This is a genomic window from Bradyrhizobium genosp. SA-4 str. CB756 (assembly GCF_000473125.1).
Taxonomy (GTDB): domain Bacteria; phylum Pseudomonadota; class Alphaproteobacteria; order Rhizobiales; family Xanthobacteraceae; genus Bradyrhizobium; species Bradyrhizobium arachidis.
This window is the reverse complement of the sequence record NZ_KI421499.1, coordinates 5,639,981-5,697,242: the sequence shown is the minus strand read 5'-3', so window position 1 is coordinate 5,697,242 and position 57,262 is coordinate 5,639,981. Positions and strand designations below refer to the sequence as shown.

The following is a 57,262-nucleotide window of genomic DNA, read 5'->3' as shown; positions in this document are numbered from 1 at the left end:
GCAGGGCAAGGTCCGGCCGACGACGGAACGCATCGTGTGCATCGGCGCATCGACCGGCGGGACCGAGGCCCTCAACGACGTCCTCGAGATGCTGCCGCCGCATTGTCCGCCCATCGTCATCGTCCAGCACATGCCGCCGGGCTTTACCGCAGCCTTTGCCAGGCGTCTCGACAGCGTCTGCCAGATCCGCGTCAAGGAGGCCGAGGACGGCGAGCCGGTGCTGCCGGGCTGCGCCTATATCGCGCCCGGTGCCCGTCACATGCTGCTTCAGCGCATCGGCTTGCGCTACCAGATCGCGATCAAGGACGGCCCGCCGGTGTCGCGGCATCGTCCCTCCGTTGACGTGCTGTTCCGCTCGGCGGCCCAGCACGCGGGCGCCAATGCGCTCGGCGTGATCATGACCGGCATGGGCGACGACGGCGCCCGCGGCATGCTGGAGATGCGCAAGCTCGGTGCTTCGACGCGCGCTCAGGACGAAGAGAGCTGCGTCGTGTTCGGCATGCCCAAGGAAGCCATTGCCCATGGCGGCGTCGAGAAGGTGGTCGCGCTGCACCACATCCCGCGCGAGATCATGCTCTGGTACCAGGCCGGGCATGTCGCGGCGGCAGGTTGATCGCAATGTCCGCCATTCCGGCCAACACACTGACTGAGGCGACCGCCGCGATCGAGGATGTCTCGTCGCGGGTCGAGGACGTCTTCGCGCGCGTCGGTCATGATCTCGGCCGCGGCCACCTCATGTTCAAGGAGCTGAACCAGGGCCTTGCGACGCTCTCCGAGGAGCTCTCCGGCGCCGAGATCGAGGGCGCCGCCACCGCCCTGCAGGAGATCTCCGCGCGGCTCAGCGAACTCGCAGAGGCGCTGCCGGCGGAAAGCGCGCTCCTGGAGACGATCGGCAAGAGCACGGCGGAGGCGTCGTCGCTGCTCAAGCCGCTGTTCAAGCACATTCAGATGATCACCATCATCGCGCGCAGCGCGCGGATCGAGGCGGCCTCGCTCGACGGCGATCGCGAAGGCTTTCTCGCCTTCACGCAGGAGGCCTACGATCTCGGCAAGGCCGTGCAGGGCTCGATCGAAGGCTGCGCGAAGGACCAGCAGCGCCTGTCGGATGCCGTCGCCACGGCGTCCAGCCGGCAGAAGGAATTCGAGAGCCGCTACGCCAGGCAGCTGGTGGCCGAGAGCGCAGAGCTCGGTGCGGCCTATTCGGGGTTGCGCGAGCAGCGCCGCAACGGCAGACAGCTTGCCGACCTCGCGAGCGCCAGCACCAGGAAGATCGCCGAGGCGGTCGGCGGCGCGATCATTTCGCTTCAGGCCGGCGACAGCACGCGCCAGCGCCTCGAGCATATCTGTCGCGGCCTTGGCCTTGCGTCGGGATCGTTCACGAGCCTCGTTCCCGAAGCGGTCGTAAGCGAGGACGGCGCGCGCGCGATCTGCCAGTTGCAGGCGGCCCTGCTCAGGGATGCCCAGCGCGAATTCGGCGGCGACATCGGCCAGATCGTTCGCGCGCTGTCCGCCATCCTGCACGACGCGGGCAGTGTCGTCGGCCACGGCCGCACGCTGTTCGGCGGCGAGGAGGGCGGCTCGTCGTCGTTCCTGGCGCGCATCAAGCAGACCCTGGCGCATGCCTCGACCCTGATCGGCACCTGCGAAAGCGCCGGCCGCGCGGTCGACGAGGCGCTCGCCATCGTCGAGGACACGCTGGCAAAATTTCGCCAGGCGATCGCCGGGCTCGCCGAGGCGACCGTCGACATCACCCTGATCGGCATGAATGCCGGGCTCAAGGCCAGCCATCTCGGCAGCCGCGGCAGCGCCTTCGTCGTGATCGCGAACGAGCTCAAGGCGACCGCCGATCAGGTCTCGGCGGGCGCGGGGCGCCTGCGGCCGGTGCTCGACAGTATCGAACGCTCCGCGCAGGAGCTGAAACAGCTCCGCGTGCAGGGCGATCCCACCCAGCTTGCCAAGCTCGAGCCGCAGATCCTCCAGGCGCTGCGCGAGGTCGAGGCCGGCAACGAACGGCTCGGCAAGCTGATGAGCCGGCTCGTCGATGAAGGCGCCGAATTCGAGGGGCTGATGAATTCGGCGCAGGGCCTGATGACCTCGCTGGGCGAGAGCTCCTCGGCATTGCCTGCGGTTGCCGCGCGGCTCGAGACTGCGAGTGCGGGCGCACAGCGGCCACAACCGCAAGCTCAGGATCAGACGATGCTCGACGATCTCTTCGCGCGCTACACGATGGAGCGCGAGCGGGACGTCCACCGCGACTTCCTGCAAACCCTCGGGCTGGCGTCGATCGCCACCGCGCGCAGGGTCGAGGCGGTCGAGACAGCGGATGACGGCATAGAATTGTTCTGACGTCCGCCGCCGCGCCTTTGCGCGCGCCTACAGCAATTTGACGGGTTGGCTTTGCACGGCGTTAACCGTGGCGAAATGCTCGTCGCATCGGTCATTGTCGCGCCCCAGAGTTGGTCGCAAATACGCATGGAATTGCGACGGATGTTTTTCATGCTGAGAGACGGCAAATACGCTGCGTGGTTCAGGACCCCGCGTGGCCAGGGCACCGGCGTCGTACATCTGGCCGAAGGGCGGATCTCGGGCAGCGACAGCTTCTTCACCTATGGCGGATCCTATCGGGTCGACGAGCAGCGCTTCACGGCCCTCCTGACCACCAAGCGGTATGCCGACGGGCCGCCGACCGTGTTCGGGCATGACGAGGTCGAGGTCGAGCTCTCTGGCGTGTGCAGTGGCGCGATGGCGACCTGCTCTGGAACGGCGAGGCAAGCGCCTGACGTGATGTTCGAGGCGACGCTGATCTACAGCCAGGAGGATCAACCTGCCGCCGAGACGCGATGTGCGGTGGTGAAGCTCAATGACAAATTGCCCAAGGGGCTCGACAGCCGTTCCCGGCCGCGCCACTTCCCCGGACCTCCCAGGTCTCCCGCATCTTAGTACTGCATTGACACTGTTGCCTCGAAAAGGCGCCGTAGCCGGACTGAAGCAACCGAGCCTTTAGACGTGAAATCTAAATCTGAAGCCCGATAACGGTGGTGGAAGAAGAAACATGCCTCAGATCTGGATGACCTATGACGAGCTCGGAAGACTGTGCGACTGCGACAGCAGTGAAGCCAGAATGAGAGCCATTCACCTGTCACTTGACCGTCGCAAGAGCCGCGACGGAACGACGCGCGTCAAGCTGGATCTTGCGTTGACGGCCAAGTTCTTCGCCTCCGTCCGCGAGTCTGATTTCGATCTCGACGGTGCCATCGCAGCACTCCAGGCCACGCATCGGCAGATGGCCGAACTCCTGACACCGCACGAGTTCCTCGGCAGGCGCGGAGTGGCGTAAGCGATCGCCCGGACCGGGCATTGCGATCCGCGTCGAGATTCCCGCTATGGCTGCCCCGAATCAGGCATAAATTCGCCTCCGGAATTTCCGGCTGGGCCTCGGGGTTTCAACCCGCACGGGCATACAGCCTGCAGGAGGATGCCATGAGGACGGCCGCTTATCGGGCGTGCGTGACGCTGGTGGGAACAGCTTTGTTGGGCGCGGCGACGATTGCGACAGCAGCGTCGGCGAGGGCGGAGGTCGTGAAACTTCAGGCCGACCTCAAAGGCGGCAATGAGGTGCCTCCGAACAATTCGCCCGGGACGGGCAAGGCGGAAGCGACCTACGACACCGAGACGAAAACCCTGACCTACACTGTCACCTATGCCGGCCTGACGGGCCCGGCGATGGGGGCCCATTTCCATGGTCCCGGCGAGGCCGGCAAGAACGCCGGCATCGCTCTGCCGTTCAAGACGGTGCAGAGCCCGATCCAGGGCAGCGCCACGCTGACCGACACGCAGGCCGCGGATCTCCTGGCTGGCAAGTGGTATGCGAACATCCATACCGCCGCGAATCCGGGTGGCGAGTTGCGCGGGCAGATGATGAAGTAGAGGCGGCCCGCCAAGTCAGGCAGCTTGGTGCAGGCTAACGCCTCTGGTCCCGACGATCACGCGCGAGACCGTTCATCTCGATACCGTTCATCGAGGCGCCCTGCGGCAACGAAAGCGTCGCCATTTGGTCGCACTTTGCCGCGATAACGTCACGCTGGAATTGATCGTCGGACCCAGCATGAAGCACCTGTTCCCTCTGGCTGTTGCCGCAGCCCTGCTTTTTCACACCGATGCGCGCGCCATGCTTCGCGACGCTTCGATCGATCATGACCTGGGCGGGGTCAAGAAGTCGTTCGAGGCCATGTTGCGCGCGCATAGCGGCCGCGCCATCGATCTCGGAACCGCACGTGCGGTGGTTCGCGGTCAGGATGCTCCGGAAGAACCGGTGAGCCGCTGATCAGGGGCGCGGCTCGGTAAGAGGTTCGGCAAGCCTGAATGATGTCGCCGGTCAGCTGTGGGCGTTCTCGATCAATTTACGGATAGGCCAGGCGCAACACGCATTCGGACATAACTGGCAACGCGCCTATTGTTGACGACCAATCCCCAACTCTTTCTGCAATTGCGGCGTAAAGCCCATTGCGCCCTCGGTACGTCCTTGGCCGGTTCCCAGGTTTCGAGTCGCTGGTGCCGGAGAGGAGGACGTTCCCGTGGCGGCGGTGGTCGGGGTGGATGAACCAGACGCAGTGCCGGTGTAGCCACTGCGCACACCGCTCGGATAGGTGCCTTGGGCGACTGCCGAGGGCGATGTCGCAATGAGCAAAGCTCCACCCAGAAGCACATGAAGTTTGCGGACCATCGTTCCAAATCCTCTCAACAGATTGCGCATTGTGGATCAGAAGCCGCAGTTTGCCAATCTGCGTCTTGCTGCGAGCTTTGAGCAGAGTGTGCAGAACGTGTCTAGGATGGAGATCTGGGCAAAAAGGCGAGGATGGTCTGAGCCAACAGCACACCGACTGTTCCCCCTGCTGCTTTCTGCAGCACATCCACCAGGGCCGGATCGCGATCGGGCGTTAGAGCTTGCAGAACCTCGAGCCCGATTGCGACTGACAGCACGAGCATGCAAGCGAGACGGAAGCGTCCAGGCAGCAAAAAGGACAGGAGAAAGCCCAATAGTCCATAAGCGCTGAACCGCTCGACGACGACAATCCAATAGGCTTCGTGATGGCCGACGAGCACGGGGCGACCTGCCAACTTCGCCAAGGTGGCGTAACTTATCAGGGCAAAGCAGACGCTAGTGGCCGCGACGAGGGGGTTCCGAAACATGTCCGCACCATACCCAACTCTGCGAGCTGATGCCGGGAAACCCTTTGCTATCGTTAAGGAGGCCACGCCTCTCGGTCGGACGAGAGCGCTAGCCGACGCTTCGCATCGACGGACGCGCCAAATTTTCATCAGGACCGTGCGAGGGCCGGACCGGAAAGACCTGCCAGAATCAGCCGCCACGACGGCCGTTTGATGCAACCCTCGGCATCTGTGCGACATTTCCACCGCGAGGACGGATCAGGAACTGTGGAGGCTCTGACGATTTGGAGGGGCGCACATAAGGCTTCAACTTGAGGTATTGCGTACGACGCCTCTGCGAGACGACGGATCGCGTGCCATAACCAGCCGCGAACGAAATTGCCACGATGGCAGCCAAGAGTATGATGTCGAACATGCGAGGGTACCACCATCGGAGCGCTTGCCAGTCCGATACCGGTGCTGGTCAACATTCATAAGGCAGTTTTGCGGACTTCCGATGACCCGCGATCACATGAATTTGCCCGCGATGACCGGAACTTTGTCGGCCGTCCGCAATGCCTCGTCAAGGTCGGGGTGAACGTGTGTCAACATCATGAACCAATTGCGTCGCGCCCGTTCAAAAGGCAATTCGCCTGAACCTGCGTCGGCGTCGTCGCGAACGCAGCTCGCGAATGCCGTAACCGGCGGCAAATCCAGCCGCAAAAATAGCCAATAGGAACAGCAGTGCCAACATGGCACCCCTTGAAGCATTTGCCGTGCCAGCTCGGCTTCGTCAGATGTGAAGGCGTTTGCTTCCAGGCGGCTGCTTTCGAACCGCCTCGCCGACCGACTTTCCTAAAGCATGATCCGGAAAAGTGCGAAGCGGTTTTCCGGAAAGATCATGCGCAAACAACAACCTAAAGCGCGATGACGATTCATCCAAATCTCATCGCGCTTTAGGCAACAAGCGCGGCTTTTTGTGTCGTGCCGTCGAGGCCGGCCGATTTACGTCTCTCAAGAAGCTCGACGAATTCCTTGACGGGCAATGGCGCGGCGACGAGATAGCCTTGGCCCTCTTCGACGCCGCAGGAGATCAGGGCGCGGACCTGCTCTTCGGTCTCGATCCCCTCCGCGATGACGCTCATGCTTAGATCGCGCGCGAGCGCGACCAGCATCTCCACGATGGTCGTGGTCGAGGCATCCACCGCGATGGTATCGACGAAGAACTTGTCGATCTTGATGGTGTTGGCACCCAGCGCTTTCAAACGCGATAGTCCGCTATGGCCGACGCCGACGTCGTCAATGGCAACGCGGAAGCCATGGTCGCGTAACTCGCTCACCACGGCTGCGGCACGTACGAGATCATCGAGTTCGTCGCGTTCGGTCACCTCGATCACGATCTGACGTGTGGACACCTTGGCCGCACCAACGGTGCTACGCAGTGTCTCGATGAAACCCGCGCTCAAGAGGTGCTTGGGCACGACATTGAGTGAAAGTTTGAATTCCTTGTCGGCCTTCAGGTGCGGCTGCAGGTCGGCCAGGGCACGGCCGAGAAGCTGCCAAGTCATGCCTTGAATCCGTCCGCTGGACTCCGCCAGCGGAATGAAATTCATCGGTGGCACGACGGAGCCGTCCGCGCGCAGCCAACGCACCAGGATCTCGCATCCTTTGATCTGCCTGGTCTTGAGATCGAAGATTGGCTGAAAATAGGGGCTGAATTCGCCGCGCGCCAACGCGCGGTCGAGATCGGCGACGGGGCCCTCGACGCGCCGCGTCCGCGACAGCAGGAGGCCGAAGAGCGCGCCCAGCGCGAGCGAGAGAGCGATGGCCGGCCAATAGGCCTGGCTGTTCCATGTCGACAGCACGGTCCTGTCGATGCGGATCGTCGTGCGCAGCGGGTAACGTGCCGAGCGCTTCTCGAAATCGACCGGATGCGGCAGCGCCTTGTCGGCATCAAGCATGAATTCGCCAAGCTGCGCGCCATTCGTGAGCGCCAGCAGGACCTGACCATGCGCGCGCAATTCCGCCGGCATGATATCGAACAGGCTGGAGTTGATGCCGAGGATGGCGACCAGCGCCTTGTTGTTGCCGATGTCCCTGAGCACGCCGAGGGCGTCGCCGCCGAATTGCTCGACGCGGAACAGCATCAGCCCCGCATCCCGCGAGGCCAGCATGTCGCCGCGATCGACCCAGCCCTTGTCGAATTCCAGCGTCTCCGAATAGGCCGAGCAGATCACCGAGCCGTCGGCGTTGACCAGACGCACGTCCTTGACCGCCGAGCGCCGATAGACGTGGAGACGGATCGCCTGCAGCGCCGCCGGATCGCAGGTGGCGAGCCCCCGGCTTGCCAACTGGTCGAGGCTTGCTGCGGCAAAGTCGACCGCGAACTCTGAGCGGCGCGTGACGACCTCGGTCAGCTCTTCGAGATGGCGCGCCTGCTGATCGTGAATGAACTGTGTAGCGGCGAAGTGGCCGCCTAGTCCAAACGTCACCGCGCCCGAAAGCACGAGCGCCGCCGTCGAAAATCTCGGCCGTGTTGATCGCATCCGGCCCCGGGACAGGGTTAAAAGAGGATTATCCGAACTTAACCGGGATGCGCTAAGATAAGGTTTAAGGCGGGCCGACTGACAACCGCCAAGCCCCGTTTCAGGTCGCACTCGGCCTGCCCTGCGACCCGCTGTTGTGCTCCGGATCACTCCAGCCCCGCAGATGGAGCCGTTATAGCTGGCGGAACTGCCGAGGGGGACGCCGCGGCAGCCGGACCTCGCTCAATCGGTAGTTGCTTGGGTAAGAGTGGCGGTCGACGGGCCACGTAACGCAAAGGCGCAGCACGACGAATGCAACGTTGAGGGCTAGCCAGATCGATACCGCAATAATGAAATAATGTGCCACAACGGAATCTCCGCTTTCTCAGCAGATCTTGTCGAGACAACGCTGAGAGCGGGGCGTGGTTCCGCAAGCGTTTCAGGCGGCCTTCCGCGGGCTGCTAGCCTTTCTTGGTTGCTGCCTTGGACTTAAGCGACAGGCCGAGGCGCAAGGCCATCCGCTTGATTGCGTCGGGTGATCGCCCGAGCTGTTTCGCTGCATCTTCCAGCGAAGTCGAAGACTTGGCCAATTCCATGAGGCGGCGGTCTTCCTTGAATGACCAGGGCTTGCGCGCCATAACCGAAACTATCCTCTCACGTCGATACGACGACAAAGCCGCCAAGCGGTTCGCTCAGCGGCTTTGCTTGGGTGGGGCCGGGCTTGGGGGAGCCCGGTGCGGAGATGGATAGGCGATCCGACGAAACGCGCAACAAAGACCGGGAATTAAGCTAACCTCTCAACCTTACCGCGGCGAATCCGGTGCGCGATTCACGTATAATCACGGGAGTTTTGGTCGGTGACGGCAGCTCGTGGACAAGTGGCTGTAGCTTAGGATCGCCCGGCCTCCAGTGATGGCTCTCGCAGAATGAGTTTGCGCGATCTCGCTTCAAGAGGCGGCAAGGCTCGCGTTCGAAGCGTGAGTTGATGCTGCGGGCCTAGCCGTCTTTGCTCTGCTCGACCTGCCGGGCGGCGTCGGCCTGATCGACGACACAAGGCGGACTGCCGCAGGCGATACGCTCCATGTTCTCTAGCTCGGGTCGAATTCCTGCGAGCAGATGTTGGATGACGGAGGTTGTGCAATTGGTTCTCTGTCGGTCGCTGCTGACACAGTAGCCCCGATGAACTACTGTGGTGTTTCGAATGGTCGGACGATCGCAATGCTCCCTAGGAGACCAGATTTCGGCGCCATGGTTGCCTTGGTCGTGACGATCCATGCCTGGTGTGGTCAGGCCTGGGCCGGCGACGAGGTCTCGACGGCTGGTTCGACGGTCGAAGGCGAGGCTAGTGATCTCGTCGCATCCCCCGATAGTCATATCTCCCGTGAGGATTGGAAGCGCCGGATTGGGGAGGCTCGCTCGCGGGCTGAGCAGGCGCGACGGGAGTGGAAGCTAAATGCTCCGTTGCGCACGTTCGTGCCAGATCCGCCGGAGAAAATCGCCACTGAACGGGTGCTGAGCGATGACACGCTGCAGCCGGGGGATATCGTTTCGACGGACAAGGGCTTCTTTGTGTTTCGCGGGCGGTCTGGCAGCGACGGGCAGGCTGCGGATTTCGCGCCGATAGCTCCGCGCTAGCTTGCTTGGGCGACATTTATTTCTCGCGCGCACTCACGCCTTGCAAAATCATGCTGATCGAGACGAAGCGAATCATCGCGCGCGAAATCGTGACGATCGTGTCAACTCTGGTTCACAATCGATCAAGTCATGATGCGCGCATGCAACGTCATCCCCGGTGAATTCTCCCTTGATGGAGTCCTGCGCCTCATCTCATGAGGACGCGTCACGAGATCGTCGAATTCGTTCGCTTATGATCGTGCAGACAATCAATGCGAACACGCAGATGCTTCAAAAGGCCTGGGCGGCATTCCCGCTCACCAAGATCAAAGAACGAGCATTCGAAGGCGCATTCTTCAGTGTTGTGCTGATCGCGATGGCCGGCTGGGTCTATTTCATCACGCTATCACTGCTGAGATTGATCCTGTGGTTCGTGGGCTGACTGCATGCGGATGATCGATCCTCAAGCAGATGGCTGCCCAATATTTCTCGCGTGTGAGAACGAAAACAGCAGCACTCATCACGATATCGACAAATCTGCAGGATGAGAATGCTGCGTCTGGGAGAAGGAGACGTTCCGCAAATGGAAAGATTTCCCAATGACATCGGTCTTGATCGTAGGCTTGATCTTCTTCGCGGGCTTCGGAGTTGGCTATCTCGCGCGTGCCTCGCGTTCGCGCAAGCGCAAGCATATGCGCCAGCTTTACGCCCCCTATGGTCCGCCGGCATCCCGGACGGCCGCGCGGCGCGCGTTTTGAGACTACACGACTCGAAGGCAGCTAATGTGATGACACATCTGTCCGGGGCGGCGTTCGCGATGACCAAGGTAACCATGTCCACTTAGGTTAAATCGCGGCCGCCGTTGTCTATCGGTTTGGTGATGAATAGGTTGCGCACGGATTTCAGGCAGATGATTTTGCATCCGTGCGCTTTTGAGTGGGATTTGAGTTGATGATCTGGCTCGTCGCTTTGGCCTTCCCGGTTGTGGCGGGACCGGTTTTCGTGTGGGCCTATGGCCGCCGGCTTGGCGCGCTAAGCGGTCCGTGGATCTGGGAAGAGGCGGCGCGTCATGACTGATCTGAGGAACAATGCGCCGCGGCGATACTTTGTCGATGCGGGCGGGCGACGCGTTTTGATTGGGCTGACGCCTGAGGAGACGTTCGAATTCGAACGGCTGGACAGCCAACCGGTTGCCGACCTATCCAAGGGGCAAGTTCTCCGCGACGGGAAGGTCCTGTGGCCGGTTACGGGGGAGCTGCGCTGGCAGGAGCTGTATGCCAAGCACGACGGTGCCTGGAAGGCGTGGTTGGTGCAGAACCGTGGTGAACGGACCGCAGGCTTTAGCCTTTGTTAACCATCCCGGACCCATTTTCTGGTCTGGCGCCTCCAACCGGAAAATGAACGCATGTTCCAGCTGTTCTTGCGAGCCCGTACCCACAACTTCTTGAGAGGCCATAGCCGGGGAGAGCAGGAGTTTCGTGCGCGTTCGCCCGAGCGCGACATGGAAACGGATCGCTCCCGGATCGAGGCCATCATGACAGCGATCGAAGATGCCCTGCACGCTGCCGAGCGTGAGCAGTCAGGCCTGAGCCGTCGCGTGGAAGACGTGCTCGCACGGGCTGCCGTGACGTTCGGCAATGGCGATGACGAATATCTGGAGCGCGAAGACCTGGACAAGCATCATCAGGATCTCTTCGACAAGGAGATCCTGAACGGTCAGCGCAGGCTCAAGGAGCTGGGCTCATCGATCGCGCACTACAAATTCCTGAAGGCGGCGATGCTGAGCCGCTTTCCGGAGTTCAGGTCACCCGCCAGCACAAATTAGAAGGCACTGCAGCCATCGAAGCGGCGGCAATCGTCGCCCTGACAGCGCATCAACCGGCGTCTGCGCTCAGGCAGCGAATCTTTGCCTCAGTACTGAAGAACGCGCTCGGGAAATGCCGGATTCACATACCGGGCATATGTGCGAACCCGTCCGTAGTAGTAGTGAGGCTCGTCCCGGGTGCGCGGATCAAAAGCGTAGGAGTATGCCATTCCGAGCGAACGATGCCGCACACGGACCACGGTTGGGCAGCCGCAGCGCGGACCGCAATAGGGATTGGGACCGCGATCGATATAGGGGACAGCCGTAGCGTGACGAACGGCGATCGGCGGAACGGCGTAATCGGCCGCGAAAGACGGTGAGGCGACGGCGGTCAGGCTCGTCGCAAGGGCGAGAAATCCGAGAAGAGATCGCATGGCTGTATTTCCCCAATTGGGACAATCTTAGACGTTCTCGTCCGAACGGGCAAGTTGGTCCCTGGGCAGCCGGGTATCGCGCAATAAACAGACAAACCTCCAAAGCGCGATGAGATCAGGATGAATCGTCATCGCGCTTTAGGTTGTTGTTTGAGCATGATCTTTTCGGAAAACCGCTGCGCAATTTTCCGGATCATGCTCTAGCCGCGTAGCGCGCCGACGAAGGAGGGGTCGACCGCCTGTACGGCTTGCTCCAGGAAGGCTTTGCCCTGCTTGGAGGCTTGCTGGTAGGCCTTAACGAGTGTCGCCCTCAAGTCCGGGCGGCGCGTCAGCATCAGCCGCACGTCGCCCCGCGCGAGCTCCGCGAGCTCAAGATCGAAAAGGGCATCGGCGGAGGTCGCGGTATAAAGCCGCATCGGCATCAAACGAGCATCGTTCGCCCCGGTGATGTAGGCCATCCTGAGCGCCCCGACCACCGTCGGACCACTGGGGTCACGTTGGGCTTCGAGGAGGGCTAACGCCAGCCATAACTCGGCGTCATAGGGCGTTACCGATAGCGCCGATATGACGCGCGATCGGGCATGATCGCTCCTCGGAGAGACCTTTCCATCACGAATGGCATCCAGCGCTTCGATTAGCGTGTGATTGCTTTCGAGGTCCGATCTGAAGGGAATGCCGCCGAACCAACCTGGAGCTTCGTGCAGCTGTGTCGACAGCTTGGGATCGTCAGGAAAAACGGGCCGTGCACTGGCAGCCAACTCCGCGGCGCCGGAAACGAAGCCGTAACATCCGACGAGCAGTGACAAGGCAATCAGGCTGATCCGGAAGAGCATCGACGAACTCATGGCTGAGCATTGTGCTCAAAGCGCCAGGAGACTATGCCCTTGAATAGTCAATAACGTCAAATTGCCTGTTGCATAGGCGCCGGTGTCGATGTTGACCCTGTTGGGACGGATATCGGGCTCCTGAACCGGTGTGTGTCCATGGACGATGTATTTGCCGAAATAAGCCTCGCTCCGTAGAAATTCCTCTCGGATCCAGAGGAGGTCGTGCTCCTGCTGACGTGCCAGCGGGACACCCGGTCTGACGCCAGCGTGAACGAAGAAGAAATCCCCGCAGACAAAGCGAGGGCGCAGGCCTTGAAAGAATCGATGCTGATGAAGCGGAATTCTTGCCGACAGCTCCTGGACGAGTTCGGCTTGTTCGGCCGCGCTGGGGTTGAGAGAGGGCTTGAGGCCGTAGGATGTCAAGGTCTGCAGGCCGCCGAACTGCTTCCATTGATCGAACTGGGCGGGGTCTTTCAGGACATCCAGCAGGAACTCCTCGTGATTGCCCTTGAGAAACACCGACTCATGCTTGCGGCCTCGTTCGATCAATAATTCGATGGTGCGGTACGAATCCGGGCCACGATCGATGTAGTCGCCGAGAAAGACATGGATCGGCCGCATCGAGCCGATCGTCGTGAGATCCTTGTCGATGACGGTAAACATCTGCTGCAGAAGGTTGGCGCATCCGTGGACGTCGCTGATCGCATAGATGCGGATGCCGTTCGGCAACCTCGGCTTCGGCATTTGCGCCTTCGAACGGGGCCATTTGATCATAGCGACTTGGGGACCTGTAATGCCTGCAGGTAGTACGATTCGGATAACGCGACCCTATCTCCCATCCTAAACAGATTCAGTAAGCAATTGTGCCCAAATGGTTTGGGCCGCTGCAATAGAGGGTATCGGAAAGGGCGGGAAGTGCGCCGAACGTCTCATTCTCGAGCCGATGGGGCCATTTGGCGCCATCTTGCGGGCCTTTGCCGGGGCGGTTTTCCGGTGTGTTCGACGGCGTGATCCGCGTGTCTGGCCGGCGGCGACAAGCATGCACCGCCGGCCATGAGCTTGAGGTTCAACCGGTCTTCATTCGCGTTTAGCGGCCCTACACCATCACCAGATGATCGCGGATCCAAGCGGCGTCGTGGCGTAAATCGGCCAGCTGCTGAGTGGTCGCTTCCTCGACCATGGCGATGGAGGCGGTGCGCCCGGCGGCGTCCACGACGTAGCCTCCATACTGCTGATAGGCTCTCGCAACCGCCAGGCCCTCGGGCGTCAGACCAGCGTGCTCGATGTCCAAGTCGGTTGGCAGGGCGAAGTGGGCTCCGACCGGGATTGTACCCTTGTAGGTGTTGACGCTGCCGCCATCGGCCGCCACGGCAGGGAAGACAAACTGGTCGAGTTGGTTGGTCCCTGCCTTGAGCTGGGTCGGGTCGAGCTCGATGGCCATGGCGTGGTTGATTGAAAGACTATTCAACTCGTCGGTCGTGATGAGGCCTCCGAGAAGAGACGCACCCGATGCCCGGACTCCCGCGCCGACGCCCACTGCGGTTCCCCATCCGGTGCCGTTCAGGTCACCCTCAACGAGGTAGCTCGCATGCCAGGTCTGGCTTGCCGAATCGTAGCTGGCTTTCCACGCTTCCCAATAGTGGATGCCGTCAGGATCGGCAAAGACGACCCAGCCGTCGCTGGCATGCGTCGGCGTCAAATCGGTCGGTGTCGTGATCTGCAGCGTTCCGTGCGACGAGAAGCCTCCACCCACTGTTGCTTGGTTCAGAACGTCAAATGTCCACTTCATGTTCGGCGCACCGGCCGGCGTGGTGAAGAAGATGTCCTCCGATTGGACCCAGGTGTTGGCGAGACTGGTGCTTTTGAATTGCTGGTTCTGGATCGCGTTCGGATCGGAGTAGTGGACGTTCAGTTCGCTGATGGGCGTATTCCAGAGGCTGTCCGCGGAGAAGAAGTGGTGCCCGGAAAGCTCGAAATCCTGCTGATGGGATATCAGGTCGGCCTTGCTGAGCCCGGAGAATGTCAGCGTGTTGCCGTGCCCGTCGTCGATGACGGCGCCTGCGGCGGTGTCCGTCGTGTGGTTCTGCAGCATGTCGGACACGCTGGTAAAAGCGGTCGAGTCGATCTCGACGTGATCGCTGCCGAAGTCAAAGGAGGCGATCGTGTCGTGACCGAAGTCGAACTTGAAGACCAGCGTCTCGGAGCCGCTGCTGGTGAAACTCTCGTCGGCACCGCTCGAGTAGACGGTTCGGGTATGGGTGCCGTCGAGAGCGACCTGGTCCTTTGACTTGAGAAAGCCGGTGGCGTCATACACATCATGCTCGGAGACGTAGGGCGTCCCCGCGGCGTTCGTCAGGAAGACGTCCTTGCTGTTGTCCGCGTGAAGCACGGTCTCCGTGGTAAGTGTGGCCTGGCCGTTCACCACCGTATAGAGCTTGGTGTTGGAGATGTCGGTCGAGCCTGTTGGATACTTCAAGACGTCGCTGCTCAGGACGGCATGGCCCGAGACATTCGCATAGGTCCGCGTGTCCGTGGTGCCGTTCGTGTCGATGGTTACCTCTGATTTGAGGACGCCCGTCGTGTCGAAATAGTCGGTCGTCTTGGTGCCGTCCGTGCCCAAAACGTACGTGTAGTCGAGAGTGCCGTCGGCGTGGGTGCGCGCCATGCTAATGAGCACGCCGGCGGTATTGTAGACATCGTGCTCGGCGACATAGGTCTTGCCGGTGATGTTGGACAGATAGACGTCCTTGCTCTTGTCGGCGTGCACGACGATCTCACTGGTGAGAACGCCGTTGGTGTAGGCGAGCGTATCCGAGGAGCCGTCTGCTTTCACGACGCTGCTGGACGTCAGCAGGCTGCCATCGGCGTTGTATTGAAGGGATGTCTTGGTGCCGTCTGCGCCCAGTGTGTAGGTGAAGTCGCGGGTGCCGTCGGCATGGGTGCGGACGATGTTGGTGAGGACGCCGGCAGCGTTGTAGATGTCGTGCTCGGCGACGTAGGTCTTGCCGGTGATGTTGGACAGATAGACGTCCTTGGTCTTGTCGACATGCGCCACGGTCTCGCTGGTGAGGACGCCGTTGGTGTAGGCGAGCGTATCCGAGGAGCCGTCCGCCTTCACGATCGAGCGGGACGTTATGGTGCTGCCGGTGGCGTTGTACTGAAGGGCCGTCTTGGTGCCGTCTGCGCCCAGAGTGTAGGTGTAGTCGAGCGTGCCGTCGGCGTGGGTGCGCACCGAACTGGTGAGAACGCCGGCCGCATCGAAGATGTCGTGTTGAGCGACGTAGGTCCTCCCGGCGATCTGCGAATAGTAGACGTCCTTGCTCTTGTCGGCATGGACGACCGTCTCGCCGGTGACGATACCATTGGTGTAGGCGAGGGTATCCGAAGAGCCGTCCGCCTTCACGACGATGCTGGACGTCAGCAGGCTGCCACTGGCGTTGTATTGCAGGGACGTCTTGGTGCCGTCCGCGCCCAGAGTGTAAGTGAAGTCGCGGGTGCCGTCGGCATGGGTACGCACCGCGCTGGTGAGCACGCCGGCGGCGTTGTAGACGTCGTGCTCGGCGACGTAAGTCTTGCCGGTGATGTTGGAGAGATAGACGTCCTTGGTCTTGTCGGCATGCAACGCCGTCTCGCTGGTCAGGACGCCTTTTGTGTAGGCGAAAGTGTCCGACGAGCCATCGGTCTTCGTGATCGTGCGGGACGTCAGCGCGCTGCCGGTGGCATCGTACTGCAGTGCTGTCTTGGTGCCGTCAGCGCCCAGGTTGAAGGTGTAGTCGAGCGTGCCGTCTGCGTGGGTGCGCACCGAGCTGGTGAGAATGCCGGCCGCGTTGAACACGTCATGTTGAGCGACGTAGGTCCTGCCGGCGATCTGCGAGTAGTAGACGTCCTTGCTCTTGTCGGCATGGATGACCGTCTCGCCGGTGACGACACCGTTGGTGTAGGCGAGGGTGTCCGAGGAGCCGTCCGCCTTCACAACACTGCTGGACGTCAGCAGGCTGCCGTTGGCGTTGTATTGAAGGGATGTCTTGGTGCCGTCCGCACCCAGAGCGTAGGTGAAGTCGCGGGTGCCGTCGGCATGGGTACGCATCACGCTGGTGAGCACGCCGGCGGCGTTGTAGACGTCGTGCTCGGCGACATAGGTCTTGCCCGTGATGTTGGAGAGATAGATGTCCTTGCTCTTGTCGGCGTGGACGACCGTCTCGCTGGTGAGTACGCCATTGGAATAGACGGAAGTGTCGGACGAATTGTCCACATATACTATCGCGCGGGACGCCAGGCTGCCGTTGGCATTGTATTGCAGCGTGGTCTTGGTGCCGTCTGCGCTCAAAACATACGTGTAGTCGAGAGTGCCGTCGGCGTGGGTGCGCGTCGCGCTAGTGAGCACGCCGGCGGAATTGTAGACATCGTGCTCGGCGACGTAGGTCTTGCCGGTGATGTTGGACAGATAGACGTCCTTGCTCTTGTCGGTATGCACGACGGTCTCACTGGTGAGGACGCCGTTGGTGTACGCGAGCGTATCCGAGGAGCCGTCCACCTGGGTGACCGTGCGGGAGGTTATGGCGCTGCCGGTGGCGTTGTATTGGAGAGCTGTCTTGGTGCCGTCGGCGCCCAGGCTGAAGGTGTAATCGAGCGTGCCGTCGGCATGGGTGCGCACCGAGCTGGTGAGAACGCCTGCCGCGTTGAAAACATCGTGCTGAGCGACGAAGGTCTTGCCGGCGATGTGGGAGTAGTAGACATCCTTGGTCTTGTCGGCATGGATGACCGTTTCGCCGGTGACCACACCGTTGGTGTACACGAGCGTGTCCGAGGAGCCGTCCGCTCTCACAACGCTGTTGGACGTCAGCAGGCTGCCGTTCGCATTGTATTGCAGCGACGTCTTGGTGCCGTCGGAGTCCAGAGTGTAGGTGAAGTCGCGGGTTCCGTCGGCATGGGTGCGGACGATGTTGGTGACGATACCCGCGGCGTTGTAGACGTCGTGCTCGGCGACGTAGCTCTTGCCGGTGATGTTGGAGAGATAAACATCCTTGCTTTTGTCGGCATGCACTACGGTGTCACTGGTGAGGACCGCCTGTCCATTGACCGTCGTATAGAGCTTCGTGTCGGACACGTCGGTCGAGCCGGCCGGATATTTGATCACGCTGCTGGAAAGAACGCCGTTCGTGTAAGTCTGGGTCTGCGTCGACCCGTCCGCGAGCTTGGTCGTTGTCGATGTAACCGTAGGAGTAGTCGAGGCCATTGGAACCCACCATGTGTCGAGACTGATGGATGTGTAGGGCCGAGACGTCTCTATCGAGCGAAGTCTATCGATGGGTTCTGATCGGTAGAAACAACCAGACATTAATCGGAAACGATCAGCCCCGTATTTTCCACGGCAGTCGTGGTCTTGACTTGCACCGTCGCTGCGCGCCGCAACGTCGCGCTAGTGTGAATGCCGCCCATTCGAGCGACGAACTGCTGCGCATCGAAATGAACCGCGTTCTACAGTCTTGCTCGCATCGGGAACCGTTAACGCACACTTGCCAATGGCCGCCTCTCCCGGGAAGACGAGGTTCCCCATCGCGCGCTCCGGGTTGCAGAGGTGCCTTGGTGACGGATCATGGTCCGTCTCGGAAGGGCGGCAACAGAATTCGTCAGGGTTACCGCATTCCAAAGCCCGCCGAATTGGCACCCAACCTTCGATGGGCGACGACCGCGAGATTTCCTCGATTTCGGTTCGTCTCGAGCTCGCAGCGGCGATTGGTAAATGACTCGTATCGAACAACGAGACCGTTTGATTCTATTTGATCGGTCGAACGGCGCAGAATCTCAAATCGTTCCATCTAGCGTGCTCCTCAAGAGTGTTGTGGGGAGTCAAGCATGCGTAAGTTTTCAGCCTGGGTGGTCATGGGAGCCGCCGCGATCGCCCTCGGGTTTCAGCCGGTTCAAGCTGGTCTGTTGGGGATGCCGATGGGATTGCAGTCGGCCATCCAGCACATCAAATTCGAATCCAATGCGTTGGCCCCGTTCGCGTACACGCAATTCTGCGCTCGATATGTCGATGAATGCCGCAAGCGTCCAATGTTCCGCGGCGGTCCGGTGAAGCTGACGGCCGAGCGATGGGACCAGCTCAACGAAGTCAACCGTGCGGTCAACAGGGACATCATCCCCGAGCGCAACGAGTTTGGCCTGGCCGGCGAGACTTGGCTGATCGGTCCGGATCGTGGTGATTGCAACGACTATGCGGTCACGAAGCGCCATCAACTCCTGGCTCAGGGTTGGCCGGCCCGCGCGCTGCTCTTGAGCGAGGTGGTCACCAATTCCGGTGAGCATCACCTCGTTCTCGTCGTGCGTACGAAGAACGGCGATCTCGTGCTCGACAATTTGAGTCCGAGTATCAAGCCCTGGGCGCGCGCACCCTATCGCTGGGTTCGAATTCAGACACCAGATCACAACAGGTTGTGGGCCACGATCGCTTCGCGCCGGGTATGAGCCTTAGTTGCCGGCGCTTGTACGGCCCATGCTCTGCGCTATTCCGATCCCGATCGTGATGGTGGCGAGGATCTGAACGGCGGCATTCAGGAGGCCGTTGTCGAGGAACGCCTCGCAAAGCAGGACAATCACGCCGGCAGCGGCCGTGGAAGCATAACGAGAGTCGCGTCCGCGCCGAACGGCGCCACGGAACATGACGATAAAGACATAGGCAACCATCAGGACGACGAATGCCAATACGGGTTTGCCCCACTCGATTGCCATTGTGATCGCCGCGGACGGCAGTTCGAGAACCGGCGTTGCCTCGAAATCGCGATAGACGGGCTCGAGCGACTGGAACGTTCCCACGCCATTGCCGAGTTGCGGCGCGTCCGCCATCATGCGCTCCGCCATTGAACGTTGCGCTGTGTTCGCCGCCGGCGCCAAGTCAACAATCGTCCACGACGCTATCCCCTGAAGGCGCGTTATCGCTATTGCGGCCACGATCGCCGCGACGATCGCGAATAGAATGAGCGCGGGCCACCATCCGACCTCAAGATGGCGGCTGGCGGCCACAAGGATGAGTGAGAGAAATCCGAGGGCCACTGCGGCCGTCAGACCAACGGAAGCAAGATTTGCCAACGCGGCGAGTGAGACGCCGAGCCCGACCAGAACGAGCGCGAACTGGACCAGCAATGGCCTTGACACGCCTTGCGCTACGCCGCTGCCCCAATTCCTTCCGATCATCATAATGATCGTTGCGGCATTCATGAGGACAGACAGTGCAGCGGCTGCAGCGAAGGCGGAAGCTGCGCCGTCCGTCGACGGGATCAGGCCGGGGACGCCTCCAAAGCGCGAGATCAGCACCATCGCCGACATGAAGGTCGTCACCGTGCTCAATGCATAGAACAGCGTTTCAGCCCTGTGCCGGTCTCGCGTGACAATCACGGTAGAAATCAAAAGCGAGAGCATGGCCAGGTAGACCATAAGGCTGCGTACTGTGTCGTCCGGTGAAATGCTGATTCTTCCGGCGACAGGCTCGCCAAGGGCTACGGTAGTCATCTTCCAAATTGGATTGATGAGCGCAGGAAAGGGAAGGGGCGTTATCTGGAAGATCATCCATAAGGCGGGAAAAGCGAGCGAGAGCGCCAGCGGACTTATGAACCGAGCTGCACCGGATACATCGGCCTGTTCTCTCGTGGCTGCGCATATGAGGATGATTGCAGCCGCAACAGAAACGAGCTGCTCCACCAGAGGGATATGAATGGTTGCCAGCGCGGGGCATGCAGCCAGCACAATGATCAAAAGGCGAATGGAAATCTGCAAGCGGAAATTCTTCGTGCGAGAGTCGGGCAGACGCTATGGGCCGGTGCTTATCGCACATCGAGCAAGGTGTGCCAAATACGCGGATCAGATCCCGAACCGCGTGGATTTCCGTTGCGACTCTAGGCCAGCAGAGGCAGTGCACTACCCGAATGAATGCGTTGGCTCAGCGGCTTGGCCGCTGTCTGTACAACAGAGCGATGGCCGCAGTGCGCGATCTGGACGCGGACGGCATTCTGAGCGCGGCGAGGACGTGACGGCCGACTAGGCCGAAGCCATAGCCGACCTGTGTGAGCGCTCCGGCCAAAAAGGCCTGCGACATCGTCGATGCGAAAGCCTCGCCATGCGACAGCGCGAGCAGTGTGGCCGCCATGGCCGCGAGCAGGCTAACTGGCACGAGTATCCAGACGCGAAAGCGCCATGCGAGCACTGCACCAACCAGAAATAAAAAGATGGCGACCGGAACCATTTTTGTCTCCCGGCGAACACCTTTTCACCTGGTTCCCTAAGAATCCGTGAAGCGGGCGGGGCAGCGATCTAGCGAAGCGCGCAGCTTGATCGCAGCGCTCGCATGGCATTGGCGAGCCCTGCAAGAGGAATGGTCCCGCGAGTGGGCGTCGGCGTCGTTGCGATCTCGACGGTGAGCTCCGGGAATGTTTGCCAAGGGCCAGCAGCGAGCGCGGAGGCGCTCGGCGGTAGTACGATCGATTCTGCGCTTTGGTTGACCGAGGCCTCGAGTTGAACTCGATCAGATCCGGCTGCCAGGGTGACCTTTGGATGGCTTGCGCGAGGCTGTTGTTCCAAAAGAGTCAGCATCACTTCCGTCCCGAATTCGGCGCAACGCAGGCTCAATCCGGCCAGATTCAGATCCGATCTTGTCGTGTCGGCCGTACGCATGATTGCGACGATATCCGCGCCACCATTTGGATTGCGCGTCTTGACCAACCGCCAACCTCCATCGAGAGGCGTCGATTGGCTCGATGAGTTCAATTGGCGCGATACAGCATCGTCGCAACGCTGACGCTGCTCTGGATCTGCACCGGGCACGCAACTTTGAGGCAGTCGCGTTGAGTCAGCAGATGCAGAGCACGGCAGCGCGATTGCGACCACGAGAAACAATGCGCGGAACATCTTGAAGGCTTCCAACTTGAAGGCTTCGAACCAGACAATTGCCCATTGCGCGGGCCCTTGGTCTTGACGAGCTGATGATTAATTTGGCAGTAGTCGTATCATACAAACTTGATGCATTAGGCTGCGCAATCTTATTGCATTGCAGCAAAAAATGTTGTTTCTAACCTGTGGTTAATCTCACGTTACGACCTTCTTGCAGGAGGCGATCTTGATCCCCCACAGTCCGATTGAGCGGGACGTAAGCGGGCGTGGGCCAGCGGAGCGCGCGGCCTTGGAGACCTCCGCAATGCAATATCAAACTTTGCCAGGGACGAATTCCGGAGGAGGGCGCGTAAAGATCCCTTACTCCGCTCTGCAGTATTTGTTCGCGCTGGCCGACGCGTTCCTGATCGCGTCCGCTGCCGTCGTCGGCGGCGGCCTTTACCAGCTTGTCACAATCGGCGAGTTCAGGAACGCAGACCAATTGCTCGGCGCTGGTCTTACAGCTGCGTTGCTCTACGTGCTGATTGGTCAGTCCGGCGGCTTCTACGATCTGCGCATCGCATTCTCGAAGCGAAGGCGGGACGCCGGGCGCATTTTCGCGCAATGGTCCATGGTCAGCTTGTTGCTGACCCTGCTGGCGTTTCTCATGAAGACCGGGGCCGTGTTCTCACGCGGCTCGATCATCTGCTTCGGCTTGCTGGCGCTGGCGCTGCTTTTGGCCTGCCGCCGCTTTTCGAAACGATTCGTGGCAGCTGCTGTCGCTGACGGCCAAGTGCAGGGCAGGCGTGCCATCGTCATCGGGACCCGGGAAGAGCTTGCCGCCCTTGGGGTCGAAGAATTGCTGGAACGCTTCGGTCTGACCGAGATAGCGCGCGTCGTCTTTTCATCGGATCGCAACGGCGGATTTGCGATGACCGACGAAGAATCGTCGTTGCTCGATCGCGCGTTGGCAATTGGCCGCGAGTCGGCGGTCGACGAAATCGTGTTGGCGCTGCCGTGGACCGATACGCGCAAGCTCGAATTGGTGCGGGACCGCCTGAGGGTTTCGCCTCTCCCGGTGCAGTTGGTGCCTGACAGGCGAATTCGTGCGCTGGCTGAGAATCCGTCCTATCGCTTGCGTCGATCCTTATCGATCGAAATCCAGCGCGGGCCGCTGTCGCGTGCAGAACAGTTTTCGAAACGAGTGGTCGACATTGTCGGCGCATCGCTTGGTCTGATCATTCTGGCGCCGCTCATGATTTTGAGCGCCATCGCCATCAAGCTCGATTCTGCCGGCCCCATTTTCTTCCGCCAGCGCCGCAACGGTTTCAACGCCAAGCAGTTTTCGATCTTCAAGTTTCGCACCATGACCGTGATGGAAGACGGGGCCGCGGTGGTTCAGGCCAAGCGCTTCGATCCTCGCGTGACCCGTGTCGGGCGTGTTCTGCGGCGTTCGAGCATCGACGAGGTCCCCCAGCTCTTGAACGTTCTCACTGGCGAAATGTCGCTGGTCGGACCTCGGCCGCATGCGTTGGCGCACGACAACCATTACGGTGACCTGCTGGCGGAGTACGCATTCAGGCATCACGTGAAGCCTGGAATAACCGGCTGGGCGCAAGTTCGCGGATATCGCGGCGAGACTGCAAGGGTCGAGCAAATGAAAGGCCGGGTGGATTGCGATCTCTGGTACATCAACAACTGGAGTCTTGCACTCGACCTGAAGATCTTGATGCTCACTTGCCTCGAGATCACCCGCCAGGGAAACGCATACTGACCACATAACAGGCAAAAAACGGGCTGCGCTTGGGCAACTTTTGTCTGAGCGTGGTGACGGTCACCCGCGCGGCGTTGACGATGTAGCTGCAGCGCAACAACCTCAAGCCAATTCTAGCAATTCGATAGGGATTACGTTGACTCCGTTGAGGATTCAGCCCAATCCTCGACGGGGTTACCATTGGGGTTGGGCGTGAAATCCAGCATTACTTTATCGGCATTGCTTTCGGTCGTCCTGCTGTGTTCGGCAGGTTGCGCGATCATGCCCAGCTCTGGTCCCGAGGACCATGTCATCAAGAGCGAGATGACGAAGGCGGGGCCGGAGTACGGGCTCGTCAAGCTCACGCCGACCGTCGTCGACATTCTCAAAGAATATGGTCCGGGCGCACTGGCCGGCACCTTCCCCGACAAATCGCCTCCGCGCAGCATCAAGTTCGGCATCGGTGACGTCGTTTCTGTGACGATCTTCGAAGCGGCCGCCGGCGGTCTCTTCATCCCTGCTGAGGCGGGCGTCAGGCCGGGCAACTTCGTCCAGATTCCAAATCAGAACGTCGACACGGCGGGCAACATCACCGTGCCCTATGCCGGCGCCGTCAAGGCGGCAGGTCGTACGCCCAGCGAGATTCAGCAGGACATCGTCAAGGCGATCGGCAATCGAGCCATCGAGCCGCAGGTCGTGGTCGCATTGATCACGCAAAACACGTCGCTCATCAGCGTGCTGGGCGAGGTCAACACGCCGGCCCGCCTGCAAGCGAACGCTGCTGGCGAGCGCGTGCTGGACGTGATCAGCCGCGCCGGCGGCCCGAAGGGTCAGGGATGGGAGACCTGGGTCACGCTCGAGCGCAATGGCAAGCGGGCAACGGTGCCGTTCGGTGCGCTCGTGTACCAGCCCGACAACAACGTGTGGGTCCACCCAGGCGATACCATTTACGTCTACCGCGAACCCCAGATCTTCCTGGCGTTCGGCGCGGCGGGACAGCAGGGGCAATTCCCGTTTGACATGTGGAAGATCACCATGGCGCAAGCCATGGCCAAGGCTGGCGGATTACTCGATGCGCAGGCCGAGCCAGCGGGTGTCTTCGTCTACCGCCGTGAACCCCGGGAACTCGCCGAGCGATTGGGTGTAGACTGCTCGAAGTATGTCGGTCCGCTGATCCCGGTCGTCTACAATGTCGATTTCCGGGATCCTGCCGGCTTCTTCCTGGCGACCAAGTTCGACATGCGTGACAAGGACGTGCTGTTCGCTGCAAATGCAGCAACCTACGACACCGCGAAGTTCCTGCAGTTCGTACGCCTGATCGTGGCGACCGCGAACGACACGATCGTGTCGGCCAACAACGTGCAGGTGCTCAGGATCAACTCGAAGGGACTCTGATCCCTTCGGACCGCTCCAGTCTGAACTTCGATAAGCCGGGATCGAATATCTCCCGAAAATAAAAGCGCCGCCGACATTTGTCGGCGGCGCTTTCTGTTGAGCCAATCTGATTCTTGCCTTCCGGCGGCCGCTCGAGGCGGCGCTAATGAAGCGGTTGCAGTTCGGAAGGTCTCGGCGCGACCCTCTCGCCGGGACCACCAATGCTATCCGGGCCGTTGTTCGTGACCATTCTGAGCTGGGCCAGGATCTTGCGCTTGTCGCGCTGCAGATTGTCGGTCTGTGCTTTGTTGCAACCGGTTTCCGTGACGGCGATTATGTTGGTTCGAGCTGCGGCATCGACGACATAGCCGCCAAAGGTCGCGTAGGCTCGCGCGAGGGCCATCCCCTCGGGCGATAGATCGAGCTTGGTGAGATCGACCGACTGGGGAATCGCGAAAAGAGCTCCCATGGGGACGTTGCCGGAATAGGTGTTGCGGCCACCAAGATCGGTTGCCGTGGCCGGCCACACCTTCTGCTCGGCCATGGTCGCGCCTCGCCGCAACTGGGTCGGGCTGATGACCATAGCCATTGCGTGCGGGATGACGCCTTGCTCGAGTTCATGGCAACGAATGAGGCCGCCCAGGAGCGATCCGCCGAAGGCCCGAATGCCTTCGGAGGCGCCATCGCGGCTGGCCTTTCCAAGGCCATACAAATCCGTCAGCACAACATAGTGAGCGCGATAGACGTTGGCCGTGGGATCATACGAACCCTTCCAGACTTCGTACGCGTAGTGCCCGTCCTCGGTAATGATCGCGGCATACCTGTCGGTCCCTCCCAGGAATTGGATATTATGAGGCGTTTTGAGCTCGAATGATCCTCCATTCACGGGCGATGAAGACAACCAGGGACCGGTGGACGAGCGTCCCTTGTATTCCCATCGCATCACCGGGTCGTCGGCCTTCTGTCTATCTATCTTGAGAAGGTCTACGCCGATCCAGGCGTAGGAGGCGGCGTGACCGCCGACACTCTCATTCCTGATCATCGCAGTTTCGGTCTCTTGGGGATCCTGGAAGGAGGCTCCCTTTCCGAGCGGCGTATTCCAGAAACTCGCATTCGAGAAAGGCTGGAGTCTTGGATCTCGACCTGATCCGGCTCGTACCTCACTGTCGAGGAACGCTGCCGAAAAGCCGCAAACAAGCAGGACCGCACTCAAACCAAATCCAGATACTTCGCGTCGCATCCCATGCCTCGACATTGTTGGCGTTATGCAACGCTCTTTCGCGCATAACCGCGTGCCGTCACCAAGGCGTTCCGGATTGTTGCGCGTAACATCTTCGCGAGAAGCGCGGGCGTAGCGCCCCACTGAATCATGCGGCTCCAATCGCCGAAGCTCGGTACGGTGCCGTAGAAGGGAGAGAAGAGCTGCATGAAGAGATACGGTTTAAGGTGGGCGGGGGCCTTGTCGTTCTTCTGCATTATTCTTTCGAAGGCATCGTAGCGCTTTTTGGAATTCTTGGAGATGCGGTCGCGACCTTCATCGACGTAACAGACGTAGCTGCAATCAGGAACGAGACGTGCGGGTCCGTATCTTCTCACCAGGCGCATGAAAAGCTCGAGGTCCTGCAAGGCGGGCATGTTTTCGTCAAACCCGCCAATTTCCGCGAGGTGCCCGGTAGGGCAGAAAATCTGGTTGCCGATGAAGTTGTGGTGGAAAAGATCTTCGTAACTGACCTCGTCCTTGCGATCGGTGGTGGGAGACGACGATTTGCCGTCGGTCATCACGCTTTGCGTGAACAATCCTGAAATGCGATTCGCATCGTCGCCGAGATTGCTCCAGTAGTTCAGGAGATTCTCAATCCTGGTCGGCGTGAATTCGTCGTCATCGTCCAAGCCGGTGATAAATTGTCCGGCCGCGATCTTTATGGCGCGGTTTCGCGCGGCGGGCGCTCCTCTTGCTTTATCCACGTGGATGACCGTGAGGCGAGGTTCGCTGGCCCGAAGACCGTCGAGATAGGCGCGCGTGTCGTCTGTCGAGGCATCATTGACCACGATGATGTCAAGATCGCTGTGTGTCTGTTGTATGACAGATCTCAGCGCGCGCTCGAGAAGCAATCTGCGATTGTGAGTCGGGATATATATGCTGACTTTAACCATCTTCAGGCACCGCAACGAGTTGCTCGCGCGCGCAACCCGCGGCGATAACCAATTTCTAAGGAATCTGCCTTGATCCCGCAATGATTTGGTATTTTATCGCACTGCGAGAAGCCTCGGTCGACGAAGGGATTTGAAGCGTGCCTGAACTGAAGTCGCCGCTCCGAAAGCGCGTGGCCTATCTGACAAGCCAATATCCCAAAGTGAGTCACAGTTTCATCCGGCGTGAAATTCTCGCGCTTGAGCGGTTGGGCTGGGAGGTTCATCGATTTGCCTTGCGTGGCTGGGATGCGGAACTGCCGGACGTTGACGATCGGACGGAACTGGAGCGAACTGCCTACGTTTTGAACAAGGGCGTGTTGTCCATTGCATGGGCAGTTGTGGCGACGATGTTTGCTGCGCCCGGCGGATTTTGGCGATCTTTCACGATGGCCGTGGCCTTGATGCGGCGAAGCGATCGTCCCTTCTTTCTCCATGCCATATATTTGGCAGAGGCGTGCTGGTTGGCGCGGGAACTCGCAAGACTCCAACTCTCGCATCTTCATACCCATTTCGGCACCAATCCCACTGACGTCGCATTGCTCGTCAATTGCCTCACGGGAATCTCTTACAGCTTTACCGTGCATGGTCCCGAGGAGTTCGATCGGATCATCGGGATCAACCTGCAGACGAAGGTGGAGCGGGCGAAATTCGTTGTTGCAATCAGCTCGTTCGGACGTGGCCAGCTGATGCGTCTCATTCACCCGAGTGGGTGGAATAAGATCAAAGTGGTTCACTGCGGCGTCGATGAGCGCTTCTTGATCAGCTCTGTGCTGGCCAACGCCGCGAACAAATTGGTGTGCGTGGGACGGCTCTGCGAGCAGAAGGGGCAGGCGCTGCTGGTGTCAGCAGCTGCACGATTGGCAGGCAGAGGGGCCAACTTCGAGCTCGTGCTCGTTGGGGACGGGGAGAATCGTCCGATCATCGAGCAGTTGATCAGGGATCACCAGTTGCAGGGCAAGGTTCGTATCACGGGCTGGGCGGACGGCGAGGCTGTGCGTCGCGAGATACTTGATGCCCGCGCGTTCGTTCTGCCGAGCTTTGCGGAAGGGCTTGCGGTTGTCCTGATGGAGGCCATGGCGCTCGGTCGACCCGTCTTGACGACGTACATTGCTGGTAATCCCGAACTTGTCGTCCACGAAGAAAATGGCTGGCTGTTTCCTGCCGGCAGTGAGGATGAACTGGCCGATGCCATGCACCGTTGCCTGAATGCGCCCGTATCGGTTCTTCAGGCCATGGGAGAGCGAGGCGCGCGCGCTGTTGCCGAGCAGCACAACGTGCAGACGGAAGCTGGGAAGCTGAGCGCGCTGTTCGCCCACGCTTTGGAGGCATGATGTCCGTCCTCATCGTCTGCGCGAGCTTTGCGATAGCGGTCGCCGTCGCCGTTCCGATCCTCGTTTTTGCCGTCCAGATCTTCGTTGCCGCTCGGACTGGGCACGTGCCTCCGCAAGATGTCCGCCGCCCGGGTTTCGCCGTTATCGTTCCCGCGCACGACGAAGAACAAGGAATTGCGCCGACCTTGCAGTCGATCCGTCGAGAGCTGACAGGCTCGGACCGCCTGGTGGTTGTCGCAGATAACTGCTCGGATCGAACCGCCGATGTCGCGGCCGCGGCGGGTGCTGAGGTCACTTCTCGCAACGATCCGATGCATCGTGGCAAGGGATTTGCTCTGGATCACGGTCTGCAGTTTCTGACCCGAACCGGAGCTCCCGAGGTGGTGATCATTGTTGACGCGGATTGTCAGGTCGCGGAGGGAGCGCTTGCGCGCATCGCAGCTCTTGCTGCGTCGACAGCACGGCCAGTGCAGGCGGCCTATCTGATGGCGCCCACCCGGAGCGGAGATCTCTCCCCAATTCGGAACCTTGCCTGGTTTACGAAGAATTATGTGAGGCCACTGGGCTGGTTGCAGCTCGGCTTGCCGACACAGCTGACAGGGTCCGGCATGTCGTTCCCGACGCATCTGCTTGGATCGGTCAGCCTGGCGACCGACGAACTGGTCGAAGATCTATCATTGGGACTCAAGCTGGCGCTGCGGGGACGCGCGCCCTTGTTCTGTCCGGAAGCCGTTGTGACGAGCCAATTTCCGGAAGATGTACGGGCGGAAAAATCGCAGCGCACGCGCTGGGAACACGGATATCTTCATTCGATTATAACGCATGCGCCTCGGCTGTTCGGCGAAGCGATCAAGCGTCGCGATTTGAACCTTCTTGGTCTCGTCCTGGACCTGATCGTGCCGCCGCTGTCGCTTTTGATAGTCCTGACCTTGGCATCGTTGTTCCAGGGAGCCCTGGTATTCTTCTGGACCGATACTGCTGCACCATTCGCCATCAGCTTGGGCTCGACAGCGGTTTTCGTGCTTGCCGTCATGGTCTTGTGGTCTCGCTTTGGGCGGGATTTCTGCTCACTCGCGGATTTGCTGAAAGTGCCAATCTACGTCTTGGCGAAGATACCGCTTTACCTGAAGTTCATTTTGAATCGTCAGCGCGTCTGGGTAAGAACTGATCGTGACTCAAGATAGTCTCAAAATTGCAGATGTGTCGGAACGCGACCTCAATCCGGTGCGCGTTGACTTCGGCCGTCGGGTCTATTGCCTGTTCGGCATTCCGGTCGATGCGCTTTCCTTCCAGGAGACGGTTGCCGAGTTGAAGCAGGCTGTGGCGAGGAGGGATCGCTGTGTTTGGTCGACGCCAAACCTGAACTTCCTCACGTCGTGTCTGAAGAGCTCGGAGTTTCGCGATATTCTCGGCAGGAGTCAGCTCTCGACCGTCGACGGAATGCCGCTGGTGATCCTATCTCGGATGCTCGGAATTCCCGTTCCGGAAAGAGTTCCGGGATCGACGGTTTTTGACAGAATGATGTCGGGCGCGGCGGGACCTATGAGAGTGTTCTTCTTCGGGGGACCTGAAGGGGCCGCAGCACGTGCCTGTGAGCGGTTGCCGCAATTGTCGCCCTCCTTGCAGAGCGCGGGCAGTTTTTCGCCGGGCTATGGCTCGATTGAAAGCATGAGCCGAGCGGACATTCTCGAGGATATCAATCGATCCGGTGCCGATCTGCTCATTCTGGCGCTCAATGCCAAGCGTGGTCATAGCTGGATCAGCCTGAATTCGCCCCATCTCAACGTGCCCGTCATCGCCCATCTCGGATCCGTCATTAACTTTGTTGCGGGAACGATACGACGCTCGCCGGAGTTTCTGCAGAAGACGGGCCTGGAATGGCTATGGCGGATTTGGGAGGAGCCTTATCTGGCGTCCCGGTACGCCAGGGATTTCGTCGATCTGGCGAAGCTTTTGGCAACAAAGGCGTTTCCGCTCTTGCTGCTCGGTCCCTTGGTCAAGCTTGCCAGCTCGGGTGGAGCGGCGCTGGATGTGAACGTCACGGCCCGAGATGGTCGCGCCGTGATCGAGCTGAAAGGAAGCAAGAGCGACCTCGATCTCGAAGGTCTGCGCAAAGCGCTCGATCAATATCAGGACTTTCGAGGTGAACTGGTCGTATGTCTGAGAGAGGTCAGCTATGTCGATCCTGCTTTGCTCGGCCTGTTGATCGTCGCGAGGGGAGGGCGTCTCGAAAAGAGGCTTCCGGTCCGGATTCGTTCGCCGCGGCGGCTTGGGGCCCGATTGCTCGTCCATCTCCACTGCGCTGACTATTTGATGGGCCCGCCTGACGATTGACCTTCGCCAAGAGACTGATTATATTCGAGAAATAGCTGCCCCGATGCGGTTCATGAAGTGCTTGCCTTTGCCAAACGCCTCATATTCGTCGTGATGCTTATGCTATTTTAGTGCAGCGCAGCATCGCTTTCCTCAAACAACAAAGTACTCCGCGCATGCTTCATAGCCGATTGCCTTCAGTCAACGTCGAGGCTCCGGAGCCGGAGCTGTTGTCGATCAGCGACGCCATTCTGGCGTTGAAGGGGCTGGTCTCGCGGCAGCTTCCCTTGATGATCTTCGTTTTCCTGGCGTGCGTGTCGCTTGGGCTGCTCTACGTGATCACCGCGCAGCGAATGTATACGAGCACTGCCAGTCTGATCATCGACAGCCGCAAGATCAACCTGATGCAGCAGCAACAGTCTGCTGGCAGTGATGCGCCGATTGAATCGGCAATGATCGACAGCCAGGTCGAGATCATCAAGTCGGATACGATCGCCCTCTCGGTCATCAAGGACCTGCGTTTGGTCGACGAACCGGAGTTTACCGGCGACAGCGGCGGGCTCGTCGGCAATGTTCTAGGCGCCGTCTTTTCTCTGTTTTCGAGTCCCACGCCGCCGTCCGAGTATCAGCAGTTGCGTAAGGCGCTTAGTCGCTTTCAGAAGAACCTCGCCGTTAAACGCGTGGGATTGAGCTACGTCATCGAGATATCCTATCGCTCGACATCCGCGGACCGCGCCGCGCAGATATCGAATGCGGTGGCCGAGGCTTATATCGTCGACTCTCTCGAGGCCAAGTACAACGCGTCCCGCCGTGCCGCGGTGTGGCTCCAGGATCGCATGAAGGAACTGCGGGCGCAGGCATCCGCTGCCGAGCGCGCGGTTGCTGACTACAAGGCCAAGAACAACATCGTCGATGCGGGCGGTCGACTGCTTAGCGAGCAACAACTGGCTGAAATCAACAGTGCGCTGACCGTCGCGCGGGCGCAGCGTGCGGAAGCACAAGCCCGTCTCGAGCGCATCACGGCGATTCTGAAGTCTGACGACGAAGATCGCAACGTCATTCTCAATGACCTCGCGACGGTCGCCGACACGATGCAGAATCCCGTCATCGTCAAGCTGCGCCAGACTTATCTCGACTATGCGGCGAAGGAATCGGACTGGTCGAATCGCTACGGTGCGAACCATCTTGCAGTGATCAATCTGCGCAATCAGATGCGCGAGATCCGGCGGTCGATCAAGGACGAGCTGAGGCGAACGGCCGAAAGCTTCAAGAGTGATCTGGAAATCGCGAAGTCGCGCGAGGAGGCCAGCCAGAAGAGCCTCAACGACGCGATCAGCCAATCCAACGACACCAGCCAGGCCCAAATTGTGCTGCGCGATCTGGAAAGCAACGCGCAGAGCGCGCGTGCTCTCTCCGACAACTTCTTGCAGATGTACATGGTGTCGGTGCAGCAGCAGTCCTTTCCGATTACCGAAGCTCGCGTGATCACGCCGGCTGCAATTTCGCTGAGTCCGTCGTCCCCGAAGACCTTGCTCGTGCTCCTCGGCAGCTTGCTCGTCGGCGGCTTGTTTGCTGGAGCAGGTGCGTTCATCAGGGATATGATGGATCGCGTGTTCCGCACGGCGCCGCAAGTTGAAGCGATGCTGGGTATGAGCTGTCTTGCGGTCGTGCCGCGCGTTCAGCCGGATGAGTTGCCCCAGACGGGCTGGAGCAAAGCGAGAACGGTGGCCAAACTGGCCTCTGGTTGGCGCCATCTGAGAGGCAGGAGCGAACCCGAGCAACAGGTCGTCCCTTCGGAGTATCCGGCCGGTGCTCAGCTTCTGGGCCGGCAGATGAACGTCACTGACACTATGTCCGGTGTTGTGACCCGCGCGCCGTTCTCTCGTTTCGCGGAATCTATGCGAGCGATCAAGATGGCCATCGATCTGAGCAGGGACGAGGCGTCCTGCAAGATCATCGGCATCACATCGTCATTGCCCAACGAAGGTAAATCGACGATTGCCGGCGCCATCGCGCAGGCGAGCTCCATGAGCGGTACGCGCACGCTTCTGGTGGACTGCGATATCCGCAACCCATCATTGACCCGGCGTTTCTCGCCGGATGCGCAGGCCGGACTAATCGAGCTTGTTCTCGGTCAGGCGGAGCTCAAGGATCTGATCTGGACTGACAGTCAGTCCGCGCTCCACTTCCTGCCTTGCGTCATCGCGTCACGATCGTCGAACTCGGCCGATTTGCTGGCCTCGGCTCCGATGGAGAGATTGTTCAAGGCGCTACGAAACCACTACGATCTCATCATCGTCGACTTGTCTCCGCTCGCGCCTGTTATCGACGTGCGCGGCACGTCGCGCATCGTGGACCATTATACCCTGGTGGTGGAATGGGCCGAGACCAAGATCGATGTCGTCAAGCGATGCCTGGAGGAAGCGCCAGGCGTGCAGAAAAAGCTGATGGGAATAGTGTTGAACAAGGTGGATATCGCAGCCCTGGGCCGCTATGACGCCTACCGCGGCGATTACTATCGAAACCGCTATTACCACCGATACGGCTACGTCGATTAGAAGGATCGTTGCGCCTGCTGCTCACCGTTAGGCTGCTTGCGACCTGTGCTTGTTTCCTGGCGGGGGGGTGGGGTGTGTTCTTCCTCATCCACCCTGATCGCGAGACGCGGCTGAATGGATTCGCTACGCGAATTCTGGCTTCGGATCGCTTCGATCGGCTTGAAGCATTGCTGCCCGAACTGAAAACCGCCGAACTGCGGGTCCCTTGCAACCCAATTGAGCTCCGCAGCGACGTGATCATCCGTACCCGTCTATACGAGGAGGCGGTGGCCGCGGCTGACCCGAAGCGGGCAGATCAACAGCTCATGGGAGCGCGCGAAGCACTCGACGAGACGATTGCATGTGCTCCGACCGAGGGCTTCCTCTGGTTCATTCGGTATTGGATACGGATCAACCAGGGAGCTCCGGCCGGACCGGAGCTTGCCAGCCTTGCGATGTCGTACCGGCTGGCCCCGGTTGAGGGATGGATAGCCGTCCGTCGAAACGTCTATTCCCTTGCGGTTTATGAGCTGTTGGCAGAAGATCAAAAGCGTGCCGTCCGCGCCGAATTTGCCACATTGGTTAACTCGGGTCTGCTCGCCACCGCCGTGCGTAACGTTTTGGGGGCGGGCTGGCCTATCCGCGATAAATTGCTGTCGGAGCTGGAGTGGACGGATCCGACCATGCGATATCAATTTGCGCGCATGGCTCGCGCTGAAGGCGCGGATCTTGCGGTGCCCGGAGTGAAGTTGCGTGATCCATTGGGACGGCAGCAATAGTTTGGAACAGATGGATGCGCGCGGTCATGCCTGAGAAGATGATGGCCCGAGCCATCGGACCGATCCTCTCCCGGGCCGGTCGCGCGAACTGCTTGCGCGAGATCTTGCCGGTATTCGTGTTAGGCACGATCTGCGTCGTGGGCGGGCCAGCATTCGGACAGGCAAGTCTTGCCAATCAACCTCTGTCCGACGAAACGGTCGGCGGCTCCGGCAAGTTCGCGACGAGTTCTCCGCTGACGCAGCCCAAGAGTTTCACGGTCTCGCGTCCCCGCGCCCTCGATCCGACCGGTAAGCCATGTCTCACCGTATCGTCGACGTCCGAAAGTCAGACGCTCAACAAGAACGTCTTCAATCATATCCTCATTCTCGACAATCACTGCGGCAAGCAGATCCGGATTCGGGCCTGCTACTACAAGACTGATAGCTGCACGACGATGTCGGTTGGTGGTTATCGTCGTCAGCAACACATCCTCGGAATCTTCTCGTACTCCGATTTTCAGTATTCATTTCGCGAATATGCCAACTAGGCCCCACGGGAGATCAAGGCGGGACGGGTCGCGGCGTGCCCACGGCAGGCCATCAGGATCCGTCTCCAGGCGATTGTTTCCGCGCGCGATGTTGCTGGGCGGGCTCGTCGGAGTCATGTCCTTGATTGCGGCCTCTCTCTTGGTCAGAGAATGGTCGCCGATCGCAATCAAGGAAGGTAAGTCCGCTTCGCAAGCGCTGATCATCAAGTGGAACGGTCCTCTAACCGAGGCTGCCGCCGGCGTCGTGCTCGGTGTCAACGATGGCGTTTTTCAGAAGGCTGGGTTGTCTTCACGCCTCGAGGTCGGTGTTGACGACGACGACGTGGTGAAGGCCGTAGCTGCTAGCGATCGTATCATCGGGCATGTTTCCGCGATGGCATTTCTGCGGGCGCGCGCCGCAGGTATGCCGGTTGTCGCGATCGCCGGCTCCTATGTTGCGAGCTCAATCCGCCTGTTCGCGCTCGACACGACCGACTTGCAGACCCCGTCGGATCTGGTTGGCAAGACTCTGGCTTACAGGGCGTCGAGCGAGGTCGGGTTTGTCGTCGAAGCGCTCATCAGCCGAAATGCTGTGCAACGCAGCCTGGTCAGGGCGACCGAAGCCACCGGCACGGTGGAACAGCTCATGGCTGGTGCCATCGACGTGCTGGCTGGCTACCTGGAAGTTGAGGGCGCGGAGTTGCGCCGGCTCAAGGTACCCTATCGTGTACTCGATCCAGGTGCCTTCAAGATCCACATTCCGGGGACGGTCTACATCGCCTCGACGCAGATGCTCGCAACGTCGTCCAGTTCGGCCGAAACCTTCGTCTCCGCACTTCTTGCATCCTGGGCGCGAGCCGATCTCGATCCCCGTCGAACGGCTGCGCTCGTCGCGGCGGCGATTGGGCGCGCAGCGACGCCAGAACGCTCGATGACCATGCTTGAGCAGCAGCGCGATTTGATCAGGCCCTTTGGGGCGAGGATGGCCGAGCTCGATCTGGCGCGATGGCAGGAGTTCCAGAGACTCCTGCTGCAACAGCGCGTGATCTCAGACCCGGTAGATCTGCGCGCGGCCATCGACTTCTCGCTCGTGCCGGACGTTTATCGTAGGCAGTCGCGGTCGGTTCAGGCCGATTAGCGATGTCTGGACGGTCGCAAATACGCGCTGAGCGGCAAGCGGCTGCAGCTGAAGAGCAGACGGCTGCCGCAATCGAAATACCCCTCAGCGAAAGATTGGCAACCTACGCTCTCGGGCTCGTGATCGCTGCGGTGCCGCTGATCTTTGGCTCGGTACAAAACAACGTGCTGGCGGTTTGGGTTACCTTGCTGGCGGCAATAGCCTTGCATTGCGTGTGGCGCCATGTCTGTGGCCTCGCCGTGCTTGCGGGATTCGCTGTTGTGATCTGCTGCTGGTTGCTGGTGGTCACGTTGCAGCTCATCCGGCTGCCGCCGTCTCTTGCTGCGCTCGCCCATCCGATCTGGCGTGAAAGTTCGGCGCTGCTCGGCACCGAGCCGACCGCTCGTATCAGCGCTGTACGCGATCTGCCGAGCATTGCGGCCGGAGCGCAGATCGCCAATACGCTCGCGCTGTTCTGCGGGATCTGCCTCGGCCGGAGCAGGTGGTCTGCGGCCTTGCTCCTCGAGATATTCGCCTGGTCCGGCCTCTTCTATGCAGTGTATGGAATTGTCAGCTTTCTTGCTGCGCCTGATCATGTGCTCTGGCTCGAGAAGGTGGCCTATCGCAACGTCCTGACGACGACTTTCATCAACGCCAACACGGCTGCTGTGTATCTGGGGGCAAGCGCTTTGGCGTGGCTGCTGCTTTGCGCGCGGAGCCTGAGGCTTCGCGAGGTCTCGCGACGTCACATCATCAGGGCCTTGTTCGAACGTCCATCGCGTCGAACGTTGATCTGCTCCGTCGCTTTCTTCTTGACGCTCTCAGCCAGCTTCATGACGGGGTCGCGGCTCGGCACCAGCACCACGCTTCTCGTCGTCGCCGGCGGCGCGCTTTCGTACTACCGTGTCTGGGTGCGCAGCTGGCGGGCGGCGGCGATGGCCGTTGTGGCCATCGTCGGCGCCGCTGTCCTGCTAAGTTCGGTCTTGGGCGGGTCCGTCAACGCTCGGTTCGATACGGGAGGGCTTTCCGGCGGCGGACGGGCGGAGGCCTACAGATCGACGCTCGAGATCATCCGGGAGTATCCACTCCTCGGGACCGGCCTCGGCACATTCAGGTGGGTTTTCCCGGAATATCGCAGCCGCGAGGTTCCTATCGGAGGGGTATGGGATCGCGCCCACAGCACCCCGCTCGAGCTCGCAGCCGAAATGGGCCTGCCGTTCGCCGGCCTGATCGCCGCCGTGTGGGCCGCTGTGATGGTCGCTCTGGCGCGCGCCATGGTCCGGCGCCGGCGCGACCGCGTATTTCCTGTGATGGCTTTTTGGGCCGGAGCGCTCGGGCTGCTCCATTCGCTCTTGGACTTTTCCCTGCAAATTCCAGGATTTTCCATAAGTATCATGGTGTTACTCGGAATCGGACTGGCCCAGTCATCCGGAGCGAGCGACCGATTGTCTGTTCCATGATCTCTGGACGGAACGATCGAAATGTGCTATCAATGTCAATAGGTTATTAATAATTGCGGCAAGCGCCGTTTGACAGTTTGGTGTCCAATGACAATCGCAACGTTTCTTGGGGATTTTCGTATTGGTTTGAGGGGGGTGACGTCAGCGGTGTTCCTGCTGGCGCTGGTCGGAGGGGCTCAGCAAGCCTCCGCGGCTTGCAGTCCGGGCGCCGCGTCCCCTCAAAAGATTGCCGATTTCAGTGCAAATCCTTCGTCGCTTTTGGGAACCGCCGGTTCGTCGCGCTCGCCTGGAGATGTGACGGCTGATGTCCGGGATCTCGTCATCAGCGACCCGGCCATGTTGCCCTTGGTCATCGGCCTCTTGAAGACGGATCCGCTTCCGAGTTCCGACCTGCAGAAGGCCATCGGGACGGGACTCGGGCTGGCGGCGAACCAGTGCATTCGTCCCGACCCCAACTTTGCCAGCGACATCCAAACGCAGATCGTCGGCACGAACTCGGCCGATGCCAAGCAGCAATACGCAGCCATTACCGGGAACCAGCTGATCGGTAGCGTTGGCGGCGGCGCGGGTGGCTTCTCCGGTGGTGCCAGCGGTGGCCAAACGAGCCCATTGACCAATCAGTTCGGCGGATCGAGCACCTTGCAGACTTTCCTCGCAAACAGCGTCACCAACCCGACCACCAACTTTTTCAGTGGTGGTACCACGGGCCTGAGCGTGTCGACGACGATCAACACCACAACGACGAGCGTAAGCAGCTCGACCCCCTAGATGGCGCGCTTTCGGCTGTGAGCGCACTGCTGGTCGCCGGTCGGGCAACCGGCAGCCGGTTAGACTTGGTCATTACGTCGGATGCCCGACCTGGCTTTAGCGTCGGATTTCCGGGTTTTTGGACGGAGTTCCCAAGCCGATCGTCGCGGAGATTCGTCCGACGCGTTTCTCTAGGGAGCTTCGAAGCCATCGCAGGCGCCGGGCGGCCCTTTGCCTCGCCAGCGCGACCAATGTCGATGCTTTGAGATGCATCGGAATGGCGGCGACAGCACAATTTCGCTCGAGCGCGATCCGCGCATAGTAATATTCCGGCAAGAAACGGTAGTCGCCGGCGAAATGGCAGATTGCCGGAGTGACAAGACCCTCCGCCCTCATGAAGCTGCACTGGCCTTGCGTCGGATCGATCGTCAGCTTCCCGCGCAGGCTCACGGGGGTCCGCATCAAGCGGCCCTGATCGTCGTATCCTGAGATGCCGTGCTGCGCCATCGCAAGGGCGTAGGCCGGCTCGTCGCCCGGGCCTGTTGAATCGAATGCCTTCAGCCCGTAACTGGCAGGATCATTCTGGATGCGCCGCGCGGATTCGAAAACCCTCGCGCTCAGAGCCGACTTTCGGAAAAAGTAGACACCGCCGTTGAACTTGGGGAGAGATGGCAACTCGAGGCGATGCATCAGGCCCGGGAGATCCAGGAAGTACTCGTCCGCGTCACCCGCCCGAAGATGTCGTTGTACGACCGGGCTGAAGTCGAAGCCGCGGACCTCGTTCAGCTCGTGCTCGAACGGCCGCGCGGCAATGCAATCGGCGTCAATGAACAGCGTCTCCTCGAAAGGCGAATACTGGTCGATGTACATCTTCTGGCGCACGCCACGCCCCAGCGATTGCCGCGCCGGAATGAGGTGGTCGTAAACTCCGGCAAGCCTTCCGCTTTGATCATCCGTTACGACGGCAATCGGATATGCAGGCATGTTCGCCTTCAGCGAAAGGCCGAGGTAATAGGCCTGGTCGATGTAATCCCGCGCGCCGATCGCCAGGGTCAGAAATCCCGCGGACGATCTCCCTGTAGGTTTTGCAAGGTCTCCTCCAGCAGGCAGGGAGTTCATGGTTGTTCCGCGTTGATTGGATTGCAGGGTTTATCAGGAGAGATACACGATGGTGTCTTCGGTGCGATGACCGAAGATCCCGTCTATCTCGGCTGCACGGCAGCTAAGGTGGGAGATGGCACTTCCGCAAGCGGAGAGTGCTGTGCCGGCGTCGGCTTTAGAACCCCAAATCGCAGCGCGAAATCCGCTCCGAATATCGCCCACGCGTACCAATTGTATGACAGGTAATAGGGCAGGTTATCCGAATAGCTGATGATCAGGTTGACGGTGGCGAAGCCGATGATGATGTAGGCCGGGCGGATTGCACGACGCCGATAGACGAAAACCGCGACAATGACGCCTGCGTAAAGCAGCACGTAACCCGCCAACCCCACTAGTCCGAGCTCGTAAATCGTCTGGATATAGGCGCTATGTGCCTCGATGGCATGATTGGCCAAAGGAAAGAAGCGCTCGGCGTTCTTTCCTAGTGTGCCCAGACCCTTGCCAAGTAGGCGAGCATCCTCCGAATCCGCCAACGCGCGTCCCCAGAGCAGCTGACGCCACCCGTAGGAGTTGACGACCACATAGCCGCCTTGGATGTCCTCGAAGGTGATGGTCGGCTCGGCCCCGATGCCTTCAAAACGTTCAGAAACAACAGGCACCAGCAAGATCAGCGGAGCCAGCGGCAGGACCACGAGCAACTTCCGATCCACGCCGATGGCGTAGATGACGATGAAGACAGCCATCGCCAGCCAAGCCGACCGGGTTTGGGTCGCCATCAACAACCCGAATAGCACGAAAAGGTACGAGAACAGGGACGCGCGCCATAGAACCGGGATACGGCGGTGAAGCACCAGATTGTAATACAAGATCGCACATATGACGGCGATCAAATAAAAGGCGAAGACGTTCGGGTGAGAGAACGTCGATTGTATCCGTCCGCTCGCAAGTCCGCCGGCGGCCAGCTCATAGAAGGCCACCGCAGTGGGAACGACAGATGAGTAGATGATGCAAAGCATCAGATTTGCGACATCCTCTTTCGTTCTGAGGAGGATGAACGCTGCGAGGAATATTGCGGGGAATGTGAGCGTGCTCATCAACAGCTTTGCGCTGTCGCCGAGGGCAGACGTGTAACCCAACGACAAGAACGCGATGATGAGGTAAGGCGCCCAGATCAACAGGGGGACTCGAGCAGATCTCGCCCGGGAACTGTAAAGCACTGCCACAGCTGCGATGGAAAGTGCTGCAAGGTTGAACAGCGCGCCGAGCGAGAAGCCGCCCTCGTCGCCGCCACTCGTTCTGCCGATGAGTCCGATCACGATTTCGGCGCTGGTACGGGTGGCTATGAGCCAAAAGAGCGCCACTCTTGCGAGGTTCATCTATTCGTCGCCGATCCGGGGTAAATGGCAGGTCGAAATTCGCGTTCACTTTATCCGATTGGCCCTGTCGGTGCCAGCGCTCGAGGACCGACGGCCGTGCCTCTCTGCATTAATCTTAGCACCTCCATGCCCGTCATTTCGGCTTCCGCGCATAGGGAAACAACGGCATCATTTGTAATTGTTCCGAAACCATTCCACGGAAATGACAACTTTTGTCCACACAAGAGACCTGCGTATTTCTTCCCGGAATCTTATGCAGTACCGCGCTGACATCGATGGCCTGAGAGCTGTCGCAGTTCTTCCTGTTCTTTTCTTTCACGCAGGGGTTCCCTATTTCTCGGGAGGCTTCGTCGGGGTCGACGTTTTCTTCGTCATCTCCGGCTACGTCATCACCAAGGGGCTTCGCGCGGAAATAGAATCCGGTCATTTCTCAATCGCCGGCTTTTATGAGCGCAGATTTCGAAGAATATTTCCTGCCCTGGTGGCCACGCTCTGCCTCACTTTTGCGGCAGCACTTTTTCTCCTGCTGCCGCAAGAACTGGTCGATTTATCCAATAGCCTGATCGCTTCGGTCCTCTCAGTCTCGAATATCTATTTTTGGCGTAGCTCCAGCTATTTCGATGCGTCGTCACTGTTTCGGCCGCTTCTCCATACCTGGTCGCTGTCCGTCGAAGAGCAATTTTACATCCTCATGCCGCTGTCGATGGCGGCGAGCAGGTACTTCTTCGAGCGGACGTGGCGTTATCTGTTCTGGCCGGTCCTTCTGCTCTCGTTGTTGCTGAGCATCTCGGCGACCTACACCGCGCCTACTGCGAACTTCTACCTCTTGCCGACCCGCGCCTGGGAAATTCTGCTCGGGGCAATGCTGGTGCTTACGCCGCCTCCGAGGCCGGCCCCGTGGTTGGCTGAACTGTTGGCAGCCGCGGGCCTCGCGCTGATCGGCTTCTGCGTCTTCTCCTACAGTGACGCGACACCCTTTCCCGGCGTGTCCGCACTGCTTCCATGCATCGGAAGCTTTCTCGTCATATTCGCCGGAGCCGATAACGCAACGCGGGTTGGCCGAATCTTGAGTGTCCGGCCATTGGTGCTGGTTGGCCTGATCTCTTATTCACTCTACCTCGTTCATTGGCCGATCACGGTCATGATGCGATACTATCTGTTGCAGAACCCCCAGGCGCTCCAGGTCCTGTTCATCATCGTAGCCAGCTTCGTCCTGGCCATTCTCTCCTGGAGGTTCATCGAAACGCCGTTCAGGCGGGGCGGAGCCGCGATGACGCGAAAGGCGGTTTTTGCGTCTTGGGGCACTGCCGTCGCGTTCCTGGTTATCCTGGGGTCCGTCGGTACGTTGTCCGCAGGATTTCCCGCGAGATTTCCGGACATGCAGGTGGCAGCCGCGGCCGGTCCCGGGCTGTGGCGAAATGGAGTTTGTTTTCTGGACGGATCGCAGACCTTCGATAAGTGGGATGCGAAGAAGTGCGCGTTGACCCACGGATACAGCGAGAACGTGCTGCTCTGGGGTGACTCGTTCGCCGCGCACTACGTCCCCGGCATCATCGCCTACGGCACGCAGTTGAATGCGAACATCTATCAATATACTGCGGCCGGCTGTCCTCCCGTTCTCAAGTATTACTCCTACAAGCTTCCGAACTGCCAAGCCTTCAACGCCCATGCCCTGGAGATCATCAAGCAACTCGGCATCAGGAAGGTCATCCTGAGTGCGCGGTGGGGGCTTCTGACCACCCGCGGCGGTTTCGACCTCCGCGACACCATTCGACAGATCGAGGCCGCCGGCGCCGACGTCTTCGTTTTTGGCCAGTCGCCAGAATTCGGGATCGATACACGAGCGCTGGCCGTCAGGCTGAAGGAGCGGTCGGACTGGTACGCCGCCAACTACGACGAAGCCCTGGAGCAAAAAATCAGGCTACAATCAGAAGGAGCCCACTATATCTCGCCCTTCGATCTCCTGTGTGAAAAGACCCTTTGCTCCTTTAAGACGAGCGCGGGACTGCTCTATATCGACTACGGTCACTTCTCGGAGAAGGGTAGCCTGGCGGCAGTCAAGTCCATCTTTCCGCTGATATCGGGTGTCGAGGCAAGGACCTCGGAGGCGCATTGACGCTTGGCTCGAGGCGACGATATCCGCCTTTCGGCCTCCAATTCGATGTGCTAGTCAGCGCTGTCTTCATCGCAAATGGCCAGCGCCGGACCGCTTCATTTGCGGCAATCTACATCTCGACCGGGCCAGAAACGGAGGGGGCGGCGTTGAACTATCGTCGCTTCGCAGGCTCTGACTTGGGCCGTCTTTCCGTGACGACAGCCTCTCTCGCTAGAACAAGCCCAGCATGTCGCCAATCGACCTGATCCGCAGTTACTGGGGCCGTCCACTGGTGCGCAGCATTGCTGTGGTGCTCACTGGTACGGCCGCGGCCCAGGTGATTACTGTCGCTGCGTCGCCGATCCTTAGCCGGTTGTTCGACCCGGCAGCTTTCGGCGCGCTCGGGACGTTCATGGCGATCGTCGTGCTTGTCAACGCGGTTGCGACGCTGACCTATTCCGCGGCAATCGTGCTGCCGTCTCACGATGATGATGCTCAGGCGCTCGTCTGGGTAAGCCTCCTGTCGTCGTTTGCCGTTGCCGCCGCGCTTTTGCTCGGCGTTGGTCTGTATCTGGCGTGGCTGGATCGGGTGGAGACCACACAATTTCTCTTGTTTGTGTTGCCGCTTCAGGTGGTCTTTGAAGCCCTGCTACAGGCGGCGCAGCAATGGATGCTCCGAAAGAAGCGATACGCCACATCGGCCAGGGTCATCATCGCCCAGGCGATCGTCGTGAGCCTTTCAAAAGTGCTGGTCGGCGTATTTTGGCCTACGGCTTTCGCGTTGATCCTGGTGTCGATGCTCGCGAGCCCATTCAGCTCGGTCGTGTTCCTGCTCTGGCTGAATGTCGGTGGTGAGCGCTGGCCGGCATGGGTCTCCGTGCAGCGGACGCGGCTCATGGCGCGCAGATATGTCGACTTCCCGCTGTTCAGGGCGCCGCAGACGCTGGTCAGCGCGGTATCCCAGAGCAGTCCGCTTCTGCTGCTGGCGGTCTTCCACGGCCACGTCGCCGCAGGCTTTTTCTCCTTGTGCAATTCCGCATTGGGAGCTCCCGCGTGGCTGCTCGCAAAGACGATCAACGACATCTTCTTTCCGCGGCTGGCAGAGCTCGCAAATCATGGCCAGGAGACGCGTCCACTGCTGCTCAAGGCGACCGGTGCGCTGTGCGCGATCACGGCGTTGCCCTTCGGGATTCTGATCCTCTTCGGCCCGCAGATCTTCGGCCTGGTCTTCGGTGCCAAATGGACCGAAGCGGGTACTTACAGCCAGTTCCTGTCCTTCGTGTTTCTGACCGCGATCATCACGAGACCCGCCTTTGCGGCTGCATCGGTCTATCGCGTCCAGCCCGCGTACCTGGTCTATGAGATCCTGAGCATCATCGTGAGGCTCGGCGCCCTCTCGATCAACGTCTTCGTCAAGACCGACCCGATCGTGCCGGTTGCGCTCTTCAGCTTGGCCGGCTCGTTGGCCAACATCGGCTTCCTCGGCTATATCCTCGGCGTGGCGACGAAGTTCGATCGCAAGCTCAAGCTGGAGAAACAGGCGAGCCACGCCTGAGCGCCGCGACGGCTTCGAGCCTGCTGAGCTCGTCGCCGTCAGGCTCTAGAGCATGATCCGGAAAAGTGCGCAGCGGTTTTCCGAAAAGATCATGCTCAAACAATAACCTCGATGACGATTCATCCTGATCTTATCGCGCTTTAGGCCGAGGCCTTGGCCCGTTTCATCGACATGAGCAGCGCGATCCTGGAGCGAAGCGCCAGAGCGGGAGCCTCGATCGTATGCCATGACGCGGCGCTGATGCCGATCGTTAGCGGCGTAGCGATCGCAATGATGCCCAGCGGTGAAATGCCGTTGAAGAAGTAGGCTACGAGCTGCTCGATCGGGAAAGCGTAGATGTAGATTCCGTAGGAATAGTCGCCGAGGTTATTGAAGGGATAGAGCACCTTGAGCGACCGAAAACCTATGTAGAACGTGCAGAAGGCGACGGAGAACAGGATCATCTCACGGTAGAATGGCGTGTTGGCCGACAACACCGTGCACACGAGGAGCGCTGCGCAGATCGTGAAGTTGAGCGGCAGCCGATCCCGGTAAGCATAGAACAGCATTCCGATGACGAAAGCCGGGGTGAGATCCAGCAGGTGAGACAGGAAATTGATGGCGCCTTTGCTTACCCAGTCAGGAAAGAGACCTGCCATCAGCATCAGCTTTGCTACGACATACAGGACTAGGTAGGTCGCAAAGAAAGTGGCACGCGCGGTCTTGTTCTGGAGAATGCCGAGCACGGCCAGAAACGAGACCATCACATAGCAGAGGACTTCATAAAAGAGTGTCCAGAGCGAGGCGTTCACCAGTTGGGGGAACGGGTTGCCGTCAAATACGCCGGGCAGCTCATATTGCACCCAGGCAAGTGACAATCCTGATGGAATGTAGGCATAAGTTCGAATGCTCGAGAAATAGCCGCCGACGCTCAGCACAGATACGCCTGCGCCAAGTAGCATTGTCGACAGAAGCGCCACGAGCAATCCGGGGTAAATTCTTAGAAAACGCGCAGTCCAAAAATCAAACGGGCCCGCACTTCTAAGTGCACTCTGCGCAATGAAGTAACCCGATACGCTGAAGAACACGAGCACTGCGAGGGTTCCGAGCCCTCCTCGCATACCAAGTTCCGACTCGAACGGCTGTACCGTCTTTGCTCCCCAAGCGATCGGATATGCATGTGACACAAGCACCGCGAAGGCGGCGACTGCACGAATGAAGTTGAAGTTGTTGTTTCGATGCATCCAGGACAACCCACATCTTCCGCAAGGCGTCGCCTTGCGAAATCCTGTGATGCGTTCTCGAATGTATCCAGAAACTTGAGCGTTTTAGGGCAGTCGTTCGTAACGATGAGAGAATTTTCCCGGCGTGCGGATGCGATCACCGCTGCTCGACCCGTTCCAGCTAACGGCTGTAGAGCGCGTGCCCGGAATTTTGATGGGCGCTCTCAGTCCGGTTGGGTCGAGATTTCAGGGCGTCTGATTGCGATCCCCAAGGCGACCTTTGAGCGGAGCAACAGGGCGGGCGCTTCAATCGTATGCCAGGAAGCAGCGCTTATCGCGATTGTAATCGGCGTGGAGATTGCGACGACTGTCAGTGCCGATATGTTGCCGAACAGATGGGCAACGAGCTGCTCAATCGGAAAGGCATAGATGTAGATGCCATACGAATAATCCCCCAAGTTATTGAAGGGATACAGCACCTGCAGCGATCGAAAGCCTATGTAGAAGGTACAAAATGCCGCTGAAAATAGCAGCATCTCACGATGGAAAGGTAAGTTCGTTGAAAGCGCCGTTCCGAGTACAAAGACGACGCAAATGATAGCGTTCAAGGGAAGTTGGTCGCGATAGACATAGAACAGCATTCCGATGACGAACGCCGGGGTCAATTCAAGAAGGTGGTTCAGGAAATTGTTTGCGGCAGGGCTGACCCAAGCTGGTGTAAGGCCAGTAAGCACCATCGTCTTTGCCGCGACATATGCGACCAAATACAAGACGAAGAAGCCGACACGCGCTTTGCTATGTTGCAGAATGCCGAGAGTGGCCAGCACGGAGACCATCACATAGCAAAGTACCTCATAGAAAAGCGTCCACAGTGATCCGTTTACGACTTGAGGAAAGGGATTGCCGCTAAAGACGCCCGGGAGGCTGTATTGTATCCAGAGAAGCGATAACCCTGCTGGCAGATACGTATACGTTTCGCGGCTGGAGAAGTATTCGGAGTTGCTCAGTGTGGATACACCGGCGGCAAGCAGCACAGTCAACGATAGCGAAACGAACAACCCAGGATAAATTCTCAGAAATCGCGCTACCCAAAAGTCGAAGGAACTTTTGCTTCTAAGCGCGCTCTGGGTGATAAAGTAGCCCGAGACGATGAAAAAGATTATGACCGCAAACCGACCCAAGCCACCGGTTAGTTGCAGCAGGTCTTCGAGAGGTTGGATCGTACGTCCACCCCAGGCAATTGGATATGCATGCGAAACCAGAACCGCGAACGCTGCAACGGCACGGATGAGGTTGAAATTGTTGTGTCGATGCATCCGGTCGTACTCATTTCTTCTCTTCGAGAGAGGCTGGTTTTCACCAGCCCCTGCATCATCCCGATCTGTTAGGTAGCCGCGAATCCCTTAAGTACCTGGCACATTTTCGGGGCGACGGCCCTGAAGGTCGCCGAATTCTCGACGCTTGTTCTTGCCGCGCTTCCGAGCCTCAGGCGAAGATCTTCATCGTTCCATAGTTTTGCGATGGCGTTGCGCAGGCCCTCGATGTCGCCCGGCTCGACCAGGAGCCCGGTCTCGCCGTCCTCGATATAGTCCACCGTCCCCGGCGCGCGCGTCACGACCACCGGCCGTCCGAACATCATGGTCTCGAGGAAGCTGACCTGACCGGAGGCGGCCTCGACTTCCTTGAGTGGAATCACGATGAGATCGGCGGCGCGGCTCAGCTTATGGCATTCCTCAAGCGGCAGGCCGCTCCTGTGTTCGATGAAAGGCGGCAGTTGCACGTTTTCCATGGCCTTGGGGCCGGAGACGATGATGGTACGGTATCCGAGCGGGGTGAGTGCCTTCACCAGGCCGTCGTAGTCGCGGTTGGCCGTTCCCAGCGCCAACACGAAGCGATCCGCGTTGCCGGTGACCGGCGGCAATGCCTTCATTTCCACCGAGAGAGGAACGTAAATGAATTTGTCCCGCGGCAGCCGCAGCCATTTCGAATAGATATCGATCTCGGCCGTCGAATGAACGACGAAGATGTCGATGGCGCGCGAAGCAAAACGGGCGAGCACGCCCTTAGCTCCGTCGTAGGTCGATCCGAGATTGAAGCACCATGCGACGATCGGCACCTTCGAAAAGGTGAGGCGCTTGATCAGCGCGAGGCAGATCGGCAGTTGAGGAAAGCTCGTGAGATAGCCGAATTGCTCGTCGGGTTTCGAAGGCGTCTTGAACCACGCTCGAACGGCATGACGCGCATAGTCGATCCACTCGCGCAAGCCGGACAGGCGGCGAGATCGATCATGATCATAGTCGGACGGGATCACCTCGAAGGTCAGACTTGGATCGGAGATGTAGGAAGGTATCCAGCCCGTCGTGGTCGAGGGGCTGAAGGGCGTCAATACCTTCCAGTGCATCGCTGGCCTAAGCGGGAGCTGATTGGGGGCTGAAGCATCGCTCAAGAAAGATAGTCCTCTTTCGGCATTGCGCAGACGCGCAACAGATATTGTCCATAGGCGCTCTTGGCGATCGGTTCGGCCAGGCGCCGCAGTTGATCGGGCGAGATCCAGCCGGAGCGATAGGCAATCTCCTCGGGACAGCAGATCTTGTAGCCTTGGCGTTTTTCGAGCACGCGGACGAACTCGGCCGCCTCGAGCATGTTGTCCGGCGTTCCGGTATCGAGCCAGGCAAAGCCGCGCCCCATTCTCTCGACGCGGAGCTGTTTCCGTTCGAGGTAGGCGCGGTTGACGTCGGTGATCTCGAGCTCGCCTCGCTTCGAGGGCTTCAGATTCGCGGCGATATCGACGACTTCCCGGTCGTAGAAATAGAGCCCGGTCACCGCCCAGTTCGATCGTGGTTCGCGCGGCTTCTCCTCGATCGATACGGCCACGTTGCGCTGGTCGAATTCCACCACGCCGTAGGCCTGAGGATCGCTGACGTGATAGGCGAAAATCGTCGCTCCATCGACCTGGCGGTTGGCCCGGCGCAGCACCGGAACCAGATCGTGGCCGTAGAAGAGATTGTCTCCCAGGACGAGTGCAGACGATTGGCCGGCGACGAAGTCGGCGCCGATGATGTAGGCCTGCGCAAGTCCGTCCGGGCTCGGCTGTTCGGCATAGCTGAACGACATTCCCCATTTCTCGCCGTCGCCCAGCAGCTGCCGGAATCTCGGCAGGTCGCTCGGCGTAGAGATGATCAGGACGTCGCGAATTCCGGCCAGCATCAGGACCGATAGCGGGTAGTAGATCAACGGTTTGTCGTAGATCGGCAAGAGCTGCTTCGACGCCGAGATCGTCATCGGATGCAGGCGCGTGCCGCTGCCGCCCGCGAGAACGATGCCTTTGGTAATCGCAGTCATCTCATGATCCTTTCGTGACCCGTCGATCGCGAGATCTCAATTCTTCTGTCCTGGTGCCGCAGCGAGGGCCGCCGCCAGCTTGGTCACGTCGCCCCAGACTGCCGGTGAATCGTACGGACGCATCGGAAACTTGCCCCATTGCAGCTCGATATCGAGGTTGTTGTCGGAAACGAATTTCGTGACCCGTGTTCGCAGGGACGTCGGTGTGCCCGAGCAGCAGTTGATCACTCCCGTGACCTCCGTCTGCGACGACACTTTGGCGATCTGTCCTGCGAGCTCCGCTACGTCGATGAAATCGCAAAGCAGCTCACCGCTGTTGAGCGGGAACGTCTTCTGGCCTTCTTCGGCTGCCTTCAGGAGTTTGGCAAAGATCGAATTGTTCCGGCGATCGTCTCCGGTGATGTAATAGCACCGCAGCCACTGGCTCACGGCGCCATGCTGGGTGCAGAGCCAGTCCTGGAGTTGGCGCAGATAGTTCTTGGCCATGCCATAGGGGTGGCGCGGCGACGCCGGCGTCGCCTCGGTGACGGCCCCGACGTGAAAGCCGATCTCGTGCACGGTCCCGGCGGTGACAAGATGCTTCAGGCCGCCGCGAAGCATTGTTTCCATGAACCGGTAATGCTTGTCGACATTGGCGAAATGCGCAGGATTTGCGTGATCGAAGCCGAATTCCCAGGCGAGATGAATGCAAACATCCGGGCTTCCGAGACGGCGGTACAGATCGGGATCGCTATCGAAGATGTCAGCCGCGAGGTGTCCGGAAGTGCCACCGCCAGATGGATGCCGCCCTATCGAGACGACCTCATGACCCGCCTTTCGCAAGGCCGGCACGACGTGCGATCCAACATATCCACCACCGCCGGTGACTGCGACCTTCATACCGTATCTGTCCCTCTTAACTCAGGCCGCCAGTCAATCGAAATAAGTCGGCAGCGCCTTCAGCTGTGGCCAGCGGGTATCTTTCTCTGCGAGCAGAGACTTGTCCCGTGGCACCTGCCAATCGATCGCGAGATCCGGATCATCCCAGGCAAGGCCACGCTCGTCCTTCGGAGACCAGTAAGCGGTTACTTTGTAGAGAACCACCGTGTCGGGTTCCAGCGTGCAATAGCCGTGGGCAAAGCCGGCCGGAACCAGAAGCTGTTTGCCGTTTTCGGCCGAAAGCACTTCCGAGACCCACTTTCCATAAGTGGGCGACGAGCGCCGCAAGTCGACTGCGACGTCAACCACGCTCCCGTGCAATACGCGCAGCAATTTGTCTTGTGCCGTGGGGGGCGTCTGGAAATGGAGACCACGGATGGTGCCTGTCTCCTTCGAGAAGGCCTGATTGTCCTGAACGAAATTCAGGGTGATGCCGTGCTCGAAAAATCGCTGCTGGTTGTACGTCTCGCTGAAGAGCCCGCGGACATCGCCGAATGATTTTGGCGTAATGACCTTGACGGCCTCGATGGCGGTAGGAACGACGTTGAGCATGGTAAATCCTGGACGCTGAAGAACCTAGACTGCGAGGCCAAGTCGCTCGCCTCGATAGGTGCCTGTCCTCACGCGTTCCCACCATGTCTTGTTGTCGAGATACCATTGCACGGTTTGGCGCAATCCGCTCTCAAAACTGTGCCTTGGTTTCCAGCCCAGCTCTCGCGCTATCTTCGCAGCGTCGATCGCATAGCGTGCATCGTGGCCCGGGCGGTCCGCCACAAAGGTGATCAGCCGTTCGCGTGGGCCGATCGACGGATTGGGGGCGAGCTCATCGACCAATGCGCAGATCGCCCTGACAACATCGATATTTGTGGCCTCATTGTGACCGCCGATATTGTAGCACTGTCCCGTGACGCCTTTGTGAGCAACAAGCAGGAGTGCTTCCGCGTGGTCATCCACATGAAGCCAGTCGCGGATGTTTTCACCCTTGCCGTAGACCGGGAGCGGCTTGCCCTCCAGTGCATTGATGATCGTCAGCGGAATCAGCTTTTCGGGAAAGTGGTAGGGGCCGTAATTGTTGGAGCAGTTGGTGATCACGACTGGCAGGCCGTAGGTATGGTGCCAGGCGCGAACTAGGTGATCGGATGCGGCCTTGGACGCGGAATAGGGGGAGTTCGGCTGATAGGCCGTCTCTTCGCTGAAGTAGCCGGTGGCTCCCAGCGATCCAAAAACCTCGTCGGTCGAGATGTGATGGAAGCGAAAGCCGTCCTTGCGTTGCGGCGGCAGCTTCCGCCAGTACTCCAGGGCCGCCTGAAGCAGTGCAAAGGTGCCGACGACGTTGGTTTGAATGAACTCGCCGGGTCCGTCGATTGAGCGGTCGACGTGACTTTCAGCCGCAAGATGCATGACAACGTCCGGTGCGAACGCCGTCACAATTCGTCGCATGGCCGCAGCATCGGCGATGTCGGCTTGCTCGAAGCGGTACCGCGGATTCGCGGAAACCGGCCGAAGCGAATCCAGATTGCCCGCGTAGGTGAGCTTGTCGACGACGAGGACGTCACTCGACGTGGTCTCGATGAGGCGACGCACGACGGCCGAGCCGATGAAGCCTGCTCCGCCGGTTACGAGAAACCTCTTCGGATCGCATTGCGAAGCCAACGTCGAGTCCTTAGCCACGAACAGTTCCATTCTTGGTTTCAGCAGATAGTCAGCGAATGACTAAAAGTCCTTGTGGGCCTCTCTGTGGCGAGTGCCCAAGAATTCTTCATCGTGCTCAAAATTCGGACTGAAATTCCAAGATGAAGATAGATTAGCGAATTATGCGTGAAGTCTATTGTCTTCGTAAAATCCGAGCAAGTCATTTTTCCCCGCATAGCTAATATGACAAAATTCTGTAGTTCTTCGCGAATTCGAGCTTCGATGTTCGTGAGCAGCAGGTGCCTCGGAGCTGCCGGCCGTTGGCAAGGTTAATCCGCAGAATTCGCCTACACGCCAACGGCCAATAGATCGCGTAGCGTAGCCGGCCCCATTATCGAGAGCTCCCACTAAGCGTCAGCTTGAGCTGCTCCGCTGAAGTGGGGTGTCCATCTTCGCTTTGGGCTTGGACAATCCGGCGAGTAGCTGCGACATCGGCCTTTCGATCGTCGAGTACACGATCAGCCCGCCGACGAGCGCAATTGCGGTGCCGATCGTGCCATAGAACAGCGCGATCTCGCTGAAGCCGTGAACGATGCCGGCCCGTTTCGCGACCAGGTTGAACATCAGGAAGAAGATGATGTGCGACAGGTAGATCGAGTAGGACGCATCGCCGAGCAGCAATCCAGCGCGGCTCGGGCTTTTCTGGGCATCGGGTTCGAAGCTCAACGCCGCTGCGACGACAAGCGCGGCCGGCAGACCCCAAATGATCGCTCGTGTGAGCAGGCTTTCCGGGGTGTGCCAGGCGGACCACACGATCACTGCGCTCGCAAGAAAAATGAGCGTAGCTGCCAAGGATCTTGGGGGAATAAGTTTGGCTTCGTAGAGCCTCCCGATCACGCAGCCAGCGATGAATTCGAGCAGGAGCGGGCTAGTGTACGCGAATGACATGCCGTTTCTAAAATCGAACAGCAGGCCGATGGCAACCAAAGCGGCGAGGCACAAGACGACGGCCTTGAGTTGCGTCGACCTTGGCAGGGTCAGCGTAACGGCAAAGACGCAATAGAAGAACATTTCGTACATCAGCGTCCAACCGAGGAAGTAGAATGCTGAAATGCGCTGGCTCAAATGCTCCTCGAACCACGGAATGAAGAACAGCGACCTGACGACATCCAGCGGCGCAATCGGATTGTGCTTACTGGCCAATATGACCAAGAGGTAGACCAGGGTGAAGATCCAATAGAGGGGAACGATCCGGATCAGGCGGTGCCAGATGAATTCCGTCGGTCCGATCTGCCTGCGTCCAGTTGTCGTCCACATGATGAAGCCGCTGATCACGAAGAACAGATCGACCCCTGCTTCCCCGATTGATGCAGGTTGCTTCAATCCCGTCTCGAAATAGGCCGGGCCTATGAAATGGTGAACGACAACGGCGCTGGCTGCTATCGCGCGCAAATATTGAATAGTGACTATGCGGTGCACTACTGCTCCTGGGCCGCTGGGTAGCTTCGAGGCGGTGGGCTCGTATCTAGATATCACTGGATATCTGTGGGCCTCAACATGGCAAGCTGAAGACAGTCGGCCGCTTATGCCTATCTTGTCATCAATGCAGGACGATTGGGGCGGTTGGCCCCGGGTCGCGAAAGGCTGCGAGCGGGCGCTGCAAGCAGGACAGGATCATTGGTCCCGGTGTAAAGGATGCTGATCGGCTGCGAGGCCGTCCGGATTTTCGGCAACGAGGTGTGTTGTGACCAAATTCATGTTCCGATCGCTTGCTCTTCTCGCGGGGCTCTCGCCCGCGGCGGCACTGGCCGGAGGAACGTGTCTCCTGCATCCGGAGCCATTCAAGCTTCAATCGGACACGGTTCGCTGGTCGTTCAAGATCGCTTCGGGCGGGCAATGCATCCAGGGCTTGCGATGGTCGACGATCATGATCGATCACATCGCCATCACGGAGATGCCCAAATCAGGGCAGATCATCATCCAGGGACCTTCGTTCCGCTACTTGTCCAATCAGGGTGCTCGCGGAAGCGACTCGTTCAAGCTGAGCATCACGGGATCGTCGATGCGGATTTCGGGCAATTCGTCGATCGAGGTCGAAGTCAGCGCGGAGTAGGCTTGCCGCTGTATTGCGATGGTGCGCTCGACCGTGATGATTTTCGCTTGCTTCGAAGTGCGGTCCCGCCACTGCATGCTCAGCGCGGCGGATTGGTCAGCCCACTGTTGTTGTTGTTGATATTGGGATTCGCCGAGACCGCCGGCGGCACGCCTTGCCCAATGGGATTTTGGAACGGATTGTTGCTCGGTTGGGTTGCGACCGGCCTGCGCGCGGATTGTGGCTTGCCCCTCTGCCCCTGCTGCGTGCCCTGAGCCTCTGCCGCTGTAGCGGTGCCGAGCATTGCTATGACGAGAGCCGTGAGCAGGGACGAACGCATTGTTGCCTCCATCAATCCGACGCGGGTTAACCGACAGCTCCAACCTAGCTAGGCGTTGAGTTGCGGATTGGAAGACGTCAGGGCTTCTTGCAATCGGTATAGAGAACCCCCGTGGTCAGGACCACACGCTCGATGCAATGCCGCGCATCGGTGATCTCTCCTGGAATCGTGAAATCGTAGGCTTGCCCCCTGAGGATCAGGGCGTAGCGACCCGGCGCCAATTCGAGCTCGGGATCCTCACTATGCAGCTCGTACATCTCGGGCGCATTTGGGATTGGTGATGAACGGAACGGGAACGAAACATTCCTGATCACCCAGGTCGCCTCGCTGTCATCCGGCCTCTTTCCGGCGGCCTCGGCGGAAAATTCCCGGGAGACCCTGGCCAGGATGCGAACCTCGGCCCGATCGGCTGCATTCGCCGAGGAATCGCGGCGGAACACGACGAATTTCGGGTGTCCATTCGGTAACACCGTCGGGCTCGGTGCCTTGAGCGCGGCCGAGACCGCAACGCGAATATCTGGTGCCTTGCCGGGGAGGAGCGGCAGCTCCATGAGACGGTTGTCGGCGACCGCGTAGATGCCGTAGTCCGTCGGCCGCAATGGATCGGGCTTCGCCGGGGGAGGCGTCGGCGCAGGTGCGCTCACGGGCTGGACCGGGGGCGAGGCTGTTGCTGTTTCCTGAGGAGGGAGAACCCGGCCGAAGTTTTGTGCGAGGTGCCACAGCCGCTCACGTTGCTGGACGGCGAGCACAACGCCGCCGACGATGAGAAGCATCGCGGCAGTTCGCCGCATCAGCGCAAACTGCGGGCTTCGGCCGCGACCTGCCGCGTGTTGCGGTCCGACGCGCCAGGCTGGCTCCGGCGGCGTCGGCTGCCCTGCCGCGGCGTGAGCGGCAATAGGGCCTGGCAGCTGATCCGGCCGCGCCGGAGCCTCTTCGGGCCGTACCTTGGTCGGGGAGGGCGCAATGAGCGGCTGCTGCTGCGAGAAGTGTTCAACGCCCCGGATTGCGGTCTCGAGCGCCTGCTGCGCGCGCTTGATATCCTTGGCATCCGCATGAGTGAACTGCTCCAGCAGTTTGTAGCGGGCAAGGTCGTAGATGGCCTGACGCAAATGCTCGGGGTTTTTGTCCACCGTCTCGATCATGCGGGCGATGACGAGCGCGAATTGGATCTCAGTAGGAGCCTGGTCCGGCCGCTCGGGATCGCTTGGTATCAGATCGCCCGCGGTCATCGCCTGGGTGGCATTCTTGAGTGCATGACAGTCACATTAAACCAATCCGCCTGCGACGAATACGGCATTTTCGGCTGTATCGGCGCCATGCATCTCGACTAGAGTGGCTGGATGCGGCGGATCGCGTGGTCCGGTCGCGAGACAAGCTGTCGTGCAGGAAAATCGCCATGTTCGCAAACTGGAAATCGCCCTTGATGCTGCTGGCCGTGACGTGTCTTGCGGTCGGTGCCGTTCCGGGGCACGCATCCGCGCTCACGGCCGAGCTTGCACGAAAATGCAGCGCGTTGACGGCCAAGCAGTTTCCGCCGCGCGAGCCCGGCAACCCGGCCGCCGGCAGTGCAAAAGGGTCAGGGCGTGTTCAGCACGACTATTTCAACAAATGTGTCGCCAGCAACGGCAATGTGGATGCTGGAGCGCCGCCCAAGTGAGCCCCGTCCAAGTGAACACCGTCCAAGTGAACGCCGCCCAACTGATTCCGCAGTTGGGCCTGTCGCAGGCACGTTAGGACTGGCGTTGTGCGGATGAGGAAGGTGTCTCTGGAGCAGGAATATTGCCTTCCTTCTCCATACAGTTCCTGAAAAAGGCTTGGCGATCACCGCTCATCCGCACCGACCCGGGGCGCTGATACGGATAAGCGATGTAGGAATAATGCATGCACTTGCGGGCCACCTCGGCGCTTGGAGCGGCGGCCGCGGTCGGAACGAGCGTACAGGCCAGCATGACGAGGTTGATTGTGATCTTCAAGTTCGTCTCGCCTCGTGGGAGGACAGGTGGTTCGGACGAAACAGCCGACGCAACTATATAACCGTTCGGTTTTCGGTCTTGCCAGTGTCGTCTTGCAACCTGCTGACGGGATTTTAGCTTCACATTTACCAACGCGGGCCCTTTGCGGCCGGGGCTTACCGAACGTTAGCCCGAGTTGGCGCATCGTCCTCGAAAAGGATGGCGCCAATGAAAACGCTCGTTTTTCCCGCTCTCGTCGTGCCGATGATCAGCGCTCTTCTGAGCGGCCAAGCCAACGCAACGCCAAATTGCCTGCGAGATCATCAGCCCTACAAGCTCGCCGGCGACAGTATCGACTGGTCGATGACGATCAAGCCCGGCGCCAACTGCATTCAGGGACTTCGCTGGTCGACCATGCAAATCTTCAGCGTGTCCGTCGCGGAGCAGCCGAAGGGGGGCGAACTCACATTGGTCGGTCCCGGATTTCGCTATTTCGCCAACTCGGACTTCAAGGGTAGCGACAGTTTTGCGCTGGTGGTGGTGGGAAAGAATCGCCACGACGAGGGGCGGTCGGTCATTCACATCAAGGTCAGCGCCTCAAACGAGGGGCTCGTCGCCAATCTGACGGGCTATTGAACTGAGGCTTGCCGGCCCGTCGACCTGGCGTTAGCGGTGAGAGTGCTCCTAGGCCTAAGGAGCTCCCGTTGACGCGAGCGAATACGAGCCAGATCCGGCGCTGATAGCCTCGCATGAAGACCATTCCAAGCAAAGCAAACGTAGCGAAGTGCTCGAACTGGGCGCTGGCTAGCGTCGAACGCGGCCCGATAGGCGACAGCTTGGTGTAGGCGACACAGGCGAGAAAAAGCAGCTTGCGAGCCTGCCTAGTTTTTCGGCTTCGGAACTCGAACAAACTTCATCTCATTGTGGCAGAGTCGCTCTTCTGGAGCGATGAGCCCGTTCGCGGCTGTCCTGGTCGAGAATTGTTGTAACAATTCGACGAACAGCGCAGGCGACGCGCAAGGAACGGGCCCGTCTCGACCGAGTTGTGCAATTGCATAGCAATGCGGTGGCGAAAATGCGCCGTTGGACCGAGGAAGAGATCTCGCGGTTGAGGATGCTGGCGCAGAAGCGGCGTGCATCTCAAATCGCAATTGAACTCGGGCGGTCAACCGGTGAAGTCCATCGTAAAGCCCGCGAGCTCGGCCTGTCTCTCCGCCTCGAATCTCAGACCAAGCGTCCTGGCCCTTGATGGAGAAGGCCGCATTGCCGGCATTGTTATCCCTTTAAAGCGAAAAGATCGTGGGTTACCGTGAGCAACGTTTGAGCTCAACGTCATCCCAATGAAACGCGGCGCCCGACACATTCTCATTGCGCTGGCCGCCTTCGCTCTCGGAGCGATCTGCCAGGAGAGATTCTATCTCATACGGTCGACGCAGACGCTCGCAAGAGGAATTGTCGGCGACCCGTTGCGGCGCTGGTTTCCCCGAACCGCTCCGCGGCCGCGCAATACGCTCTTTGAGACTTTCCATCCACATGCAGACGTTGTCATGATTGGCGACAGCCTCATCGAGGCGGCGGAATGGCACGAGATGTTTCCCGGTACGAGCATAGCGAACCGCGGTATCAGTGGCGATCGCACGGATGACATTCTCCAGCGCATGGACGCCATTCTCGCCGTTGGAGCACAGCGTGCCTTTGTCATGGTGGGATTTAACGACTTCGCGTTCAATCAGCCGGTCGCGGTTTCTTTTGAGAACTATCGAAAGATAGTCGATCGACTCACAGAGCAGAAAGTCGATGTCTATATCCAGTCCACGCTCGAATGCTCGAGGGCAGTGTGCGGCGGGATACTTGATGACATTCGGGCTCTCAACGAGCTGCTCCGCGCCCATGCCGACAAGAACGGACTGACATTCATCGACTTGAACAAATCACTGTCGTCTGCGGAGACAGGTCTCATCAAGCAGTATACCTATGACGGAATTCACTTGCTCGGCCTGGGCTACCTACAGTGGAGAAGGGCTATCGAGCCGTACGTTCGGTGAGAAGCGCGCCACTGTGCGATTATCTATGTCGAAACTTGGACGAGTGCTCGCTGTTCGTTCAAAAGTTCGGAGAGCGAGTAAGGTTTATTCGGACTACTCCAAAACCTGCCCCATTGTTGGGCGTGCGAGCAGATAAAGAAGTGTACTAGGATGTTCAGCGGAACATCTATCCTCAAAGGAGCTAGGGTTTTTCATGCGAATCGCGATGATCGGCACGGGTTATGTGGGACTGGTATCCGGGGCCTGCTTTGCGGATTTCGGTCACGACGTCACTTGCGTCGACAAGGA

General features: G+C 59.6%; 55 protein-coding genes (1 of these 55 only partly in view). 30 read left to right on the top strand and 25 right to left on the bottom strand.

Annotation, left to right across the window (positions count from 1 at the left end; genetic code table 11):
* The 6 genes from BRAGE_RS0127730 to BRAGE_RS0127700 form a co-directional block, all read left to right on the top strand.
* On the top strand, positions 1-613 hold the 3' portion of the coding sequence (locus BRAGE_RS0127730; protein ID WP_027562185.1) for a protein-glutamate methylesterase/protein-glutamine glutaminase. Its footprint begins 479 nt before the window's first position; the window shows 613 of its 1,092 coding nt (coding positions 480-1,092); the start codon falls outside the window, past its left edge; it ends in the stop codon at positions 611-613.
* Between the two features lie 5 nt (positions 614-618).
* A complete protein-coding gene (locus tag BRAGE_RS0127725; protein WP_027562184.1) occupies positions 619-2,346 on the top strand; it encodes a chemotaxis protein in 1,728 nt (575 codons plus the stop codon).
* Positions 2,347-2,496: 150 nt separating this feature from the next.
* The gene (locus tag BRAGE_RS0127720) at positions 2,497-2,940 is read left to right on the top strand and encodes a hypothetical protein (protein ID WP_027562183.1); all 444 of its coding nucleotides are present in this window, start codon (positions 2,497-2,499) and stop codon (positions 2,938-2,940) included.
* Between the two features lie 112 nt (positions 2,941-3,052).
* Positions 3,053-3,337, top strand: a complete 285-nt coding sequence (locus BRAGE_RS0127715) for a hypothetical protein (protein WP_027562182.1) — start codon at positions 3,053-3,055, stop codon at positions 3,335-3,337.
* A 143-nt stretch (positions 3,338-3,480) separates the two neighbouring features.
* Positions 3,481-3,927, top strand: coding sequence for a CHRD domain-containing protein (locus tag BRAGE_RS0127710; RefSeq protein WP_051378071.1), 447 nt, complete (start codon positions 3,481-3,483; stop codon positions 3,925-3,927).
* A 178-nt stretch (positions 3,928-4,105) separates the two neighbouring features.
* Complete coding sequence (locus tag BRAGE_RS0127700; RefSeq protein ID WP_141263188.1) at positions 4,106-4,324, top strand: hypothetical protein; 219 nt, start codon at positions 4,106-4,108, stop codon at positions 4,322-4,324.
* A gap of 500 nt (positions 4,325-4,824) precedes the next feature.
* Here the strand turns inward: BRAGE_RS0127700 and BRAGE_RS0127695 are convergent, their stop codons facing one another.
* From BRAGE_RS0127695 to BRAGE_RS56025, 3 genes are all read right to left on the bottom strand, one after another.
* On the bottom strand, positions 4,825-5,190 hold the full coding sequence (locus BRAGE_RS0127695) for a VanZ family protein (RefSeq protein ID WP_027562179.1): 366 nt from the start codon (positions 5,188-5,190) through the stop codon (positions 4,825-4,827).
* A 914-nt stretch (positions 5,191-6,104) separates the two neighbouring features.
* Positions 6,105-7,655: an EAL domain-containing protein gene (locus tag BRAGE_RS0127685; protein WP_231164287.1), complete on the bottom strand. Its 1,551-nt coding sequence runs from the start codon at positions 7,653-7,655 to the stop codon at positions 6,105-6,107.
* 479 nt (positions 7,656-8,134) lie between these two features.
* A complete protein-coding gene (locus BRAGE_RS56025; protein ID WP_167336527.1) occupies positions 8,135-8,311 on the bottom strand; it encodes a hypothetical protein in 177 nt (58 codons plus the stop codon).
* Between the two features lie 610 nt (positions 8,312-8,921).
* Between BRAGE_RS56025 and BRAGE_RS49355 the strand changes: the two genes are divergently transcribed.
* From BRAGE_RS49355 to BRAGE_RS0127645, 5 genes are all read left to right on the top strand, one after another.
* Positions 8,922-9,308, top strand: a complete 387-nt coding sequence (locus tag BRAGE_RS49355; protein ID WP_051378069.1) for a hypothetical protein — start codon at positions 8,922-8,924, stop codon at positions 9,306-9,308.
* A gap of 265 nt (positions 9,309-9,573) precedes the next feature.
* Positions 9,574-9,729, top strand: a complete 156-nt coding sequence (locus BRAGE_RS56020; protein WP_167336526.1) for a hypothetical protein — start codon at positions 9,574-9,576, stop codon at positions 9,727-9,729.
* A 509-nt stretch (positions 9,730-10,238) separates the two neighbouring features.
* Positions 10,239-10,364: a hypothetical protein gene (locus BRAGE_RS57615; protein ID WP_265440967.1), complete on the top strand. Its 126-nt coding sequence runs from the start codon at positions 10,239-10,241 to the stop codon at positions 10,362-10,364.
* Positions 10,357-10,641: a hypothetical protein gene (locus BRAGE_RS0127650; RefSeq protein WP_027562177.1), complete on the top strand. Its 285-nt coding sequence runs from the start codon at positions 10,357-10,359 to the stop codon at positions 10,639-10,641. Before BRAGE_RS57615 ends, BRAGE_RS0127650 begins: the two co-directional genes overlap by 8 nt.
* A 51-nt stretch (positions 10,642-10,692) precedes the next feature.
* Entirely contained in the window at positions 10,693-11,112 is a 420-nt protein-coding gene (locus BRAGE_RS0127645) for a hypothetical protein (RefSeq protein ID WP_027562176.1), read from the top strand.
* A gap of 86 nt (positions 11,113-11,198) precedes the next feature.
* Here BRAGE_RS0127645 and BRAGE_RS54845 read toward each other — a convergent pair whose 3' ends face one another.
* From BRAGE_RS54845 to BRAGE_RS0127630, 4 genes are all read right to left on the bottom strand, one after another.
* Positions 11,199-11,525, bottom strand: coding sequence for a hypothetical protein (locus tag BRAGE_RS54845; RefSeq protein WP_141263167.1), 327 nt, complete (start codon positions 11,523-11,525; stop codon positions 11,199-11,201).
* A gap of 200 nt (positions 11,526-11,725) precedes the next feature.
* Positions 11,726-12,358, bottom strand: coding sequence for a hypothetical protein (locus tag BRAGE_RS51755; protein ID WP_028146378.1), 633 nt, complete (start codon positions 12,356-12,358; stop codon positions 11,726-11,728).
* Between the two features lie 27 nt (positions 12,359-12,385).
* A complete protein-coding gene (locus BRAGE_RS0127635; RefSeq protein ID WP_035731547.1) occupies positions 12,386-13,096 on the bottom strand; it encodes a metallophosphoesterase family protein in 711 nt (236 codons plus the stop codon).
* 352 nt (positions 13,097-13,448) lie between these two features.
* On the bottom strand, positions 13,449-17,588 hold the full coding sequence (locus tag BRAGE_RS0127630) for a beta strand repeat-containing protein (protein WP_141263165.1): 4,140 nt from the start codon (positions 17,586-17,588) through the stop codon (positions 13,449-13,451).
* Between the two features lie 620 nt (positions 17,589-18,208).
* On the opposite strand from BRAGE_RS0127630, the gene BRAGE_RS0127625 reads away from it, so the two are divergent.
* Complete coding sequence (locus BRAGE_RS0127625) at positions 18,209-18,820, top strand: transglutaminase-like cysteine peptidase (protein WP_027562172.1); 612 nt, start codon at positions 18,209-18,211, stop codon at positions 18,818-18,820.
* A 3-nt stretch (positions 18,821-18,823) separates the two neighbouring features.
* On the opposite strand, the gene BRAGE_RS0127620 is transcribed toward BRAGE_RS0127625, so the two are convergent.
* From BRAGE_RS0127620 to BRAGE_RS54840, 3 genes are all read right to left on the bottom strand, one after another.
* The gene (locus tag BRAGE_RS0127620; RefSeq protein WP_027562171.1) at positions 18,824-20,125 is read right to left on the bottom strand and encodes a hypothetical protein; all 1,302 of its coding nucleotides are present in this window, start codon (positions 20,123-20,125) and stop codon (positions 18,824-18,826) included.
* 163 nt (positions 20,126-20,288) lie between these two features.
* Positions 20,289-20,591 (bottom strand): hypothetical protein, encoded by a 303-nt coding sequence (locus BRAGE_RS49340; protein WP_035730107.1) that lies wholly within the window; start codon positions 20,589-20,591, stop codon positions 20,289-20,291.
* A gap of 68 nt (positions 20,592-20,659) precedes the next feature.
* Positions 20,660-21,268 carry a hypothetical protein gene (locus tag BRAGE_RS54840; protein WP_141263163.1) on the bottom strand — a complete coding sequence of 203 codons (609 nt, stop codon included), beginning with the start codon at positions 21,266-21,268 and terminating at the stop codon, positions 20,660-20,662.
* A 271-nt stretch (positions 21,269-21,539) separates the two neighbouring features.
* Between BRAGE_RS54840 and BRAGE_RS0127610 the strand changes: the two genes are divergently transcribed.
* Together BRAGE_RS0127610 and BRAGE_RS0127605 are read left to right on the top strand one after the other, a co-directional pair.
* Positions 21,540-22,988, top strand: a complete 1,449-nt coding sequence (locus BRAGE_RS0127610) for an undecaprenyl-phosphate glucose phosphotransferase (protein ID WP_084334668.1) — start codon at positions 21,540-21,542, stop codon at positions 22,986-22,988.
* Between the two features lie 192 nt (positions 22,989-23,180).
* A complete protein-coding gene (locus tag BRAGE_RS0127605; protein WP_027562169.1) occupies positions 23,181-24,362 on the top strand; it encodes a polysaccharide biosynthesis/export family protein in 1,182 nt (393 codons plus the stop codon).
* A 142-nt stretch (positions 24,363-24,504) separates the two neighbouring features.
* On the opposite strand, the gene BRAGE_RS0127600 is transcribed toward BRAGE_RS0127605, so the two are convergent.
* Both BRAGE_RS0127600 and BRAGE_RS0127595 read right to left on the bottom strand, forming a co-directional pair.
* Positions 24,505-25,581 carry a hypothetical protein gene (locus BRAGE_RS0127600; protein WP_141263161.1) on the bottom strand — a complete coding sequence of 359 codons (1,077 nt, stop codon included), beginning with the start codon at positions 25,579-25,581 and terminating at the stop codon, positions 24,505-24,507.
* A 23-nt stretch (positions 25,582-25,604) separates the two neighbouring features.
* Entirely contained in the window at positions 25,605-26,495 is an 891-nt protein-coding gene (locus BRAGE_RS0127595; protein ID WP_028146377.1) for a glycosyltransferase, read from the bottom strand.
* Between the two features lie 137 nt (positions 26,496-26,632).
* Between BRAGE_RS0127595 and BRAGE_RS0127590 the strand changes: the two genes are divergently transcribed.
* The 9 genes from BRAGE_RS0127590 to BRAGE_RS51745 all read left to right on the top strand — a co-directional run bounded on the left by BRAGE_RS0127590 (position 26,633) and on the right by BRAGE_RS51745 (position 37,345).
* Entirely contained in the window at positions 26,633-27,865 is a 1,233-nt protein-coding gene (locus BRAGE_RS0127590) for a glycosyltransferase (RefSeq protein ID WP_027562166.1), read from the top strand.
* Positions 27,865-29,049, top strand: coding sequence for a glycosyltransferase family 2 protein (locus BRAGE_RS0127585; protein ID WP_084334702.1), 1,185 nt, complete (start codon positions 27,865-27,867; stop codon positions 29,047-29,049). The genes BRAGE_RS0127590 and BRAGE_RS0127585 overlap by 1 nt, the downstream gene beginning before the upstream one ends.
* Positions 29,036-30,199, top strand: coding sequence for a WecB/TagA/CpsF family glycosyltransferase (locus BRAGE_RS0127580; protein ID WP_063617205.1), 1,164 nt, complete (start codon positions 29,036-29,038; stop codon positions 30,197-30,199). Before BRAGE_RS0127585 ends, BRAGE_RS0127580 begins: the two co-directional genes overlap by 14 nt.
* Before the next feature lie 110 nt (positions 30,200-30,309).
* A complete protein-coding gene (locus BRAGE_RS0127575; RefSeq protein WP_231164288.1) occupies positions 30,310-32,736 on the top strand; it encodes a polysaccharide biosynthesis tyrosine autokinase in 2,427 nt (808 codons plus the stop codon).
* Positions 32,737-32,744: 8 nt separating this feature from the next.
* Positions 32,745-33,494, top strand: a complete 750-nt coding sequence (locus BRAGE_RS0127570) for a hypothetical protein (RefSeq protein ID WP_027562162.1) — start codon at positions 32,745-32,747, stop codon at positions 33,492-33,494.
* A gap of 14 nt (positions 33,495-33,508) precedes the next feature.
* Complete coding sequence (locus BRAGE_RS51750) at positions 33,509-34,021, top strand: hypothetical protein (protein WP_051378063.1); 513 nt, start codon at positions 33,509-33,511, stop codon at positions 34,019-34,021.
* Between the two features lie 115 nt (positions 34,022-34,136).
* Positions 34,137-35,138 carry an ABC transporter substrate-binding protein gene (locus tag BRAGE_RS0127560; RefSeq protein WP_159073951.1) on the top strand — a complete coding sequence of 334 codons (1,002 nt, stop codon included), beginning with the start codon at positions 34,137-34,139 and terminating at the stop codon, positions 35,136-35,138.
* A 95-nt stretch (positions 35,139-35,233) separates the two neighbouring features.
* Entirely contained in the window at positions 35,234-36,577 is a 1,344-nt protein-coding gene (locus BRAGE_RS0127555; RefSeq protein WP_159073950.1) for an O-antigen ligase family protein, read from the top strand.
* Positions 36,578-36,664: 87 nt separating this feature from the next.
* Positions 36,665-37,345 (top strand): hypothetical protein, encoded by a 681-nt coding sequence (locus BRAGE_RS51745; protein WP_051378058.1) that lies wholly within the window; start codon positions 36,665-36,667, stop codon positions 37,343-37,345.
* Between the two features lie 96 nt (positions 37,346-37,441).
* On the opposite strand, the gene BRAGE_RS0127545 is transcribed toward BRAGE_RS51745, so the two are convergent.
* Both BRAGE_RS0127545 and BRAGE_RS0127540 read right to left on the bottom strand, forming a co-directional pair.
* The gene (locus BRAGE_RS0127545; protein ID WP_027562159.1) at positions 37,442-38,443 is read right to left on the bottom strand and encodes a hypothetical protein; all 1,002 of its coding nucleotides are present in this window, start codon (positions 38,441-38,443) and stop codon (positions 37,442-37,444) included.
* An 83-nt stretch (positions 38,444-38,526) separates the two neighbouring features.
* Positions 38,527-39,801 carry an O-antigen ligase family protein gene (locus BRAGE_RS0127540; RefSeq protein ID WP_027562158.1) on the bottom strand — a complete coding sequence of 425 codons (1,275 nt, stop codon included), beginning with the start codon at positions 39,799-39,801 and terminating at the stop codon, positions 38,527-38,529.
* Between the two features lie 253 nt (positions 39,802-40,054).
* Here BRAGE_RS0127540 and BRAGE_RS0127535 point away from each other — a divergent pair, with 253 nt between their 5' ends.
* A complete protein-coding gene (locus BRAGE_RS0127535; RefSeq protein ID WP_027562157.1) occupies positions 40,055-41,917 on the top strand; it encodes an acyltransferase family protein in 1,863 nt (620 codons plus the stop codon).
* A gap of 226 nt (positions 41,918-42,143) precedes the next feature.
* Positions 42,144-43,451 carry an oligosaccharide flippase family protein gene (locus BRAGE_RS0127530; protein ID WP_051378057.1) on the top strand — a complete coding sequence of 436 codons (1,308 nt, stop codon included), beginning with the start codon at positions 42,144-42,146 and terminating at the stop codon, positions 43,449-43,451.
* A 140-nt stretch (positions 43,452-43,591) separates the two neighbouring features.
* Here the strand turns inward: BRAGE_RS0127530 and BRAGE_RS49325 are convergent, their stop codons facing one another.
* From BRAGE_RS49325 to BRAGE_RS49320, 8 genes are all read right to left on the bottom strand, one after another.
* Entirely contained in the window at positions 43,592-44,674 is a 1,083-nt protein-coding gene (locus BRAGE_RS49325; RefSeq protein ID WP_063617210.1) for an acyltransferase family protein, read from the bottom strand.
* Between the two features lie 203 nt (positions 44,675-44,877).
* Entirely contained in the window at positions 44,878-45,969 is a 1,092-nt protein-coding gene (locus tag BRAGE_RS0127520; protein WP_027562155.1) for an acyltransferase family protein, read from the bottom strand.
* Positions 45,970-46,037: 68 nt separating this feature from the next.
* Entirely contained in the window at positions 46,038-47,054 is a 1,017-nt protein-coding gene (locus BRAGE_RS0127515) for a glycosyltransferase family 4 protein (RefSeq protein ID WP_027562154.1), read from the bottom strand.
* 41 nt (positions 47,055-47,095) lie between these two features.
* Positions 47,096-47,995, bottom strand: a complete 900-nt coding sequence (gene rfbA / locus BRAGE_RS0127510; RefSeq protein ID WP_027562153.1) for a glucose-1-phosphate thymidylyltransferase RfbA — start codon at positions 47,993-47,995, stop codon at positions 47,096-47,098.
* A gap of 36 nt (positions 47,996-48,031) precedes the next feature.
* Complete coding sequence (locus BRAGE_RS0127505; RefSeq protein WP_027562152.1) at positions 48,032-48,874, bottom strand: NAD-dependent epimerase/dehydratase family protein; 843 nt, start codon at positions 48,872-48,874, stop codon at positions 48,032-48,034.
* A gap of 33 nt (positions 48,875-48,907) precedes the next feature.
* Positions 48,908-49,465, bottom strand: coding sequence for a dTDP-4-dehydrorhamnose 3,5-epimerase (gene rfbC / locus BRAGE_RS0127500; protein ID WP_027562151.1), 558 nt, complete (start codon positions 49,463-49,465; stop codon positions 48,908-48,910).
* A gap of 24 nt (positions 49,466-49,489) precedes the next feature.
* Positions 49,490-50,596: a dTDP-glucose 4,6-dehydratase gene (gene rfbB / locus BRAGE_RS0127495; RefSeq protein WP_051378052.1), complete on the bottom strand. Its 1,107-nt coding sequence runs from the start codon at positions 50,594-50,596 to the stop codon at positions 49,490-49,492.
* A gap of 363 nt (positions 50,597-50,959) precedes the next feature.
* Positions 50,960-52,024 (bottom strand): acyltransferase family protein, encoded by a 1,065-nt coding sequence (locus BRAGE_RS49320; protein ID WP_159073949.1) that lies wholly within the window; start codon positions 52,022-52,024, stop codon positions 50,960-50,962.
* Positions 52,025-52,289: 265 nt separating this feature from the next.
* Here BRAGE_RS49320 and BRAGE_RS49315 point away from each other — a divergent pair, with 265 nt between their 5' ends.
* Positions 52,290-52,658 (top strand): hypothetical protein, encoded by a 369-nt coding sequence (locus BRAGE_RS49315; RefSeq protein ID WP_051378048.1) that lies wholly within the window; start codon positions 52,290-52,292, stop codon positions 52,656-52,658.
* A gap of 79 nt (positions 52,659-52,737) precedes the next feature.
* Here the strand turns inward: BRAGE_RS49315 and BRAGE_RS0127480 are convergent, their stop codons facing one another.
* Complete coding sequence (locus BRAGE_RS0127480; protein ID WP_231164289.1) at positions 52,738-52,977, bottom strand: hypothetical protein; 240 nt, start codon at positions 52,975-52,977, stop codon at positions 52,738-52,740.
* Positions 52,978-53,054: 77 nt separating this feature from the next.
* Complete coding sequence (locus BRAGE_RS0127475) at positions 53,055-54,206, bottom strand: hypothetical protein (RefSeq protein ID WP_027562148.1); 1,152 nt, start codon at positions 54,204-54,206, stop codon at positions 53,055-53,057.
* Between the two features lie 167 nt (positions 54,207-54,373).
* Here BRAGE_RS0127475 and BRAGE_RS0127470 point away from each other — a divergent pair, with 167 nt between their 5' ends.
* The gene (locus BRAGE_RS0127470) at positions 54,374-54,634 is read left to right on the top strand and encodes a hypothetical protein (RefSeq protein ID WP_051378046.1); all 261 of its coding nucleotides are present in this window, start codon (positions 54,374-54,376) and stop codon (positions 54,632-54,634) included.
* Between the two features lie 73 nt (positions 54,635-54,707).
* On the opposite strand, the gene BRAGE_RS53065 is transcribed toward BRAGE_RS0127470, so the two are convergent.
* Complete coding sequence (locus BRAGE_RS53065) at positions 54,708-54,950, bottom strand: hypothetical protein (protein WP_231164290.1); 243 nt, start codon at positions 54,948-54,950, stop codon at positions 54,708-54,710.
* 207 nt (positions 54,951-55,157) lie between these two features.
* On the opposite strand from BRAGE_RS53065, the gene BRAGE_RS0127460 reads away from it, so the two are divergent.
* The 3 genes from BRAGE_RS0127460 to BRAGE_RS57610 all read left to right on the top strand — a co-directional run.
* Complete coding sequence (locus tag BRAGE_RS0127460; protein ID WP_108914563.1) at positions 55,158-55,565, top strand: Ig-like domain-containing protein; 408 nt, start codon at positions 55,158-55,160, stop codon at positions 55,563-55,565.
* A 704-nt stretch (positions 55,566-56,269) separates the two neighbouring features.
* Positions 56,270-56,974, top strand: a complete 705-nt coding sequence (locus BRAGE_RS0127455) for a GDSL-type esterase/lipase family protein (protein WP_027562145.1) — start codon at positions 56,270-56,272, stop codon at positions 56,972-56,974.
* Between the two features lie 193 nt (positions 56,975-57,167).
* Positions 57,168-57,262: NAD-binding protein (locus tag BRAGE_RS57610; RefSeq protein WP_156950918.1), on the top strand; the 95-nt coding region annotated here is incomplete at its 3' end.

Coding starts and splice junctions, on each gene's coding strand:
- BRAGE_RS0127725 (WP_027562184.1), top strand. CDS start 619: ATGTCCGCCATTCCGGCCAACACACTGACTGAGGCGACCGCCGCGATC.
- BRAGE_RS0127720 (WP_027562183.1), top strand. CDS start 2,497: ATGCTGAGAGACGGCAAATACGCTGCGTGGTTCAGGACCCCGCGTGGC.
- BRAGE_RS0127715 (WP_027562182.1), top strand. CDS start 3,053: ATGCCTCAGATCTGGATGACCTATGACGAGCTCGGAAGACTGTGCGAC.
- BRAGE_RS0127710 (WP_051378071.1), top strand. CDS start 3,481: ATGAGGACGGCCGCTTATCGGGCGTGCGTGACGCTGGTGGGAACAGCT.
- BRAGE_RS0127700 (WP_141263188.1), top strand. CDS start 4,106: ATGAAGCACCTGTTCCCTCTGGCTGTTGCCGCAGCCCTGCTTTTTCAC.
- BRAGE_RS0127695 (WP_027562179.1), bottom strand. CDS start 5,190: ATGTTTCGGAACCCCCTCGTCGCGGCCACTAGCGTCTGCTTTGCCCTG.
- BRAGE_RS56025 (WP_167336527.1), bottom strand. CDS start 8,311: ATGGCGCGCAAGCCCTGGTCATTCAAGGAAGACCGCCGCCTCATGGAA.
- BRAGE_RS49355 (WP_051378069.1), top strand. CDS start 8,922: ATGGTTGCCTTGGTCGTGACGATCCATGCCTGGTGTGGTCAGGCCTGG.
- BRAGE_RS56020 (WP_167336526.1), top strand. CDS start 9,574: ATGCTTCAAAAGGCCTGGGCGGCATTCCCGCTCACCAAGATCAAAGAA.
- BRAGE_RS57615 (WP_265440967.1), top strand. CDS start 10,239: ATGATCTGGCTCGTCGCTTTGGCCTTCCCGGTTGTGGCGGGACCGGTT.
- BRAGE_RS0127650 (WP_027562177.1), top strand. CDS start 10,357: ATGACTGATCTGAGGAACAATGCGCCGCGGCGATACTTTGTCGATGCG.
- BRAGE_RS0127645 (WP_027562176.1), top strand. CDS start 10,693: ATGTTCCAGCTGTTCTTGCGAGCCCGTACCCACAACTTCTTGAGAGGC.
- BRAGE_RS54845 (WP_141263167.1), bottom strand. CDS start 11,525: ATGCGATCTCTTCTCGGATTTCTCGCCCTTGCGACGAGCCTGACCGCC.
- BRAGE_RS51755 (WP_028146378.1), bottom strand. CDS start 12,358: ATGCTCTTCCGGATCAGCCTGATTGCCTTGTCACTGCTCGTCGGATGT.
- BRAGE_RS0127635 (WP_035731547.1), bottom strand. CDS start 13,096: ATGCCGAAGCCGAGGTTGCCGAACGGCATCCGCATCTATGCGATCAGC.
- BRAGE_RS0127630 (WP_141263165.1), bottom strand. CDS start 17,588: ATGGCCTCGACTACTCCTACGGTTACATCGACAACGACCAAGCTCGCG.
- BRAGE_RS0127625 (WP_027562172.1), top strand. CDS start 18,209: ATGCGTAAGTTTTCAGCCTGGGTGGTCATGGGAGCCGCCGCGATCGCC.
- BRAGE_RS49340 (WP_035730107.1), bottom strand. CDS start 20,591: ATGGTTCCGGTCGCCATCTTTTTATTTCTGGTTGGTGCAGTGCTCGCA.
- BRAGE_RS0127610 (WP_084334668.1), top strand. CDS start 21,540: ATGCAATATCAAACTTTGCCAGGGACGAATTCCGGAGGAGGGCGCGTA.
- BRAGE_RS0127600 (WP_141263161.1), bottom strand. CDS start 25,581: ATGCGACGCGAAGTATCTGGATTTGGTTTGAGTGCGGTCCTGCTTGTT.
- BRAGE_RS0127595 (WP_028146377.1), bottom strand. CDS start 26,495: ATGGTTAAAGTCAGCATATATATCCCGACTCACAATCGCAGATTGCTT.
- BRAGE_RS0127585 (WP_084334702.1), top strand. CDS start 27,865: ATGTCCGTCCTCATCGTCTGCGCGAGCTTTGCGATAGCGGTCGCCGTC.
- BRAGE_RS51750 (WP_051378063.1), top strand. CDS start 33,509: ATGCGCGCGGTCATGCCTGAGAAGATGATGGCCCGAGCCATCGGACCG.
- BRAGE_RS0127560 (WP_159073951.1), top strand. CDS start 34,137: ATGTCCTTGATTGCGGCCTCTCTCTTGGTCAGAGAATGGTCGCCGATC.
- BRAGE_RS51745 (WP_051378058.1), top strand. CDS start 36,665: ATGACAATCGCAACGTTTCTTGGGGATTTTCGTATTGGTTTGAGGGGG.
- BRAGE_RS0127545 (WP_027562159.1), bottom strand. CDS start 38,443: ATGAACTCCCTGCCTGCTGGAGGAGACCTTGCAAAACCTACAGGGAGA.
- BRAGE_RS0127540 (WP_027562158.1), bottom strand. CDS start 39,801: ATGAACCTCGCAAGAGTGGCGCTCTTTTGGCTCATAGCCACCCGTACC.
- BRAGE_RS0127535 (WP_027562157.1), top strand. CDS start 40,055: ATGCAGTACCGCGCTGACATCGATGGCCTGAGAGCTGTCGCAGTTCTT.
- BRAGE_RS0127530 (WP_051378057.1), top strand. CDS start 42,144: ATGTCGCCAATCGACCTGATCCGCAGTTACTGGGGCCGTCCACTGGTG.
- BRAGE_RS49325 (WP_063617210.1), bottom strand. CDS start 44,674: ATGCATCGAAACAACAACTTCAACTTCATTCGTGCAGTCGCCGCCTTC.
- BRAGE_RS0127520 (WP_027562155.1), bottom strand. CDS start 45,969: ATGCATCGACACAACAATTTCAACCTCATCCGTGCCGTTGCAGCGTTC.
- BRAGE_RS0127515 (WP_027562154.1), bottom strand. CDS start 47,054: ATGCACTGGAAGGTATTGACGCCCTTCAGCCCCTCGACCACGACGGGC.
- rfbA (WP_027562153.1), bottom strand. CDS start 47,995: ATGACTGCGATTACCAAAGGCATCGTTCTCGCGGGCGGCAGCGGCACG.
- BRAGE_RS0127505 (WP_027562152.1), bottom strand. CDS start 48,874: ATGAAGGTCGCAGTCACCGGCGGTGGTGGATATGTTGGATCGCACGTC.
- rfbC (WP_027562151.1), bottom strand. CDS start 49,465: ATGCTCAACGTCGTTCCTACCGCCATCGAGGCCGTCAAGGTCATTACG.
- rfbB (WP_051378052.1), bottom strand. CDS start 50,596: ATGGAACTGTTCGTGGCTAAGGACTCGACGTTGGCTTCGCAATGCGAT.
- BRAGE_RS0127480 (WP_231164289.1), bottom strand. CDS start 52,977: ATGCGTTCGTCCCTGCTCACGGCTCTCGTCATAGCAATGCTCGGCACC.
- BRAGE_RS0127475 (WP_027562148.1), bottom strand. CDS start 54,206: ATGACCGCGGGCGATCTGATACCAAGCGATCCCGAGCGGCCGGACCAG.
- BRAGE_RS0127470 (WP_051378046.1), top strand. CDS start 54,374: ATGTTCGCAAACTGGAAATCGCCCTTGATGCTGCTGGCCGTGACGTGT.
- BRAGE_RS0127460 (WP_108914563.1), top strand. CDS start 55,158: ATGAAAACGCTCGTTTTTCCCGCTCTCGTCGTGCCGATGATCAGCGCT.
- BRAGE_RS0127455 (WP_027562145.1), top strand. CDS start 56,270: ATGAAACGCGGCGCCCGACACATTCTCATTGCGCTGGCCGCCTTCGCT.